Origin of the sequence: Cerasicoccus maritimus (genome assembly GCA_031296935.1) — a bacterium.
GTDB classification, from domain to species: domain Bacteria; phylum Verrucomicrobiota; class Verrucomicrobiia; order Opitutales; family Cerasicoccaceae; genus Cerasicoccus; species Cerasicoccus maritimus.
Genome location: JAVDPD010000033.1, coordinates 1 through 57671, shown reverse-complemented (window position 1 = coordinate 57671; position 57671 = coordinate 1). Strand labels below are relative to the sequence as shown.

Annotated in this window: 49 protein-coding genes and 1 pseudogene (1 of these 50 running past the window's edge); 24 read left to right on the top strand and 26 right to left on the bottom strand. The window is 56.0% G+C overall.

Annotated features, from left to right (window positions below; translation table 11 throughout):
* The 5 genes from RBB62_RS17725 to RBB62_RS17705 all read right to left on the bottom strand — a co-directional run.
* Positions 1 to 1554 carry the 5' portion of a thrombospondin type 3 repeat-containing protein gene (locus RBB62_RS17725; RefSeq protein ID WP_309400523.1) on the bottom strand. The gene continues 366 nt to the left of window position 1, outside the view, so only the first 1554 of its 1920 coding nucleotides appear in the window; its start codon is at positions 1552 to 1554; its stop codon lies off the left edge, out of view.
* On the bottom strand, positions 1551 to 3503 hold the full coding sequence (locus RBB62_RS17720) for a hypothetical protein (protein WP_309400522.1): 1953 nt from the start codon (positions 3501 to 3503) through the stop codon (positions 1551 to 1553). Before RBB62_RS17720 ends, RBB62_RS17725 begins: the two co-directional genes overlap by 4 nt.
* A gap of 215 nt (positions 3504 to 3718) precedes the next feature.
* Positions 3719 to 4444, bottom strand: a complete 726-nt coding sequence (locus RBB62_RS17715; protein WP_309400521.1) for an SDR family oxidoreductase — start codon at positions 4442 to 4444, stop codon at positions 3719 to 3721.
* Positions 4445 to 4595: 151 nt separating this feature from the next.
* Positions 4596 to 5147, bottom strand: a complete 552-nt coding sequence (locus RBB62_RS17710) for a hypothetical protein (protein WP_309400519.1) — start codon at positions 5145 to 5147, stop codon at positions 4596 to 4598.
* 124 nt (positions 5148 to 5271) lie between these two features.
* Positions 5272 to 7161 carry a tetratricopeptide repeat protein gene (locus RBB62_RS17705; RefSeq protein WP_309400518.1) on the bottom strand — a complete coding sequence of 630 codons (1890 nt, stop codon included), beginning with the start codon at positions 7159 to 7161 and terminating at the stop codon, positions 5272 to 5274.
* Between the two features lie 91 nt (positions 7162 to 7252).
* On the opposite strand from RBB62_RS17705, the gene RBB62_RS17700 reads away from it, so the two are divergent.
* The 3 genes from RBB62_RS17700 to plsY all read left to right on the top strand — a co-directional run bounded on the left by RBB62_RS17700 (position 7253) and on the right by plsY (position 10719).
* Positions 7253 to 8260 carry a hypothetical protein gene (locus tag RBB62_RS17700; RefSeq protein ID WP_309400516.1) on the top strand — a complete coding sequence of 336 codons (1008 nt, stop codon included), beginning with the start codon at positions 7253 to 7255 and terminating at the stop codon, positions 8258 to 8260.
* 103 nt (positions 8261 to 8363) lie between these two features.
* Positions 8364 to 9971: a phosphoglycerate dehydrogenase gene (gene serA, locus RBB62_RS17695; protein ID WP_309400511.1), complete on the top strand. Its 1608-nt coding sequence runs from the start codon at positions 8364 to 8366 to the stop codon at positions 9969 to 9971.
* 145 nt (positions 9972 to 10116) lie between these two features.
* A complete protein-coding gene (plsY, locus tag RBB62_RS17690; protein ID WP_309400509.1) occupies positions 10117 to 10719 on the top strand; it encodes a glycerol-3-phosphate 1-O-acyltransferase PlsY in 603 nt (200 codons plus the stop codon).
* Between the two features lie 117 nt (positions 10720 to 10836).
* Here plsY and RBB62_RS20225 read toward each other — a convergent pair.
* The 10 genes and pseudogenes from RBB62_RS20225 to RBB62_RS17640 all read right to left on the bottom strand — a co-directional run bounded on the left by RBB62_RS20225 (position 10837) and on the right by RBB62_RS17640 (position 20166).
* Positions 10837 to 11248: pseudogene (locus tag RBB62_RS20225) on the bottom strand (very short patch repair endonuclease).
* Positions 11248 to 12408 (bottom strand): DNA cytosine methyltransferase, encoded by a 1161-nt coding sequence (locus tag RBB62_RS17680; protein ID WP_309400506.1) that lies wholly within the window; start codon positions 12406 to 12408, stop codon positions 11248 to 11250. The pseudogene RBB62_RS20225 and the gene RBB62_RS17680 overlap by 1 nt, the downstream one beginning before the upstream one ends.
* 9 nt (positions 12409 to 12417) lie before the next feature.
* On the bottom strand, positions 12418 to 14016 hold the full coding sequence (locus RBB62_RS17675) for a HEAT repeat domain-containing protein (RefSeq protein ID WP_309400505.1): 1599 nt from the start codon (positions 14014 to 14016) through the stop codon (positions 12418 to 12420).
* 9 nt (positions 14017 to 14025) lie between these two features.
* Positions 14026 to 16197, bottom strand: a complete 2172-nt coding sequence (locus RBB62_RS17670; protein WP_309400504.1) for a hypothetical protein — start codon at positions 16195 to 16197, stop codon at positions 14026 to 14028.
* 144 nt (positions 16198 to 16341) lie between these two features.
* Complete coding sequence (locus RBB62_RS17665) at positions 16342 to 17124, bottom strand: TIGR00282 family metallophosphoesterase (protein WP_309400503.1); 783 nt, start codon at positions 17122 to 17124, stop codon at positions 16342 to 16344.
* 64 nt (positions 17125 to 17188) lie between these two features.
* Positions 17189 to 18358, bottom strand: coding sequence for a hypothetical protein (locus RBB62_RS17660; RefSeq protein WP_309400501.1), 1170 nt, complete (start codon positions 18356 to 18358; stop codon positions 17189 to 17191).
* A 56-nt stretch (positions 18359 to 18414) separates the two neighbouring features.
* Complete coding sequence (locus RBB62_RS17655; RefSeq protein ID WP_309400500.1) at positions 18415 to 19110, bottom strand: NAD(P)-dependent oxidoreductase; 696 nt, start codon at positions 19108 to 19110, stop codon at positions 18415 to 18417.
* Positions 19111 to 19112: 2 nt separating this feature from the next.
* Complete coding sequence (locus tag RBB62_RS17650) at positions 19113 to 19664, bottom strand: hypothetical protein (protein WP_309400499.1); 552 nt, start codon at positions 19662 to 19664, stop codon at positions 19113 to 19115.
* Positions 19664 to 19927 (bottom strand): Txe/YoeB family addiction module toxin, encoded by a 264-nt coding sequence (locus tag RBB62_RS17645; protein WP_309400498.1) that lies wholly within the window; start codon positions 19925 to 19927, stop codon positions 19664 to 19666. The genes RBB62_RS17650 and RBB62_RS17645 overlap by 1 nt, the downstream gene beginning before the upstream one ends.
* Positions 19924 to 20166 carry a type II toxin-antitoxin system Phd/YefM family antitoxin gene (locus RBB62_RS17640; protein ID WP_309400496.1) on the bottom strand — a complete coding sequence of 81 codons (243 nt, stop codon included), beginning with the start codon at positions 20164 to 20166 and terminating at the stop codon, positions 19924 to 19926. The genes RBB62_RS17645 and RBB62_RS17640 overlap by 4 nt, the downstream gene beginning before the upstream one ends.
* Positions 20167 to 20374: 208 nt before the next feature.
* On the opposite strand from RBB62_RS17640, the gene ilvB reads away from it, so the two are divergent.
* Positions 20375 to 22150: a biosynthetic-type acetolactate synthase large subunit gene (gene ilvB / locus RBB62_RS17635; RefSeq protein ID WP_309400495.1), complete on the top strand. Its 1776-nt coding sequence runs from the start codon at positions 20375 to 20377 to the stop codon at positions 22148 to 22150.
* Between the two features lie 568 nt (positions 22151 to 22718).
* On the opposite strand, the gene RBB62_RS17630 is transcribed toward ilvB, so the two are convergent.
* Both RBB62_RS17630 and RBB62_RS17625 read right to left on the bottom strand, forming a co-directional pair.
* Positions 22719 to 23408, bottom strand: a complete 690-nt coding sequence (locus tag RBB62_RS17630) for a glycosyltransferase family 2 protein (protein WP_309400493.1) — start codon at positions 23406 to 23408, stop codon at positions 22719 to 22721.
* 48 nt (positions 23409 to 23456) lie between these two features.
* Positions 23457 to 24170 (bottom strand): 16S rRNA (uracil(1498)-N(3))-methyltransferase, encoded by a 714-nt coding sequence (locus RBB62_RS17625; RefSeq protein ID WP_309400492.1) that lies wholly within the window; start codon positions 24168 to 24170, stop codon positions 23457 to 23459.
* Between the two features lie 176 nt (positions 24171 to 24346).
* Between RBB62_RS17625 and RBB62_RS17620 the strand changes: the two genes are divergently transcribed.
* The 4 genes from RBB62_RS17620 to RBB62_RS17605 are packed head-to-tail and all read left to right on the top strand — an operon-like array spanning position 24347 to position 28763.
* Entirely contained in the window at positions 24347 to 25693 is a 1347-nt protein-coding gene (locus RBB62_RS17620; protein ID WP_309400491.1) for a TolC family protein, read from the top strand.
* Complete coding sequence (locus RBB62_RS17615) at positions 25693 to 26805, top strand: efflux RND transporter periplasmic adaptor subunit (RefSeq protein WP_309400490.1); 1113 nt, start codon at positions 25693 to 25695, stop codon at positions 26803 to 26805. The genes RBB62_RS17620 and RBB62_RS17615 overlap by 1 nt, the downstream gene beginning before the upstream one ends.
* A gap of 8 nt (positions 26806 to 26813) precedes the next feature.
* Complete coding sequence (locus RBB62_RS17610; protein ID WP_309400487.1) at positions 26814 to 28067, top strand: ABC transporter permease; 1254 nt, start codon at positions 26814 to 26816, stop codon at positions 28065 to 28067.
* 3 nt (positions 28068 to 28070) lie between these two features.
* Positions 28071 to 28763, top strand: a complete 693-nt coding sequence (locus tag RBB62_RS17605; protein WP_309400486.1) for an ABC transporter ATP-binding protein — start codon at positions 28071 to 28073, stop codon at positions 28761 to 28763.
* A 20-nt stretch (positions 28764 to 28783) separates the two neighbouring features.
* Here RBB62_RS17605 and RBB62_RS17600 read toward each other — a convergent pair whose 3' ends face one another.
* Complete coding sequence (locus RBB62_RS17600) at positions 28784 to 29476, bottom strand: hypothetical protein (protein ID WP_309400485.1); 693 nt, start codon at positions 29474 to 29476, stop codon at positions 28784 to 28786.
* Positions 29477 to 29734: 258 nt separating this feature from the next.
* On the opposite strand from RBB62_RS17600, the gene RBB62_RS17595 reads away from it, so the two are divergent.
* Positions 29735 to 30370, top strand: a complete 636-nt coding sequence (locus RBB62_RS17595) for a nitroreductase family protein (protein WP_309400484.1) — start codon at positions 29735 to 29737, stop codon at positions 30368 to 30370.
* Here the strand turns inward: RBB62_RS17595 and RBB62_RS17590 are convergent.
* Entirely contained in the window at positions 30367 to 31641 is a 1275-nt protein-coding gene (locus RBB62_RS17590; protein ID WP_309400483.1) for an MFS transporter, read from the bottom strand. The genes RBB62_RS17595 and RBB62_RS17590 overlap by 4 nt on opposite strands.
* A gap of 669 nt (positions 31642 to 32310) precedes the next feature.
* Here RBB62_RS17590 and amt point away from each other — a divergent pair.
* Together amt and RBB62_RS17580 are read left to right on the top strand one after the other, a co-directional pair.
* Complete coding sequence (gene amt, locus RBB62_RS17585; protein WP_309400481.1) at positions 32311 to 34470, top strand: ammonium transporter; 2160 nt, start codon at positions 32311 to 32313, stop codon at positions 34468 to 34470.
* Entirely contained in the window at positions 34467 to 34859 is a 393-nt protein-coding gene (locus RBB62_RS17580) for a response regulator (RefSeq protein ID WP_309400480.1), read from the top strand. The genes amt and RBB62_RS17580 overlap by 4 nt, the downstream gene beginning before the upstream one ends.
* Positions 34860 to 35116: 257 nt before the next feature.
* Here RBB62_RS17580 and RBB62_RS17575 read toward each other — a convergent pair whose 3' ends face one another.
* The 5 genes from RBB62_RS17575 to RBB62_RS17555 form a co-directional block, all read right to left on the bottom strand.
* Complete coding sequence (locus RBB62_RS17575; RefSeq protein WP_309400477.1) at positions 35117 to 35587, bottom strand: hypothetical protein; 471 nt, start codon at positions 35585 to 35587, stop codon at positions 35117 to 35119.
* Between the two features lie 53 nt (positions 35588 to 35640).
* Complete coding sequence (locus tag RBB62_RS17570) at positions 35641 to 37056, bottom strand: tetratricopeptide repeat protein (protein WP_309400476.1); 1416 nt, start codon at positions 37054 to 37056, stop codon at positions 35641 to 35643.
* 74 nt (positions 37057 to 37130) lie between these two features.
* Positions 37131 to 37664, bottom strand: a complete 534-nt coding sequence (locus RBB62_RS17565; protein WP_309400475.1) for a hypothetical protein — start codon at positions 37662 to 37664, stop codon at positions 37131 to 37133.
* Between the two features lie 100 nt (positions 37665 to 37764).
* The gene (gene gpmA, locus RBB62_RS17560; protein ID WP_309400474.1) at positions 37765 to 38511 is read right to left on the bottom strand and encodes a 2,3-diphosphoglycerate-dependent phosphoglycerate mutase; all 747 of its coding nucleotides are present in this window, start codon (positions 38509 to 38511) and stop codon (positions 37765 to 37767) included.
* Positions 38512 to 38653: 142 nt separating this feature from the next.
* Positions 38654 to 39730, bottom strand: a complete 1077-nt coding sequence (locus tag RBB62_RS17555; protein WP_309400473.1) for a DUF481 domain-containing protein — start codon at positions 39728 to 39730, stop codon at positions 38654 to 38656.
* A 220-nt stretch (positions 39731 to 39950) separates the two neighbouring features.
* Between RBB62_RS17555 and RBB62_RS17550 the strand changes: the two genes are divergently transcribed.
* From RBB62_RS17550 to RBB62_RS17505, 10 genes are all read left to right on the top strand, one after another.
* Positions 39951 to 40601, top strand: coding sequence for a hypothetical protein (locus tag RBB62_RS17550; protein ID WP_309400472.1), 651 nt, complete (start codon positions 39951 to 39953; stop codon positions 40599 to 40601).
* Between the two features lie 3 nt (positions 40602 to 40604).
* Positions 40605 to 42371, top strand: a complete 1767-nt coding sequence (locus RBB62_RS17545) for an adenylate/guanylate cyclase domain-containing protein (protein WP_309400470.1) — start codon at positions 40605 to 40607, stop codon at positions 42369 to 42371.
* 12 nt (positions 42372 to 42383) lie between these two features.
* A complete protein-coding gene (locus tag RBB62_RS17540) occupies positions 42384 to 42989 on the top strand; it encodes a hypothetical protein (protein ID WP_309400468.1) in 606 nt (201 codons plus the stop codon).
* A 44-nt stretch (positions 42990 to 43033) separates the two neighbouring features.
* Positions 43034 to 44251 (top strand): porin, encoded by a 1218-nt coding sequence (locus RBB62_RS17535; RefSeq protein WP_309400466.1) that lies wholly within the window; start codon positions 43034 to 43036, stop codon positions 44249 to 44251.
* A gap of 230 nt (positions 44252 to 44481) precedes the next feature.
* Positions 44482 to 44904, top strand: coding sequence for an acyl-CoA thioesterase (locus RBB62_RS17530; protein WP_309400464.1), 423 nt, complete (start codon positions 44482 to 44484; stop codon positions 44902 to 44904).
* A 27-nt stretch (positions 44905 to 44931) separates the two neighbouring features.
* Positions 44932 to 45294 carry a hypothetical protein gene (locus RBB62_RS17525; RefSeq protein ID WP_309400462.1) on the top strand — a complete coding sequence of 121 codons (363 nt, stop codon included), beginning with the start codon at positions 44932 to 44934 and terminating at the stop codon, positions 45292 to 45294.
* The gene (locus tag RBB62_RS17520; RefSeq protein WP_309400460.1) at positions 45291 to 45992 is read left to right on the top strand and encodes a hypothetical protein; all 702 of its coding nucleotides are present in this window, start codon (positions 45291 to 45293) and stop codon (positions 45990 to 45992) included. The genes RBB62_RS17525 and RBB62_RS17520 overlap by 4 nt, the downstream gene beginning before the upstream one ends.
* A gap of 94 nt (positions 45993 to 46086) precedes the next feature.
* The gene (locus RBB62_RS17515; RefSeq protein WP_309400458.1) at positions 46087 to 47880 is read left to right on the top strand and encodes an assimilatory sulfite reductase (NADPH) flavoprotein subunit; all 1794 of its coding nucleotides are present in this window, start codon (positions 46087 to 46089) and stop codon (positions 47878 to 47880) included.
* A 140-nt stretch (positions 47881 to 48020) separates the two neighbouring features.
* Positions 48021 to 48587: a hypothetical protein gene (locus RBB62_RS17510; protein WP_309400457.1), complete on the top strand. Its 567-nt coding sequence runs from the start codon at positions 48021 to 48023 to the stop codon at positions 48585 to 48587.
* 325 nt (positions 48588 to 48912) lie between these two features.
* Positions 48913 to 49623 carry a hypothetical protein gene (locus RBB62_RS17505; protein WP_309400456.1) on the top strand — a complete coding sequence of 237 codons (711 nt, stop codon included), beginning with the start codon at positions 48913 to 48915 and terminating at the stop codon, positions 49621 to 49623.
* Positions 49624 to 50049: 426 nt separating this feature from the next.
* Here RBB62_RS17505 and RBB62_RS17500 read toward each other — a convergent pair whose 3' ends face one another.
* The gene (locus RBB62_RS17500) at positions 50050 to 50463 is read right to left on the bottom strand and encodes an RrF2 family transcriptional regulator (protein ID WP_309400455.1); all 414 of its coding nucleotides are present in this window, start codon (positions 50461 to 50463) and stop codon (positions 50050 to 50052) included.
* A 52-nt stretch (positions 50464 to 50515) separates the two neighbouring features.
* On the opposite strand from RBB62_RS17500, the gene RBB62_RS17495 reads away from it, so the two are divergent.
* On the top strand, positions 50516 to 51361 hold the full coding sequence (locus RBB62_RS17495) for a mechanosensitive ion channel family protein (RefSeq protein ID WP_309400452.1): 846 nt from the start codon (positions 50516 to 50518) through the stop codon (positions 51359 to 51361).
* Between the two features lie 43 nt (positions 51362 to 51404).
* Here the strand turns inward: RBB62_RS17495 and RBB62_RS17490 are convergent, their stop codons facing one another.
* A complete protein-coding gene (locus RBB62_RS17490; protein ID WP_309400450.1) occupies positions 51405 to 51842 on the bottom strand; it encodes a hypothetical protein in 438 nt (145 codons plus the stop codon).
* Positions 51843 to 52226: 384 nt separating this feature from the next.
* Between RBB62_RS17490 and gyrB the strand changes: the two genes are divergently transcribed.
* Complete coding sequence (gyrB, locus tag RBB62_RS17485; protein ID WP_309400449.1) at positions 52227 to 54734, top strand: DNA topoisomerase (ATP-hydrolyzing) subunit B; 2508 nt, start codon at positions 52227 to 52229, stop codon at positions 54732 to 54734.
* Between the two features lie 126 nt (positions 54735 to 54860).
* On the top strand, positions 54861 to 57311 hold the full coding sequence (gene gyrA, locus RBB62_RS17480; protein WP_309400448.1) for a DNA gyrase subunit A: 2451 nt from the start codon (positions 54861 to 54863) through the stop codon (positions 57309 to 57311).
* Positions 57312 to 57671 lie beyond the last annotated feature (360 nt).

Sequence of the window (57671 nt, the reverse complement as noted above, 5' to 3'; positions counted from 1 at the left end):
GTCGGAGAGCCCGTCCTCATCGCTGTCGACGACTGCGATTGATAGGGTCTGCAACAGACTGACGCCCAAATTGATCCAACCTAAATTTCCGCTCCAGGCATAACCCGAGAACTCACCTGTCCTCAGTTCGATCTGCGGCAAGCCAAACTCCTGCTCAAAGTTGATCCAGCCTGTACTTGGAGAATAGGCATAGCCTTCCAAGCGGCCACCAGCAGTAAGGTTTACGCCGTAATCATCACCGGAATCATTGGCATAAGCGTAACCGTTTACGGGTCCATCGCCAAAGTGAATCCATCCGAAATTAGCGGCGTAGGCATAGCCGGTTAAATAGCCATCGTAGACGATGACACTGGCTTCGACCGCATCATTTCGTAACGAAATCCAACCGGCATTGGCGGCGTAAGCATATTTCGATGACTCATCGATTGTGGTGGTGAAAGACTCTGGAAAAACATAGGTCGCCATTCGAATCGTATCGCCGGTATCGCGAAACCAGGCAATCGACACTTCGCTCCCAGCGCTATTGCTTGCTGCCGATGCAAAGATACCAGTTGTGCCGCTTGTTTCAATCAGTTCAACTTCCCAACTGCTGTCTACGAGGGTAGCCACGCCCATGTCTGGTGAGCCCAGAGTATTCACGCGATATGCGACAACTGGCACACCGGCTGAGTTAAAGGTGAGTGAAGTATCCTCGCCGCCAGCGGCTTCAGCATCAATCGTCTCGGTATGCCAGTCTTGTCCGTCGAACGTCGCGTATTTGGGCACAGATGTGCCATCATCGTGATATGCGATCGCCGGTTGACCGTCGTTACCAATGGCTAGCGACGCATACCGCCCATAGTCTCCAGCACCACTTGCATCGTAGTCCACTTCGACTCCCGTCCACTCCAGACCGTCAAAGGCATAGAACCATAAAGCATCACGGCCCGAATGATACGTGGCAATGGCGGGCTGACCATTTGGCATGATCGCCAGCGAGTTGTGCGTGCCAACCGTTCCGTAATTACCAACCTGCTCGGTCTGCCAACCACCTTGCGTTTCGCGAGCCAGATAGAGCCCTTCACTGCCTCGCGAGTATGCGATGAGCGCAAGCCCCTCAGAGTTGAGTGCCAGCGATGGATATCGACCAGCTGTGCCAGCAGTATCCACTGATTCGATCACCCACGCACCTTGCTCACGTCGGGCAAACTTCAAGTCATCTTCCTGATCATCGAAGTAGGCAATCGCTGGTTGGCCACTTGCATCGTAAACCAAGCTTGGGTAAAGACCAACATTGCTTGAAGTATCAACGCTTTCCATTGCCCACGTTTCTGTGTCGGCAGACCACTCCAGAAATTGAAGCGTGCGGGTGTCGATATCACCATAAGCAATGCCTTTATCGCCGCTCGGAGCATAGGCCAGCGAGAGGCCGATGTTCACGCCCGCATCGGCAACGATTTCGACTTCCCACTCCAACGCTTTGATCTCACTGGCGGTAGCGAGCAGCAATCCCCAGAAGGCAACAGCCCGAAGACTGATACCGCATCGATTAATTTGATGAAGGTAAGTCATCATTGGGGAGTCATTTGGATTTCGATGTCATTGATTCCGAATGCGCCCAAACCTCCATTTGGTGCACCTTCCGGGATCGTAATCGCATGTCGGCTGCTCGTTTTGGGAGATAGCAAAACTTCGACGCCATCCACCGGTTCGTAGCCATCTTTGCTCAGGGAGAAGGTATAGGTTCTATTATCCAAAAGGTTCTTGGTGGTGCCTGGCTCGACTTCGGCACCACCGACGATGTGAAATTGCCCACTGGCATCGGTTGTAAGCGCAAGCGTTTCGGGCTCGGTAGTCACGCTTACCCCTGCGATGGGTTCGCCAGTTTCGGCATCGAATACGGTACCACCGAGATAGAGTCTAGATATGGACAGTTGAAAACTCTCGAACGGGTCAAAACTGAGCCTACCATCACTCGCTTGTGTCACCTCAAATACGACGGGATTCGAAGCACGAAATCCAGGACTGGAAATATAAACGAGATAGCTGCCTACAGTGAAGTTGTTACCATCCAGTATATTCATGTTATCGCCCGGTGCACTCCTTGCCACGAAGCGGCGGCTTGAAGGCGTCGTCCACAGGGTCACTTCAGCTACTTCGGCTATATCTGCACTCGGGAACGCCATTGATACTTTAATATTTGAAAAGGGATAAAGGTCCAGTTCGCGGTTGCTGCCTGCGACAGCACGCACCTCCCCTGATTCGGTTATGAAGCCAGCCCTCTCTGCGGTTACCGTGTAAACGCGTGCATTTTCCAAATTGCTAAAGTAATAGTAGCCTTCGGAATCGGTGTGGACTGGCTCGATTGAAGCGTCATCCAACGAGACACGAACGCCTTGCAGCCCCTCGGGATCACCATCGCCTAAGCTGTTTTCATAGCTGTAGACGTGACCTCGGATCGAAGCAATAGCATCTCCCCGATCGTCACCAACAACCCGCCCATCAAGCACTTGAGGCATTGTCCGGTCAATCGGAAGCATATAGATAAGAGTCACCGGAGGATTGCTGGGGGATGGTCGGAAAACTCGTGAGGAAAGAGCGTAATTCGTCTTCGTCGCACTGACGACCAGAGAGACATCACCCTCAATGAGTAGCGGTAGGTTGGAGAAGCTGACCTCACCACGATCATCAGTTAGACCGTTCGCCACTTCGGTAGCATTACGTTTTACCGTGATCGTCGCACCCGAGACAGGCAGGTCTGTGCTCGCATCGATGATACGAAAAGCCCTCTGAACCAAGGCTCTATTGAGATTGATTACGTTAGGCGAATTCAAGCCCTCTACGACCTCAAATACCGGTGTTACAAGCTGAGTGTAATAGCTGTCCAACGAACGAATACTGTACATGCCTGGAGGAACGGGCGGGAATTCGGCGACACCGGTGTCGCCTGTAATCGCTGTTACAAAGTCCTGTGGGCCACCGCCCAAAACAGGGTAAGTTAAGCTGCCTGGATCAAATTCAGGGAACAAGCCCAGCTGCACATATTTTGCTGTCGATCCTGAGTATAAATCATTGCCCGTTGTCACCACCACTCCGAGGCTCTCGTCTTCATCGCTGTCAGCGTTGTTAATGGAGGTTTTTAGCATTTGCAGCTCATCCCAAATATCCTGGAGCGACTTCATCGTAGCAGCGGGAGGACTGGTTGGGACCAAGTCGCCCCCCTCTGGTTCTTCGCCCAGCTGCTGCGCTTCACTCGCCTCAACGGCGGTTCGAATGCTTTCAACCTGATCCCATATCTGTTGAACCGATTTTTGAGTCGGACCCGGAGCCCCAGGCGGAGTCAATTCGCCTTGAGCTGAGAGGGTTGCACAAACAAAAAAATGAACGGGAACGAGCAGTGTGACAAATGTACGCAGTAGATTCATCGTATAGTAGCTACAGATTCTTGCAAAATAAGAAATGGCCGGAAGCAGCAGTTTTGCCTTCTTATAGACAACAATCAAATAGCTTATGGGCGGATTCATGTCAATGACAGTGCGAAGGTCCCCTCATAAAAGACCCGAGATGTCCTAAAAACAAATAGGGCAAGCCCCTTTCCTTGAGGAAAAAAGGTGCAGATTATCGAGTGCGAGGTGGGATAGCTAGATGATCAGGAATGAGCACCACTAGCCGATTGATGGTAATACACTTGCGATGCGCGAAGTGAAAATCACCGGCTAGCCGTCACAATAAAAGCAGGCTAAAAGCTACTTTTCGTCGGCGTGATGACCATGTCGCGCACGCAGAGATGCGGGGGCATTTCGTAGCAGTAGCGGACGACGTCGGCAAATTCTTCGGCAGTCATGAAGTCCGGGTGACCGAGCAGCTCACAGTATTCCTCAAAAGTGACGCCCATGCCCGCGTGGATATTTGTCCGGATGTAGGCTGGCGAAAGATTAATCACCCGCACACCCGCCGCTGCAGCGGCTTCGCGTAGGGACTCCGAGACACTCCGCATGCCGTATTTACTCGCGGTGTAACCGACCGCGACGGGGCAAGTCTTGCGGTCAGAAATGGACGAAATGTTGATAATCGTGCCCTGCTTGCGCTCCAGCATGCCGTCGTAAACGGCCTTGGTTCCGTTGAGCGCGCCCAACAGATTGGTGCGAATTTCACGCTCGTAATCTTCGGGCTCGACTTTCTCAAACGGACGCACGTCCGCGATGCCTGCGTTGTTAATCAGGCAATCGACGGGACCAAACTGAGCCTCGGCGTCGACAACCGCTTTTTTCAACGCCTCATAGTCGCCCACATCCACATCGGCGTAGGCGGCATTTGGCAAATCGAGCTCCTTGGTGTGGCGGGCAATCAACAACAAGGCGTGCCCGCGAGCTGACAGCGTTTCCGCAATGGCAAGGCCGATCCCGGAGCTCGCGCCCGTGATCACGACTAAAGGCTTGGGTGCATCGCTCACGAGCAGATTCATTTGCCAAATTGCCCTAACAGTCAATGCGAATAGGCTTCAGCGCCCGGCTCCCGAATCGCTAGGCACATAAAAACCGCCCCAGGACAACTCCCGGGGCGGTCTATTTGCTGCTGTTATTTTACTAGACCCTAGTGCGTAGTAAAAATCTGGGTTATTCGCCACGCGGGCGACCGAAGCCGCCACCGGCAGCGCCGCGGGGACCACGTCCGGCAGCTGATCCAAGCTCACCGGCGATATCACTATCGTTCATGACGGAATCAGGCGAATTGCTGAGATCAACGCCGTCAGCAGTCATATCGATGTAAGCGCGCTTGGGTCCGCCTTCACGGCCAGCCAGGCGAACCGTGCCACGCAGTGACTTAGTTTCCGGGCCACCATTGCCACGCTCGATATTAGTGCCGTAGCGTCGGATCAGAGTGTCTTTGTCTTCCTTATCGGCGACTACAAGGATTACTCCACCTTTGGCGACTTCGTCGTCGTCAATCGTCGCGGCCCAGAAGAACACGTATGGCACGTCATCTGGAGCGTGGCGATTGATGCGAATGAAGGCAACGTCGAGACTAACTTTTTTACCTTCGAGCTCCGGCGCCATAGCCTTTACGTGAGCAGCGGTGTTAACACCGGAAGTTCCGGCTTGAGCGATGATGGGAGAAAAGCCAACGAGGGCTGCGAGTGCAATTTTGAGTGAGGATTTAATGGTCATAATTAAGAGTTGGTTATGCTCAAGAAAACCAACTCCCACGCGAAAAGTTGCGGGATTTCGAAAAAAAATTAAACGGCGTTCATTTTCGTCACCTTCAACCTAATCCGCGATTTCGACCAAGCCCCTAACGCGGCATTGTCTGCAGCTTAGCCTGAATATCGGCCGCGCGTGGATGCGACGGCGCCATTTGCACAAACTCCTCATAGAGGAAACGCGCATTGCGGGTGTTGCCCATGATGACCTCATAGGCGCGGCCCAAAGCCAAGGTTATGTCCGGGCTGTTCGGGAATTTTTCTTTCGCCTTCACCAGCTCTCGCATCAGGGCATCGCGGCTCATCGTGCGCTGGATCGCACGCAGGTAATTAAGCGTATAGCGGACATCGTTCGGGCTCAGGCGCGTGGCTTCCGAGGCGTAAATTTCCGCTTCACGATATTGCCCGTTATTATAATAGGCGCGGGAAAGGTCGTAGGCCAGCTCCGGGTTCCGGTAGTCCGTAGCGATTGCTTCACGGAAAAAACGAATCGCCGTCACGTAATCCTCAGCTTCGTAGGCCAGCTTCGCACGGTCAGCAGCGGTCATGGTTGGCGACGGTGGATCGACCTCAATGCGGCCCTGCGATACAGGCTCAACGTCATCTGCGGTAACACCGGTCACTTCGACCCCGCCATCTTCAGTGCGCGTGATGCGGACCTCGGTTACCTTGACTTCGGTTTCCTCATAATCAACTGCGGCCACTTCCACATCCGAAGTTTCAAGTGCGCCTTCGGAATCAGCCGCAGCAGCGGTCGCGGCTCTCTGCATTTCTTCAGTTAAATCCACCTCTTCGGTTACCGGCGGCGTGGGCAAGCCCTTGGCCATAACCAAATCTACATCGTCATTGACATTACCCAAATTTGTCGGCGCGGGCTCTTCAGACGTCTGCGAAACGAGTAAATCTCCGGACGCAGTCGGCGTGATGACGGCTTCTTCTGTCGCAACGGAAACGGATTCCGTCGGCGTCGCAGTCAAACTGGAGTCAACAGCGACCGGCGTTTCTACCGTTTCCGAAACAGTGACATCCGTTACCGCAACCGCAGGCGCCGCTGCGCTAGCGGCCAGTAATTCTTCTTCGGTCATCGCGACGGGCGCGGCTTCCTCCACCGCAGCAACCGGCGTGGGAGGAGTCGGCTCGGGTGTCGGCTCGGGAACGGGCGCCTCGCCAATCGTGCCTTGAAGGGCATTTTGCGCCGTGCGCCACTTCGTTAGCTCCAGTCGGGCCGACTTGTAAGGACCGCTTTCCAGCTCGCCGGGAAATTCTTTTTCGATCTGGTCCATCAGCTCAACGGCGCGCGACCATTGTTTCTCGCGCAGGGCGATCTCGAATAAACCGAGCTGAGCATTCAGGCGATCTGCCGGCGCGCCCCCCGGACGAAGCGCCTGCATATACCACTTGGTGGCCTGAGCACGATTATTGACAGAATGGTAAAGGTGGCCAATCAGCGCCGCTTCTTCGTGAGTCGGCGTTTGGCGGCTCTGGCGAAAGGCTTCCAAATAGGCATTGAGCGCGGCCTGGCTATGCTTTTGTTCAAACTCCACTTGGCCGAGCGCTTTCCACGCCGCGGCGTCCTCAGGCCGGATTTCCAGGTATTTATTGTAGGCTTCGGCAGCGCCCTTGGCGTTACCACTCTGCTGATGAGACTGCGCCGCGTAGAGCGCGAGGTCGCCATTGGAGGGGTTAAGTTGAAAGGCTTGGTCGAAATAAAGCGCGGCCATCATGGGGTCCGGCTGCTTGGCGTAGGCAAAGGCCAGGGCTTCGATCACCTGCGGATTGCCGGGCGATTGCTTCTCCAGATCTTCAAGGCGTTGAATCGCTAGCGCCGTTTGGTTATCGTAAACCAAATTATTGGCCGCGGCGATGGCCTTTTGAATGGAAGCTTCGTCCGGCTTACCATCCTTACCGCCACAAGCGGATAGAAAAAGTATTGCCAGCAAAAGCCAAAGACGGGCAAGCTGTTTGGGAAAGTGCTGTTTCATGCAGAGGCAGTTATAAACCACGACCCTACCACTAACGAGTCAAGCGCTGATAATGTTGGGCATACGTCAATTTACACAATTTTTCGCAGTCATGCTACTGGCAACCACCTTGTGGGGCCAGGATTACCGTCCCACAAAGGATTCCAAAGCCTATGTTTGGGAATATCCTCTGAACGGCTTCACGGAGACGGATTACGACTACGGCGTCGAATCCCTGATCGCTCATTGGGAAAAGACCACGGGCCAAAAGCTCGTGCCCGGTGCCAAAGGACGCGTGGGCTTAAAAGTCTTCACCCAGTCCGGCCCCGGCCTCATGACGCCGCACAACCTGACCAAGGCCGTCATCGACTCCCTGGTCAAACGCGGCTTTTCCAAGAGCGCCATCTTCATCATCGACTCCAATGAACAGCGGCTGCGCGACTGTGGCTACCTGCCCTCCCGCGAAGGTATGGGCGATGAAACCTTTTACGACGTCCCGGTTTACGCGCTGGACCGCGCTGGCATGACCGATGACCAGTGGTTCTACGACAGCAACCTGCCCTCCCGCGAGCGCATGGCTCGCGCCATCAGCTCCGGCCGTGGATTCTCCTTTGAAGAAGACCCCAACGACCGCAAAAGCTTCCTGCCCGCCAAGCTCTTCCTCGATACCGATTTCTGGATCAACCTGCCAATGGTCTCCGACAACGACGCCATCGGCGTTAGCGGCGCCATTGCCAACGCTACGTTGTGGAACGTCACGAATAACCAACGCTTCTTCTTAAGCGCCGCCAACGCCCCCGTCGCCGCAGCGGAAATTGGCGCGATTCCCGAACTTTACGAAAAGTGGGTCTTCAGCATCGTCACGCTCGAGCGCTATCAATACCTCGGCGGCACGCGCTTCAACGCCTACTACACCACCACCGAAAAGCGCCTTTGGCTCAGCACCAACCCGGTCGCCGTGGACTACCTCATGTGGCGCAAGCTCATGAAAGACCGCCGCGCAGCCAAGTTTGACGTGCAATCCGGCGAGCCTCCGCTCTTCGAATACGCCTACACCCTCGGCCTCGGGCCCTACAAGCTCAACGAACTCAAACTCCGCAAGCTGGCCCCTGCCAACTAATCACACCAACAAACTTTGCTTATTAAAACCGTCCTTGGGGCGGTTTTAACTTTTTCTACGGTTGCATTTCGCCAGCGGTAGCGTTCAATCCTCTGCTTCCATTATGAAAATCCTGGTCGCAGACAAAATCTCGCCTTTGGGCATCGAGCATTTCAAGCAGCAACCCGGCTACGAAGTCGTCGTTGCATGGGAAGTCATCGCCGACTGGTCCGCATCTCCTGAGCAAGTTAAATCCTTGATTGGCGACGTGGACGGCATCGCCGTGCGCTCCGAAACCAAGGTCACTGAAGAAATCATCGCCGCAGCCCCGAACCTGAAGGTTGTCGGTCGCGCTGGCGTGGGTGTTGACAACGTGGACATCCCCGCCGCCACCGAGCGCGGTGTGATCGTCATGAACACCCCCGGCGGCAACACCATTGCCACTGCGGAACTTACCTTTACGCACCTGCTTTGCGGCTCCCGCCCGATTGCACGCGCTGACCGTGAGATGAAGGCAGGCGGCTGGCCACGCAAGACGCTGCCCGCCGGTGCCGAGCTCAATCAGAAAGTTCTCGGCGTGTGTGGCCTCGGCCGTATCGGCGCCGAAGTCGCCAAGCGTGCACAGGCCTTCAACATGTCGGTCCTCGCCTACGACCCGTATTTGACCGAGTCCCGCGCTGAAACCCTCGGCATCAAAAAGGTCGAGCTCGAAGAAGTCTTCACTCAGAGCGACTACATCACCGTGCACATGCCGATGACGCCTGAGACGAAGCACATGATCGACGAAGCCGCCATTGCCAAGATGAAGGACGGCATCCGCCTCTTCAACTGCGCCCGCGGCGGCATCATCAAGGAATCCGCCCTCCTCGAAGGCCTCCAAAGCGGCAAGGTCGCTGCAGCCGGTCTCGACGTATTTGAAGACGAGCCGCTCGCCAAGGACCACCCGTTCCGCTCGATGGACAACGTGGTCACCACGCCTCACCTCGGCGCATCCACTGCGGAAGCCCAAGAAAGCGTCGGCATCGAGGTCGCCGAGCAAATGGTCGACGCCCTCAACGGCGGCATGGTTCGCAACGCGATCAACATGCCCTCGATCGACCCGAAGGCCCTCGAAGCTCTCAAGCCTTATCTGAACCTCGGCGAAAAGCTTGGCAGCTTCATCCAGCAGCTCTCCAAGGACACGGTTGAAAAGCTCAACATCACTTACTACGGCAAGATCACCAAGCTGGACACCACGCCGCTCTCACGCGCCGTGCAGCGTGGCTACCTCGGTCGCATTTCGCCGAACGTCAACGACGTAAATGCTCCCAGCAAGCTGGAGCAGCTCGGCGTGGAAGTAACGACCTCCAAGAGCAGCGTCGACGCCAACTACACCGAGCTCATCTTCGTCGAAACCATCGAAGTCACCGGCAAGAAGCGCACCGTCGCAGGCACCCTGTTCGGTAAGAGCCAGACCCCGCGCATCGTCGAGATCGACGGCCACGGCGTCGAAGTCAACACCTCGGGCACGCTCCTCGTGGTGAAGAACAAGGACGTTCCCGGCATGGTCGGCCTCCTCGGCAACGTGCTCGGCAACGACGGCGTGAACATAGCGAACCTCTCCCTGGCTCGCGACCACGGCGAAGGCTTCGCGATCAGTGTCGTCGAGCTCGACAGCGCCCCTTCGGAAGCCGCCCAAGCCGAGATCTCGAACCACGAGCACATCGAGAAGTTCAAGGTCATCGAGCTGTAATCGTTAGCTCAACAATCTTTCAGAAAGCCGTGGCACAGCGCCGCGGCTTTCTTTTTGACCGATTCGCGAGCCCCACATCCCATGCTTGCTTCTAGCCTTAAAGGACTTAGCGTTTTCCTTTAACCATCCAAACTGTCTTACCGAAATGAATCTCTTTACAGTCATCGGCGTTCTATTAGTCGGCTACCTGCTCGGCGCGATTTCTTTTGCGGTCATCATCGCAAAGAAGAACGGCATAGATATTCTCAAGGAAGGCAGCGGCAACCCCGGCGCAACCAACGTCAAGCGCGCCGTCGGCAAAAAGGCCGGCAACCTCTGCTTTGCCCTCGATGCACTGAAAGGCTTTGCCGCCACGATTCTGCCGCAAATCTTCATTGCGGGTGACCAGGCACTGGCCCTGTCCATCATCGGCCTGATCGGTGCAATTATTGGGCACAGTTTTTCGATCTTCATTGGCTTCAAAGGCGGCAAAGGCGTGGCCGTCACGATGGGCGGACTCCTCGCCCTCGCCCCACTCGTGCTCCTCTGCGGCATCCTCGTGTGGGTGGCGACGTTCTACACTTCGCGCTACGTGTCGCTGGCTTCGATCGCTTTCGGCGTGAGCCTCCCCCTCCTGGCCCTGATGTCCGGCAAGCCCAACTTGCTGATCGGCTTTTTCCTACTCCTGGCGGCCCTCATCGTCGTCCGCCACAAGAGCAACATTCAGCGCCTTCTTGCCGGCACCGAAAACCGCTTCACCAAAAAGTAAGCAACCTGGCAGCGTGGCAGCGTGCCGCTGCACCCAGAGATTTGCGCATTGCGCAAATGACCAATCCAACTGATTGAGGTAGGGCGCAGTCTCTAGACAAGCCGCCACGTGGAGTGGTTAATCATCGAGCAGAAAATCTCGTAGCCGCTCTGCTAACACCGCCTCGTCCTTAAGCTCGCACTCCCAAAGCACCAGCGCCTGCCAGCCCATCACCTCGTAATCGGCGAGGTGCTGTTTATCACGGGCGACGTTGCGCGCGATCTTGCTCAGCCAATACTCACGATTGTTCTTCGGAACCCGCGTCCCCCCCCCGCACACAGTCGTGTCCATGCCAGAAACAGCCATGCACGAAGATCACTTTTCGTCGGCATCGAAAGACGAGATCGGGCTTACCAGGCAAGTCCTTAACATGGAGACGATAGCGAACCTCCAGCCCATGAACGAGTCGACGGACCTTCATTTCCGGCTTCGTGTCGACCGACTTCACTTGTCGCATGATGCGGGAACGCGCCGCCGGGTCTTCAGCCATTAGACAGAAATGGACTCCTGAGGTGTTGCCCCAGTTATGCCCAGCAACGGCTCCAACAAATGAGCCGCCAGATGACGCACCACGGGTACGGCCACGCCGTCGCCGATCAGGTGGTAGCCCTCGTTGTAGCGCGCAGGCAGTTGATAGCTATCTGGCAGGCCCATCAACCGCGCGGCCTCACGCACCGAAAGCAGGCGCGTGCGCACGGACTCGCCGTCGACCAAAATCAGAGTCTGCCGACTAGAGCCTCCGCCCGGCGTCCGCAAGCAGCCCGCGACACCGTCGAAGCGCACTTCTGCGCGTTGAACGCGTTGGTCGGCTTCATCGATCCGCGTGCGGCGATAAATGGTACCGACAATCGGTTTCCCTGCGGTTTGCGCGGCGTCGAGTTTGGCGCGATGCTTAGCATCCATCATCGAAAGCAGGCGCAACGTTTCATCGGGCGAATGCCATTTCACGCCGGTAGGTTCAGCCTCAATCACATCGGCCAAATCCACGCCTCGCTCCGTCGGCGATGGCAAATTCCACCACAGCCAGTTCGCTTGCTCGGCTTCGTCCAAGCGGCCATAAGCCTGCTGCAACGCCCAAGGGTGAACGTGCTCGTCGGGCCCAGTGCGAACCAAACTACCGGGAATCGGCACCGACTCCGACACGCCCACAATGAACAAACGGGGACGCGACTGCGGCAGAAAATCCAAGGCGTCCAAGAGCAAAGTTCCAAAGCGATAGCCCCCCTGCCCCAAGGCCCGTGCGAGCGCACGGAAGTCTTCGCCGCGGTGCGAAGTCAGCAAGCCCGCCACGTTCTCCAGCACCACGCAACGCGGCGCGCGGCCTTCGCGACGCAGCCCCTGCATCAAATCCCAAAACGCCCAAAACGAGCCCGAACGTTGGCCAGCTAACCCAGCTCCTCCACCGGCAAGTGAGAGGTCCTGACAGGGAAATGACGCCCAAGCCAAGTCAGCCTGTGCGGGTAAATCGCTTGCCGCAACTTCCTGCACCGGACGGCTATCGAGCGGCTCTTCGGTACCCCAATTTTGGCGGTAGGCCGCGTTTTTCTTGGCGTCGCAATCGTTGGCGAACAGCGGCGTCCACTGCGGGCCCAAGCCCATGCGCGCCATGCCGCCTCCGGCGAAAAATTCGTAGTATTGTCCCCCCGACATCGTTTGCGCCTAAAGATTATTCATGTCGATCTCGATGACTTGGCCACCGCCAAGCTCGGTTTTGATACGGGGCGCTAGCGGGCTCTTGGGGTTGGCTTCCACGTAACCGCGAAGAATCTCCTCCCGCTGCGGGAACTGTCTTTCACGCAAAAGAATCACCACCGCACTGCGCTGCATGGCGATATCAGGGTCTTCCAAGGATGCCGCAACGATGTCAGTCCAGCCTTCAAATTGCAGGGCGCTGATCGCCTCCATCGACGCAACACGGACATCCACAGCCTCATCGAGCATTAGGTCGTAGAGCAAGTTTTCCGCCTTCTTCCGCGGCTGGCGTATCGCCATTTGCACAAGCGACGCACGCACATCGGAATACGGGTTGTCGAGCAGCGAAAGCACCAGCTCATCCGTGACCAATTGCGGGCGCGCATTATAATGCGAGACGACCATCGCGCGGATTTCCTGGCTAGGATCATTGAGCAGACGCGCCATGACCTCAGGGTTGTCATTAGCCAACTCAAGCCCCAAGTACAAACGCACCGCCTCGGCCCGCAGCACGGTGCTTTTGAGCTCGGTCAGCGACGGCGCTAGTGGAACGGCCAGCTCGTGGTAGCCACGCATAATCTGCAACAAACGCTGCCCCTGATCCTGAGATAATCGGCCCGCAGCCAACGCCTTGATCAGCCAATCCAGCTCAGCGGGCGAACCCGTCCAGCGAAAAAGCGCCAGGTGCGCCTCGGCAGCAATCTCCTGATTGTCCAATGCTGAAATTTCCTGAAGCAGCTCAATGCCCTCGTTGGAGCCACGACGCCCGAGCTCTGCTGTCAGGCGTTGGAGCGCAGCAGGGTCATCCCCCTCCACAATTCTTTGTGCGGGTTCCACCCAAAGCGCAGGCTCGGCGTAATTGATCGCCAGCGGAATCGCGTCCAAACGCACCCCCCGGTCCGGGTCTTCCATCAGCTGCACCAAGACCTCCTGTGGCAGCGTGATGCTGAGGTTGTTGAAATTGATCAGCATGTTGCGACGGACCACGGCGTCTTCATCACTAAACGCGCCGCGCAGCGCACCGCGAACCTGCGGGTTGATCTCGCGGTTGCGCATCTCCGGGCGAATCATGCGCGCGGTGCGCCAGATGCTCATCATCTGAGGAATCATCGATGATACCATGCGGCGGACTTCCACGTCCACATCGGCAATGTGCAAAAGTATCGGCTCCACGTCATCCACGGGCAGTCCATGTCGCCATTCGGCCACGGACACCAGCGCAGCGCGGCGGACACGAGCGCTTGGATCATTGAGTGCATCAATGACGGCCTGCTTGGCCTCGGGCGCATGGTATTTTCCGAGCAGCATGGCGGCACCGGCGCGCAGTTCCACGTTGTCAGATTCCAGATCCCGAATGGCGCGGGTAATGGTCTCGCGCTCCTGCTGGGAAAGGCGCGGGGCCGGCAATAACTCAGGCGGGAGGATGGAGCGGTCGAGGCGATTGCTTTGCGCTGCCAACGGCGAAGCAAACAGCAGACTGGCGATGCCAACCTGAAACGCCCGGGCCACAACGCCGCCGAAGCCGGCGCGATGTGTCTCCCGCTGTTCCTGTGTCTCCAATCGCATGTTGTCCAATTAGCGCAAACCCAAGCTGCGCCGCCAAAACCATTCAATGCCAAATACTGCCAACAAGGCCAGCAGAAACGCCAAGTTGCGCGTCCAATAGGTGCGCACTTCGCGCAAGGGAACACTGGACGAAAGCCGCAATTCGTCGATGTCATCGATGTCCCGCCAGCCAAAATATTGCCCGCCGGTGATGCGCGCCAAGTCCCGCAGGGTGGTTTCGCGGAAACGCAAATCTTCGTTTTCACGGCCAGCACGACGACCGGCAAAGTAAGCCGTGTGCTCCAGGCGTTCGCCGTCCGGGAACTCAATAGCGTAGTCCACGCGGTATTCACCGGGTTCGTCCAAGAGCGCCTCGCCGGCGAAACGACCGGGGTCGGCGGCATCGGGAATCAAATCCACCTCCGGCAAAATGTCGCCATTAGGCGCAGTGACCGTTGCGCGGACGCGGGCGTCCTCCGAAGGAAGAAAATCACTGCCGCGCACATCGATATCGAGCGCCACCGGCCCGCCGAGGCTGACCACTTCCCCCTGCAATGGGAGCTCCACGCGCGGCTTACCGCCGGTCGCCAGCCAGGCAATTAACTGCTGCCAAAATGCGGTGTGTTGCTCGTTTTCGCGGTCGCTGCTCAGCGCCCAGCGCCAGGTGCTCTCCGTGCCGAGGTAGGCCACACGCCCCGCCCCGTAAGCATGCACCGTGAGGACCGGCAGGCCCGGGCTCTCCGTTTCGGCGGCAACGCGTCCCCCGAGAGATACGTCAGCTGGTTGGAAAAACAAAGTCTCGGCTGGCAGGTAGGGCCCCGGGGGCGTCGAAAGCACGCCGGCCTTGGCGTCTTTAAAGACCGGTTGCGGCGCAAGCTCGATCGGCGTCCGCTTGAGTACGCGCGCCAATTCACCGTCACGCACCGGCAGGAGCGCCTTCAAATCTTCGGGCATTTCCTTGGGATCGCCGAGAAACAACACGCCCCCACCCCGCCGCAGCAGGTAGTCGCGCAGTCCTTCTCGCGCATCAGGCGTCATCGCATTGACCGCCGAGATATCGACGATCAAGACTGCATTCGCAAACAGTTCATCCGCACTCTCCGGGAAGCCAGTTGCGGTTTCATCCATCGCATCGACCTCGCCAAAACCTTGGCGGTAGAAGCGCTCAGGGCCGGTCTGAATGATGCACTGGCGGGCAATTTGGTCGTCCTCGCCGAGCGCTTGTTGCAGATAGCGCCAAAACGGCCCCAACCGCGCGCTCAGATAGAGCAGACTCTGATTTTTCGGCATGGTGATGTCCACCGCGACATAATCCAAATCGTTGGCTCGATTGAAGTCCCCCGTGGCCGGCGTTTTCAACATGGCGCGGTAAACTTGCAAGCCCGGTGCCTCGGGGATCACCCGAAACTGGACCTGGCTCTGTTCGCCAGCTGGGAGCTCCAGCGCCTGGGTTTCCAACAGCCGCTCCTCGGCGTAAAGCTCGATCTGCGCCTTGCGGGCTTCGCCAAAGTAATTGTTCACGGCCACGGTCAGCTCCAGCGGATCGCCAAGCGGCGCAGACTCCGGCGCCTTGGCAAACTTCACAGCCAGATCTCCGGGCGGCGTTGGCTCGCCAATGCCCACGACCGTAATCGGGATACCGGCGTCGCGCCAGGTAACCGCCACATCGGGCAGACGCTCGCCCTGCAAGTTGATGCCATCGCTGAGCAGGATCGCGCCGCCAAGCTGGGCGCTGTCCGCCGAGCGTGAGGTGAGTAATTGGTTAAGGCCATTGCCGAGGGCGGTGTCGCCGCTGCGTGGACTCCAGCTAGCGCCAGCTTCCCAAGTCGCGGCAATCGTCGATGGCTCCAACGCATATTGCTCGGCCAGCCGCGACCAGAGGTTACCGGTTTCGTCGGGCACCAGTTCCGACTGAAGCAAGCTCAAGCGGGTCTGGCCGTCGGGCAGATCATTGGTCTCCATGCTGTGCGACACGTCACCCACCACTGCCACCGCAAACTGGCTGGCATCCGGATATTCGCGCGACAGAAATGGATTCAAGAGCAGCAGCGTGACCAAAGCGACGCCGACAATGCGAAGCGCCGCAAGCCCCCAGGCGGCCTTATTCGCCACGAGCGGCCGTTTCCACAGTGCCCAGCCCGCCGCCGCCAAACCCGCCAGCACAATTGCCAGGGCGGGGAATGGGGTGTCGAAGCCGGTCATAGAAAAGGATTTAGAAACGAATTATTAACTACGAATGGCGCAGATGGGCGCAGATTTCAAACCGTGAATTGCAATATCCCTGCAATCTACAACAAAAGTAACCACATCTGCGTTTATCTGCGCAATTCGTAGTTGAAACTTCGCCTATCGCGCGCGGAGCGTGAATTGCTCGCACTTCGTGGCGACACCTTGTTCGACATCGATATCGACCAAAGTTCCGCAAATCCGCACATCATTGCTCGCCACTGGCCAAACACGCGGCAAACCATCGAGGAAACGCAACACGATGGGCTGGATTTCACGGCCGAGAATGCTCTCGTAGGGGCCCGTCATGCCGGCGTCGGTGTGGTAAGCAGTGCCGCGAGTCAGGATCGTGGCGTCGCCGGTCGGAATGTGCGTATGCGTGCCGACGACCATTTGCGCACGACCATCCAGGTACCAGCCGAATGCGACCTTTTCCGAGGTGGTTTCGGCATGAATTTCAGCCAAAATGGCGTCGCACTTGCCCTCAAGCTCGGCGATTTTCGCGTCGGCCGCGCGGAACGGGCAATCGGCATTGGTCTTCATGAAGGTGCGCCCGAGGACGGTGAAAACGCCCAGCTTCATGCCCTTGCGCTCAATGATCAGGTGTGTGCGCCCCGGGTTTTCGGCGGGTAAATTTACCGGACGGCAGACGCTGGCCAGCGTGCCGATTTCGTCCACGAAACCGCGTTGATCCCAAATGTGGTCGCCCAAAGTAATCCCATCGACACCGGAGTCCGTGATCTCGCCCGCAATCTTGCCCGTAATGCCTGAGCCGGCGGCGGAATTTTCGCCATTGGCCACGACGAAGTCGATTTCCAGCTCCTCGCGGAGAGTTTCGACCTGGGCTTTGACAAACGCCCGCCCGGGCTTTCCGACGATGTCGCCGATAAATAATATACGCATGCCTCATGGAGGCATGGGGAGGTTAAAGTTTAAAGGTTAAAGTTTGGGCGTTACCGGTTTAGACTCACTGCGCCATAGCTTGCGGAGCCTCAGCAGGCGCGTATTGATCATGCAAACGGTCGACCAGATATTCGAACACGATCTTCGTGTCATAATCGTCGTAGGTGTATTGCGGGTGGTATTGCGTACCGATCATCGTCTTGTATTTGTAGGCGTCGACAATTTGCTGATCCTTCAAAGCGCCCTCAAACTCGCCACTGGCCTCTGCTTCTCCGTCTTCGATCAGGCGTGTGTAATTCGACAGCGGATGGTAGGAAATGACTTCAATCTGCTCAGGGATCGGCTCCACCAAAGCCAGCGAGTGCTGAAAATCCTTGTTGATAAACATCCCCTCCGAATCCTTACCTCCAGCGAACTCAGCGGGCACCGGGTAGAGCATGGTTTTGTAGTCCTTGTAGTTAGAGCCTTTGTCCTGAGTATAGAGGTGCTTGCCGATGCGCCAGGTTTCGTTGGGCACAGGGCACCCTGGGGCTTTGTTGATTTTCAGCTCCACGTCGCCGTAGCCGCCATCTTTGAAATTGAATAACCTCCCGAGCTGCCCGCCGGAGTGCAGGTAGCCAATTTGTGAGCCGTGGCATGTCCCCCAGACAAGCTTGTTTTGTGCAAATGCGGCATCGATGAAAAAGAGCCCGTATATCGTCTCGATGATGTCCATTTCATTTGCTCCGTCGGACGTATTAATGCTGACAACATCTGGCTGATAGAACATCGGGTGTGCACCGTAAGTATCGCTGGACTCAATGATCAGAAACTGATGCGAGTCCATGAACTCCTCGATGGCACGGTAGGTTTGAGCTAAGTAGGAACCAGGATGCGCCAGAATATACTCGAGCATCAAGACGTGCAAATTCGTGGTTTCCGGATGTTCTTTTTTAATGGCCAACACCTCGGGAACGCTGTTTCGCAGCAGTTGGAGCAACTCGGTTTGCTCGGCAGACGTCTTGCCCGTAAACTTGGCGTGAAAGGGATTGAAGAGCGTGAACGACATCTTCATATCGGGCGTGAATTCACGCGTTGCTGAATTAAACGCGTAGAAAATCTCTGGCTGCATGCGCGTATGATTCCGGGATGGAATCACCACCGTATCGATTCGCAACGGTTGCTGATCTGTCGGTTCAGCAAAAATCCCTTGGGCGACCAAGGCCGAAAGCACAAAGAAAACAAGGTGTTTCATGTGTTCGTGATATTGCAGCCGCAGACCTAAGGCAAGCACTTCATGCTCTCCACAACTTATTTACCTGCATCTTGGCTCGCCGACAAAGCCGACTCCGAAGCGCAACTCACAATCGCCGGCGCTTCGTGAATCAGTGAGTCGTCCTCCAACGCAGCAACCATGAAAAGCCCGAAATCAATGCGGCGCGTGCGGTTGCTCTTGAGAATAGCGTCGCCCACATGTTGTGACCAGACCGGCAGCCCCTCGCTCTCGCCCTCCTCCAAGTCGCTGCCACGGACCACGGTCCAGCGCCGGTCGCTGGCGAAAATACGGCGGCAGGCCTCGACCTGGTCGTCGATGTCGACCAGACGCAGCAAACGCGCGACTTTGCCAATGACTGCGAGCATCGTCGTAAAGAGCCTGGAATATTGGTCCCGCCCGTCCTTCGTAATGTGCCAGCCACAGGAGAAGACGAGGCGCGCATCCGGCTCGGCAAAATCCAACACCGCCTGCGCCGTGCCCGAAGAATAATAGTCCACGCCCCACGGCACGAGCACGGTCAGCACGCCATCGCAACCTGAAACCGCCTTTTCGATGACAGCGCGGTCATTCGTTCGCCCGGGAATAATCGTCATGCGGTCATTATACGCATCCAGCTTGCCCACGCTCTGAGGCCGACACACGCCGACGACCTCGTAGCCGCGCTCCAAACAATGCCGGACCATGTATTGGCCGAGCTTCCCCGACGCCCCGATGATGCAGACTTTATTCATGCTTAATAGTAATCTCCGCAATACGAACAAGAGCCTAGAGGCCCAAAAATGTTGCGACCGCAGTTTGGGCATTTTTCCAGTTTCTGGTTGTGCATCACAATCTTCGATCTAAGCCACTCATCCCTTCCCATGGCAGACCAAAACCAAGGAAAATCTTCCTTAGGTGGAATTTCCAAAACGTTCCAAATTCGATCCCCGTATTTGAAAATCAATTCATGTTTGATGCTTGGCAATGAGCGGCCAGTAAAACTCAGAGAAAAAACCTGCAGCCATTGTGGCATATCAGCAGAAACTACTATCTCAACATTACCCTTTCGCCAGTAGTTGCTTATCAAGAATTTCATTGTCCCAGTTCCCCAATGATACTCCAGGTCCTTCACGTCGATATGTATCCTTGAAAAGTCACGGTCAGCCAGTTGCGATAAGAATTCTAACACGCCAGATGAAGACTCCGACCAAATACCAGATATTAACATGTCAATTTCAGACCCATTGGAACAAAAACTTAGCTGTAAATCGCTATAGGTATCCTTGAACTGAGATGTAGTCGTCATTACTCATAGTGCGTCCAGAGCCGTAGCACCTTGATGATTTGGTCCTCTTCCAGCACCTGATAGACAAGGCGATGCTGGATGTTTATCCGCCGTGAGTACGCGCCTTTCAAATCGCCCACCAAGGCCTCGAAAGGCGGAGGATTGATGAATGGCTCTTGCTCAATCAATGCGAGCAGCTCCTTAGCCTTATCCGCCAGTGGCGTCCCTTTCAGCTTGCGGGCATCCCTGCGCGCCTGACGTGTATAGACCAGTGTGTAGCTCACAGATCAATCTCGCGACTACATTCATCGACCGGCTCACGCATGCCCTCCACAATTGACTCGCGCATGCCCGGAACGCTCAGCAAATGCAGCGTCTCCTGGATTGCACGCCAATCATCTTCCGACACCAGTACGGCATTAGTGCGCTTGCCCGTGATCTGGACGGGCTCGTGCGTCTCGTTTGCCGAGTCGATCAGGCGATACAGGTCCGAACGCGCCGAAGTTGCCGTTATCGATTTCATGGGTTAAAACGTGCGTAATTCCGTGCGCATGTCAACCATCGGTGTGTTACAGCTTATGCACAATAATATCCTTGCCCGGGGACGCAGCGCTCTCTAGCTTCCCGCGCCCTTAAGCCCGATATCCCGCTTTGAGATTGCCTTTGGCGCTTCAATGCCAAGGATGGAGGGTTTTCCGCATACAAAAATAACCCATAAAACATCGAAGATCATGAAAACCGAATCAGTCGTTAACTTCCCGCCACAGGATGAGAAAGGTCCCGCTATGAAAGGCGCTGACGTTCTCGTCACTTGCCTTGAGCGTGAGGGTGTCGACGTCGTATTCGCTTATCCGGGCGGCGCTTCGATGGAACTTCACCAGGCGCTAACGCGCTCTAATAACATTCGCACCATTTTGCCGCGCCACGAACAAGGCGGCGGCTTCATGGCGCACGGGTATGCCCGCTCCACCGGCAAGGCCGGCGTCTGCATGGCCACCTCCGGCCCCGGCGCAACGAACCTCATCACCTGCATCGCCGACGCATTCATGGACTCGATCCCGCTGGTTGCGATCACTGGTCAGGTGTTCCAGGACCTGATCGGCAAGAGCGCCTTCCAGGAAACCGACTTTTTCGGCATGACCTTGCCGATCGTTAAGCACAGCTTCCTCGTCCTCGAAGCCGAAGAGCTGCCGATGATCGTCAAGAAGGCCTTCGAAATCGCCACCACCGGCCGCCCTGGCCCGGTTGTCATCGATATCCCGAAGGACGTTCAGCAGAAGATCTGGGAACCGGTTTACCCGGCCAAAGTTGAAATCCCCGGCATGCGCGCCTTACCTAAGGCTTCTGACGAAGAGCTGCTCGCAGTTCTGAAGAAGATGGAAGACAGCAAGCAGCCCGCGCTTTACATCGGCGGCGGCATCATTTCCTCCGAGTCGACTCCGGAGCTCCGCGAATTTGCCGAGCTGACCGGCGCACCGGTTGCGTCCACCCTGATGGGCCTTGGCGCATTCCCGGCAGACCATCCGCAGAGCCTTTACTGGTTCGGCATGCATGGCACCGTGGCTGGCAACTGGGCCGTTTGCGACAGCGACCTGCTCGTGACCCTCGGTGCCCGCTTTGACGACCGCATCACCGGCACCGTTTCTAAGTTTGCGCCCGATGCGCACATTGTCCACTTCGACATCGACCAGAGCGAGTTCAACAAGAACAAGTTCGCGCATCAGACCGTTTACACGGACGTCAAGTATGCCCTGACGCGCATGATCGAGCTCATCAAGGCAGGCCACTTCAAGAAGCCCGACCTCAGCGCCTGGTTCACCACGATCAACCAGTGGAAGCAGGAGCATCCGTATCCCTTCCACTACAAGCCCAGCGAGCACATCCTGCAGCAGGACGCGATCAAGACGCTGTTCGAAGTCACCAAGGGTGAGGCCATCATCGCAACGGGCGTGGGCCAGCACCAGATGTGGGCGCCGCAGTATTACCACATCAGCGAGCCGCGCACGTTCATCAGCTCCCTCGGCCTCGGCACGATGGGCTTTGGCTACCCGGCCGCCCTCGGTGCCGCCGTTGCCCACCCGGACAAGCTCGTTGTCGACATCGACGGTGACGGCTCCTTCCTGATGAACATTCAGGAGCTCGCCACGGCCAAGATCGAAAAGATCAACGCCAAGATCCTCATCCTGAACAACCAACACCTCGGCATGGTGGTTCAGTGGGAAGACCGCTTCTACGACGGCGTTCGCGGCCACACCATCCTCGGCGACCCGAACAACATCGGTGGCCCGGACAACATGGATGCGATTTACCCGGACTACGTGACCGTCGCTCAGGGCTTCGGCATCCCGGCCAAGCGCGTTTACAAGAAGGAAGACCTCAAGGCCGCCATCGAAGAGATGTGCAACACCGAAGGGCCCTTCCTGCTCGACGTGATCGTGCCCTACACCGAGCACGTGCTGCCGTTCATCCCGCAGAAGAAGTCCGCCAAGGAAATCCTCACCGACTAGGCAGCGTCCCGCTGCACCGGAGAGTCGGCCGATGGCCGATGGCTGCGAGGCAATTTTTTTACGAAACGCGTCCCAGATTGGGGCGCGTTTTTTGGTAGTCACGGTGCGAAGCGTGACAATGGGCGCATGCGTCCCTGAAACCACAGCTGTGCTGAGGCCCAGCAAGCCGTGTGTTGCATCAAAGCCTTCCCGTGTGTCAGTCCTTACGCCCGCGGACGTAGCGCTCTTACGTTCATGGACGTAGACTATTTACGTCCCGGGACGTAGCCCCTTTACGTCCATGAACGTAGGCGCCAGCAACCGCTAAGTCCTTGCCCCAAGAACCGACTAGATTCGGAACAACACACGACTGGCTTTTCGCCTAGAGCAGCCAAGCTGAACAACCAGTCCTGTAAGAGGGCGTCTAAAAAGTCTGATCGAGTCGGCGAGATGTATTCGGGAGGCAAAATTTCGGCTTCTGAATCGAGGCGAAACCAGTTTCGTCGAGATGAAGAAATGATATTTTGACCCCGAAGACGCACTCCGGCGAAGACCACTTGAGTTTTTAGACGCCCTCTTAGAGCTTAGACTACTTGAAGAGGTTGTATTTCAAGATGGCGTAGATCGCGCGGAAGCCATCCTTGTAGCCGATCTTTTTGCCCTCTTCGTAGGTGCGACCGTAGTAAGAAATACCGACTTCGAAAATACGCACCTTCATCCGGGCAACCTTGGCCGTGATCTCAGGCTCAAAGCCAAAGCGGTTTTCCTCAATCTCGATCTGATCAATAATCTCCTTCTTGAAGACCTTGTAGCAGGTCTCCATGTCAGTGAGGTTGATATTGGTGAAAGCGTTGGAAAGAAAAGTCAGGAACTTGTTGCCCAACATGTGCCAGTAATAGACCACTCGGTGAGATTCACCCCCAGCAAAACGCGAACCATAGACGACATCCGCCTTACCATCCAGAATCGGCTTGAGCAGCTTGGAATATTCCTGCGGATCGTATTCCAAGTCGGCATCCTGAATGATCACAACATCTCCCGTAGCGGACTGAAAACCGGTGCGCAACGCAGCGCCTTTGCCCTGATTCACCTCGTGATAAACGACCTTGCCAACAATGGGCTCGATCTTCGACTTGAGCAAATCGCGGGTGCCATCGGTCGAGAAATCATCAACGACGATGATTTCCTTGTTTTCCACCGGAGACGCCTGCACGGCCTCAATCACAGTTTCAATCGTGCTCGACTCGTTGTAGCATGGAATGACAATCGATAGCTTCATATTCTGATGGGGGGTCTAGTTATCCGGTTCCAGCATGGCGAGTAAAAATCACATGCGGCCCCAACCAGCCAGTATAACCGATGTCCCCGCCAAGCAAGCGGACTCCGTGCGCAAGACACGCTCGCCCAAAGCAGCCAAGGTAAATCCAGCCTCACGCAGTAAATCACGCTCTTTGGCTGACCACCCACGCTCGGAACCGATAGCCAGTGTAGTCAGCTGCTCGGGTAGTTTTAACGAAGACAACTGCCCCGCGCCCTCATAGACATCCAATGCGACCTTCCCCGGCGTCTCCACGGCTTCCAGTGCATCGGCCAACTTCTCAAAATGCCGCACCTCGGGCAACTGGGTGGCAAACCCCTGCTCCGCGCCTTGCCAGAGGCGCTCGCGCCACTCGTCTGTCGACCACAGTTTGCTCTTGGCATAAGATGGCTCGCCTTTCTCGGCCTGAAAGAAATCAATGCCCGACACACCTAGACAGGCCGCGTCAAACAACACCCGGCGCGCAGTCTGCGGACGAGGCACCCCCACCAACAAGCGTATCGGATGCAAGACCGGCGGAGCAGCTTCCCAAGCAATATCCAATCGCATGCCCGCAGCGTCATCTGCCACAATAGTCCCCAACCCGCGCACACCATCAACGATGCCTACATATACCGAATCCCCAACTCCCAACCGGATCACTTCTCGGATGTGCTTAGCGCGCGAGTCCAAAGGCGAGATTATGCCAGCTTCCTCAGCTGTATTGAATAGTATGAGGTTCACAACGACAGCGTTTGCACGGATGGCACAACGAGCAATCCTTTATAACATAGCGATCTAGATTGCGATTTGGAAAAGGTTTGCCATCCCCACGAGCTTGCCGCTTGTTACTCGTTTTTCGCATGTTCGGAGCACCATTCAAACAGTCGCTATTTTTCACGGCGAGCGCCCTACTTCTAATGCTCGTCTCCCCACTGGCTCAGGCCGCAAGCCCGCTTGCTCTCCCCGAAGATATTTTCCCGGAGCTGGCGTCCATTCTGCAACAGATGGAAGACGAATCCCCGGAAATGCTGATCCACCGGGCCAAGGTTCAGGCCGCCGAAGCAGGCGAACACTCCCGCCTCGCACCAAAATGGCCACAAATCCGCCTGAATATCCAAATGACGAATCGGAGTGAATTCCGAGAGAGTAACCCCACCTTCCAAAATACCACACAACCCTTCGGCATCGCCCGCCTTGAGCAGGAGCTCTACCATTGGGGAGCCCTCGACGCTCACCGCGACATTGGCAAGTTTCAGAAAGCCATCGCCGATAACAATTATCAGGAAACTTACCGCCTGCTGACTCTGCGCGTGCGCAATCTCTACCTGCGCCTGCTCTTCAGCCGCGAAGAGGTTGCGTTTTACGAGGCGGAATACAAACGCTTCAGCCAGGAAGTCGACCGCAGTCTCCAGCAAGCCGACTCCGGTCGCATCACCGAAGACGACTTGGAAAGCGACCGCCTCAGCTTGGAAGAAGCCAACATCCAACTGGACCGCGCCCGTGATGAGGTGCAAATGCTCGAAGAAGACCTACGGCTCGCCAGTGGATGGCAAGGCCCGATCAGGGGCTCTGAAAACGGCTTGGTTGCTCGCTTCAGGGAACTTGAGCAACAGCAATCCGCCGAAGCTGCTACGGTAATTACCAGTGCGCCCCCGCCCTCGGTCGAATATCTCAATAAACAACAAGAGCTCAACATTGCCGAGGCCAATTACACCCAGATTCAATCACAGAACTTACCAATTCTGGACTTCGTGACCGAAGCCTACCAAGACCAGATCGCCTCACAAGGGCAGGACAACATTGACCGCACGGTGGTCGCCGCTTACCTCCGAATCAACTGGCACATCTTTGACGGTTTCCAAACTCAGTGGCAGAAGATTGAGTCCAAGGCACAGCAGCGCGCACTAGAGTTGGAAGCTGAGCACATTGCGGAAAAAGACAAGCTAGAGATCGAGCGCCTCAAGCGCGACCGCAAGTTGATCGAGCGTGATATCCGTTTATGGGAGCGCCGCGTCAACTTAACGGAGAATCAGCTAAAGCGCGTTGAATCAGACCGTGAAACCAACACCGCCACCGAAAGCGACCTCCTCACTGCCCAGAATTCACTGCTGGCAGATCGCCTGATGCTGATCAATCACCGCCTCAGCCTCTTCACCAACTCCACCGAGCTACTCTCGGTTTATAGGCAAGATCCGTTCGGCGCGCCGAAACAACCGCTCACTAAGCCGGTCCAAGATGTATTCGACGAGGACTTTTACTGGTAATGAAATCCCTTTGGAAAATCATACTGACGCTCATCGTGATCGGTGCCCTCGTGGCGATCCCCATGATCAGCTCACGCACGCAGGTTAAAGCGCAGGCAGCTACCCGCGGCACGGCGCTCGACGCCGTCTCGGGCAATGTCAGCGTCGAGGCAGCACTCGACATCGAGTTAAAGAACCGCGAGCCCGGCCTCATCATCGAGTCCGCTTACGACCCCTCGCTCGGCGGCGTGCCCGTCTCCGCGGGCCAGATCGTATTCAAGCAGGACACGCGCGACATCGACTTCGAAATCGACAACCTCAAGCTCGAGCTGGAATCCGTAAAGAAGCGTATCGCCAACGGCTCATCCCTTGAGCCCGATCTGGACACCGCCAAGCAAGACCTTGAGCAAAATCAACGCCTCGCCGATGCTGGCAACTACCCGCAGTCTGAATTAGAAAAAGACAAGCGCGCCGTCATTAAGCTGGAGCGTCAAGTCCGTGAGCAAACCCTCGACTGGGAGCAGTCGGAGAAATCTCTTTCCCAGCAAATTCGCCAACTCGAAGAACGCCGCAACGACATGGAGATCCGCTCCCCCATTGATGGGCTGCTCATCGATGCGCAGGTTTACGCGGGCGACTACGTGGAAGGCCCCACCGTGCTGGGCCGCGTATTGAGCACGCAACGCCTGGTGCGCATTAGCATCAGCGAAGAGGACTACCCCGGCATCCGCCCCGGCCAATCTGTATCGCTCAAGCTCCTCGGCGTCGGCAGCAAGTTGTTCACCGGAAAAGTTTCCCAACTCCTTCCGACCTCGAATTCTGAAACCAAACGACGCGATATATTCGTAGACCTAACCAATGCCGAGGAAGGCGATCTGGTCGATGGCATGACCGGTGAATCCTCCGTCACCAAGGCCAGCCGCGACAACGCCCTGATCATTCCCCGCCGCGCTTTGTTGGGCAACATCGTCTACGTCATCAATGGCGACACCGTGGAGGAGCGCATCGTCGAAACCGGCTTTGTCGGATTGCTCCAAGCCGAGATCACTGGCGGGCTCAAGGACGGCGAGCAAGTCGTGGTCGAAGACCCACGCCAGCTCAGCCACGGCGATAAAGTCGAAGTGATCGAATAAACTGCCTCGTGAGTCCGAACTTCGCCATTGCGTTCCGCTTCATCGTTTCCCGCAAGCGCTCCATGATCATGAGCCTCGCGGGCATCGTCTTTGGCGTCGGTTTTTTCATCGTCACGCAGGCGCAAACCAGCGGCTTTGAAAAGTTCTACATCGACACCATCATCGGCGCCGACAGCCCCATCCGCATTGAAGACCGTTTTCAGGATATCGGCCTGGCGATCAACGCCGCCGATGAGTCCGGCCAGACCAGTGACTTCATCACCGAAACCGATCCGAATCGTAAATACATCCACGGCATTGAATACCCCAACAAACTGCGTGAAGCAGTCGAAGCGTTTGACGATGTAACCGCCGTTTCTGAAGTCCTGCGCGGCGAAACACGCGCCCTCAGCAAAACCGCCGAGCAGACCGCGCGCGTGCACGGCATCCGCCTCAAAGACCACATCCAGGTAACCGATCTCGACAGCCAAATGCTCCGCGGCAGCCTGGACGACTTTGCCTTCAACCCCAGTTCTGTGCTCTTGGGCAAGAAGTTTGCCGAACGCATGCACGTGGATGTCGGCGACTACATCCTCTTTGAATACGCGGGTGACACGCGACGTTATAAGGTCGCCGGCATTTTTGAAACCGGCATCGAGCAGATCGACAAACGACGCGTTTACATGCACATCGGCGAAACCCGTGCTCTACTCAAAAAGCCCTTTGGCGAGGCCTTCTTCCAAATCGCCGTGCGTGATCCCGGCAACGCTGTGCGCGTCGCCTCGCGGTTAGAAAGCGCCCTCCACCACAACGTGATACCCTGGCAAGAGCGCGAGAAATCCTGGCTGCAAGTTTTCTCGGTGCTACGCGTATCGTCGGCCATCACCGTTTCCACGATCATCCTGATCTCCGGCCTCGGCATGTTCAACACGCTCGCCATGCTCGTCATGGAGAAAACGCGCGAGATCGCCATTCTACGCTCCATCGGCTACACCCGCAGAGACATCTCCCGCATCTTCCTTTGGCAAGGCTTCCTTGTGCTCATCGCGGGCACAGTATGCGGCTGGATTTTTGGCGCCGTGGTAACTCTTGGCATTTCCAAGCTGCCCATCCGAATTCGCGGTATTTTCACGGCCGATTCGTTCATGGTTAACTGGGACCTCAACCACTATATTTGGGCCGCCGTTGTGGCGTCGGTCACCGTGATGGTCGCCAGCTACATTCCCGCCCGTCGCGCCGCCGCGCTCGAACCCGGCAGTATCATTCGCGGAACCAGCATGTAAGCCATGAGTAACGCCACGTCCAAATCCGTCCTGCGCGCCGAAGACTTGCACCGCTTCCTCGGTCAGGATGAAGCACGCGTGCATGTGCTCCGTGGCGTGAACCTGGAACTCAAGGAGGCCACCACGTATTCGGTTGTCGGGCAATCAGGCTGCGGCAAGAGCACCATGCTTTACCTGCTCGGCTTACTCGACCGTCAAGACAAGGGTAAGATCTGGATTCGCGACGAACTGATGTCTGACGCGTCCGACGCCGAGCGCACCGCCGCCCGCAGTCGCCACATTGGGTTCGTCTTCCAGTTCCACTTTTTGCTGCCGGAATTCAGTGCTGCCGAAAACGTCATACTGCCCATGCGCAAACTCGGCGTGCGATCGCCCGACGAGATGCGTCAGCATGCAGAATACCTGCTCGGCCTCGTCGGCTTACAGGAGAAAGTCGACCGCCTGGCCACCCACCTTTCCGGCGGTGAACAGCAGCGCGTTGCTATCGCCCGTTCGCTTGCCAACGACCCTGCTCTGCTGCTGGCCGACGAACCAACCGGCAACCTCGACCACAAGAATTCCGACATGGTCTTTGACCTCCTCCAACGCCTGAGCAAGGAGACCGGCCAAGCCATCCTGATGGTCACCCATAATACAGAGCTCGCCACCAAAACCGACCAATGCCTGCGCATGCAGGACGGCCAGTTTATTAATTAGAGAACAGGCGCTTCGGCGCTCTACATCGAAGAGGACTCTGCCAAGGGGACCGGCTCCAAATCCATCGAACGCAGCAGCTTCATAGCGGCATACAGACCTTCTTCTTCGGAAAAAACAGAACCAACAGCCAGTACGCAATATATCTCATTCAGGTTCCCCAAGCGCTTAACCGAAGCCAATGGCATCGTGAAGCCGTCACCTGCATCTGCATCCAAAGTGGTCACTCCTAGTGGGATTTCGCGATCCGGCGCATCGACATAGATTTTCACATTATGCAAAAGCTCTCCATGAACGCTGCCGCTATGACCTATGGCCTCTAGCAGTTCAATTTGCTGCTCTCGTCCGAGCGTACTCAAGTGATTGGCCACCGCGCGCGAATGCATTTCCGAAATGCGCCGCGCCCCTGGCCTCGTGGAGAACGAGCTTGGCGTCAAGACTAGCACTTCATATCCATTGAACATAATAATCTTATAGGGCGAGTGACCAGCGCCATAGATTTTGTCTGACATCTTATCGGCCAAATCGATCTGCATTGTCCGCACGTCTGTCGCAGAATCGTAAACTTGATACCCTTCGGGAATTTCGAAGGCAAATCCTTCAAAACCGACGCCCTTGCCGATCACCGTATTTTCACGGACTTCGTATCCACCTTCGGTGCTTTCGCAGCCCCACAAGGCGAGTAATAACGGAATAATAACAAGCAACTTCTTCATATTGGCCTTCACCAAAACGTCCCATATTTTAAACGCAACAAGTTTTGTCGCTTTTCCACAAGAATTTTCAGTTATTATGACCGATCATATGCAACATTAAACGCGAGCCCCGAAGTGACATGCCACCAAAACCGCAGCTTCCTATTTCGCGTCACAAAAGCCACGGCGGACTCGACCTTCGGATCGCAGTTAAACTCGCAGCCTAATTTTTCCAGACTCACGCTGGACGACTCTGCCGAGTCGTGCTTGGTTGCCAATATGCACACCAATGCCCAAGCGCTCGATGAAGTCATCCGCCAACGCCGCACTCTCAAGATGCTGGCCGCAGAACCGCTGCCCGCCTCCACGCAACGCGAGGTCATCAATGAAGTCATCGCCGCCGGCGCCTGGGCACCTTTTCACAAGCCAAGCTCCAGCACACACCGCGGTGAGTTGAACTCATTTGTGCCCTGGCGCGCCTACGCACTCGACGCCGCAGCCTGCCGTCGCCTACGCGAAAAGCTAATCGAAGTCGGCGACACCACGAAAATCGTGCAAATGCTAGCCGCCGCCGAAGCGCTGATCCAAGTCACTTGGCTGCCAAATCCGGCCAAGAGCGAAACCGATGCTCTCTTTGAGCCGACGCTGGAAAACATGGAGCACCTCGCCGCCGCATCGGCCGCCGTCCAAAATATGCTCCTAACCGCCACAGCCCGCGGATTTGAAAACTACTGGAGCAGCGGCGGTGCCTTACGCGAAAAACTCGTGTTTGACTGGATGGGTATACCGGCCACCGAAATCCTCTTGGGCGGTATTTTCCTTTTCCCCGCCGAAACCGACAACGTCGAAACCGCCGAAGGCAAGCTTCGCCATAAACGCGGCGACGTGGAAACTTGGGCCAAGTGGATTAGCTAACTCGCCGGATCACGATCCAGCTCCCGGCGATGCGTTTCCGGCAGCAGGCTGATGGCCAGCGTCGATAGCGCCGACAGAACGATCAGGTAATACGCCGGCTCCAGCGGATTCTTCGTCTCTTCGATGAGCCAGGTGGCGACCATAGGCGTCGTGCCGCCAAAAATCGCCAGCGTAATGTTGTAGGCGAGCGACACGGCACTACAGCGGTAGGCTTGACGCGTGTTCTCCACCATCACCGCCGTACTTGCGCCCAAAGTGGCACCGATCAACACTGCGAAGCCCAGTTGCCCCAAAAACACGAACCACGCCGTTTCGTGCTGAATCAACTTGAAGAGCGGAAAGGTCAACAGCAGACAACCAATCGATGAGATCAGGAGTACCGGCTTGCGACCAATCTGGTCACTGACCCACGCCCAACCGAGCGAGCAAAAGAGCAAAGCAAGCATGGAGATGGAATTAATTTCCAGAGCCATGCCCTCGGCCATGCCAAACTCCGTGTGCAGGTAACTCGTCAGGTAGATGAACATCATGTAGAAGCCCGCGCTGCCGAGCAGAAACATCCCCATAATTTTCAACATTGCCGGCCATTCAGTCTTTACCGCCATCCACAGTGGCAGACGACTAGGCCCTGATTTCACGGGCTGCGCCTTCAAGCTGCACCGAAAAAATGCGCCCACGAGCATGATGCTCACCCCCGACAAAAACGGAATGCGCCAGCCCCAGCTCGCCACCTGCTCGGGCGTCAGGACATCGTTGATCACTGCGCCCGTCAGCGAACCAGCAAGCATGCCAATAATCGCGCCCACAAAAGCCCACACGCCAACCGAGCCCCGTCTGTTAGGCGCGGCGTTTTCAACGAGGTAAATAATGGAGCCGGTAAACTCCCCGCCCACGGAAAAGCCCTGCACCATCCGCAAGAGCGTCAGTAAGATCGGCGCGGCCACGCCAATGCTGTGGTAGCTCGGCAACGCGCCCAAGCCGAAGGTGGAAAGGCCCATGAGGATTACCGACCAGCGCAGCACGACCTCTCGCCCCTTCCGGTCGCCCAGATGGCCGAAGAACGCCGCCCCAATCGGCCGCACCAGAAAGCCCGAGGCAAAGACGCCAAATGCCGCCAACAGCGACAGCGTCTTATCGTCGTCTGGAAAAAACTGCTGCCCAATCACCGACGCGAAAAAACCGTAGGCGGCAAAGTCGAACCATTCGAGCACATTGCCGACCGCGCCAGCGATGATGTGCGTGCGTTGATGATGAGGAGATGGCGTTCCCACGCGACATACACCATCCAAACAAACTCGGCATGGCAAGCCCACAGCCGTGGCAATGTATTGACTTCATTAAACTTGAATAATGGCCATGTAATAATAAGGATTCTTTTAACGAGTAATGGACGATAAATTGGAAGTGCAATCAGAGACGAATTCGAATCGAGGTTGCATATGGTGCGCTGTTGGAATTGTCCCTTCCGCGATGATCGTACTGTTAATGTCTCCTCCAATGCGATTCGGAATGGCTCAATATATTCTGGGCGCAGGATTCCTCTACTCTGCCTCTATTGCATTGGCGATGTTAGGAGATATCATCAATAAAAGTCGTTACATTACAATTGGAGCTATCTTCATTTGGACGGCTCCTTTGATACTTTTCTCAATCTGCTTTTTATCGAGTTACCTCTGGCAGCATCGTTAATCTAGCCCCAAAATTCTTTCCCCACTACTAGCTCTCAAGAAGTTTCCGAAAACTAATCCTACTCCATGGATTGGCGCATGCGTCACTCATTCCACCACCAAATGTTGGTAAAAACAGAGAGCTCAAATACCACCGCCGCTCAGTAAAATTATTGTAAATAACCTTCAGGCTCTACTACGTAGGGTTTTCTACTTAAATAAGAAAGCACTTGGCTCGATAATTGCAGGATGCGGCCCGCTTATCACCTACTTATGGATACAGACGGTCTGAATATTGCCTGGATACTCGTCACAGCCGCAATGGTTATGACTATGCAGGTAGGTTTCTGCTTGCTGGAATCTGGGTTGGTGCGGGCCAAAAACAGCATCAACGTCGCCATCAAGAATATGGCAGACTTCTGCGTATCAGCAGCAGTATTTTGGCTTACAGGCTTTGGGTTGATGTTTGGCGCTGGCCCACTCGCAGGCTTTGTTGGATTGACGGATTTCTTTTTTAATCCGGAACATGAACCCTACCTGTTGGCATTTTTTGTTTTCCAGCTGGTGTTCTGCGGAACAGCAATCACAATTATATCCGGGGCGGTCGCAGAGAGAATTCGCTTCAGCGCCTACCTGATGGTGGCAGTATTTGTTTCCGGATTGATCTATCCCTTAATTGGCCACTGGGCTTGGGCTAGCGATGCGAATGGCCCCGTTGGGTGGCTGGGACGAATCGGCTTCCTCGACTTCGCAGGCTCGACGGTAGTTCACTCTGTCGGAGGATGGGTCGCCTTTGCCGGCGTGCTGATTATTGGTCCGCGCCTGGGACAATTCGAGCCGAACCAACCCAAGATCCAGGGACATAATTTAACGTTGGCTTCCGCTGGCACCCTAATCTTGTGGTTTGGGTGGATCGGTTTTAATGGCGGCAGCACGCTGGCACTCAACGAGCGCGTGCCATCCATCATCGCCAATACGATTATCGCCGGTGGTTTTGGCGGTCTGGCGGCTATGGTTGTCGGCTACGCCCGCTACGGCATGCCGAAAACCTGGGCCATCATGAACGGCATCATTGGCGGTCTGGTGGGCATCACCGCCTGCTGTAATGTCGTCAGCCTACCCTCGGCAGCACTGATCGGCACTCTGTCCGGCGTGATCTGTTTCCTGGGCATGCAGTGGTTTGAAAAGCTGAAGATCGATGACGCCGTCGGCGCTGTGCCCGCCCACGCCTTCTGCGGCGCCTTTGGCACCTTGTCCGTTGCGCTGTTTGGTGAGCCTGAGGCTTGGGGCACTGGCTTGAGTCGCTTCGAACAACTCGGCGTGCAATCCCTGGGCATCCTCACCTGCCTGGGTTGGACCTTTGGTGCCTCTATTATCTTCTTCTACACCTTGCGCAAAATCGGTAAGCTACGTGTGACGCCCGAGCAGGAGCGAGCAGGCCTCAATGTTTCCGAACACGGTGCCAGCACCGAGCTTGTTGACCTGATTACCGAGATGGATCGACAGCGCCACGCAGGTAGCTTTGATCATCAGGTCCATGTAGAGCCTCACACCGAAGTTGGGCAAATCGCCACCGAGTACAACCGCGTCATTGCCAAGGTCGAAGAAGAATTCTGCCGCCGTGGCGAGGCGATCATTGCCGCCCAATCTGCGCGGAAAGAAGCCGAGCGCGCCAACCAAGTGAAAAATGAATTTCTGGCCAACATGAGCCATGAGTTGCGCACGCCGCTAGGCATCATCACGGGTTACACCGAACTCGTACAGGAAGAGCTGCGCGACAACGGAATTGATGGATATGGTCAAGACCTACAAACCATTGCCGACGCCAGCAACCATCTGTTACACCTCATCAATGGCGTACTCGATATTTCCAAAATCGAATCTGGCCGACTAGAAATCCATCTGGAGCCTATTGACATCGTCGATCTGATCAATCGGCTTTCCCAAACCGTTAAACCACTTCTGCGCGAAAACAGCAACGAACTGACACTCATCCTGCCCAGTGACTTGGGCATCCTCGTGACGGACGAGATCAAGCTCCAGCAATGTCTGCTCAACCTGATTTCCAACGCCACGAAGTTTACGGAAAAAGGCGAGATCCGCGTGAGTCTCATTCGAAAGCTATCTCCCAGCGGCCGCCCGCTTTTTATCTTCGAAGTCAATGACACAGGCATTGGGATGACACCCGCGCAAATGGATAATATTTTCGAGGCATTTACCCAAGCAGACAGCTCCACCACCCGCAAATACGGCGGCACCGGACTCGGCTTGGCGATTACCCGAAGTTTCTGTCGCTTAATGGGTGGCGAAATTTCGGTTGTCTCAGAGCCTGGTGTGGGATCCACCTTCACCATCACACTCCCGGCTGACTTGGGCCCCACGGAACAACCCGTTCCTGCCGAGCAACTGCAAATCAATTCAGTCCAGCGGTGAAGAGCCCGCCACATATTCTCATCGTAGAGGATAACCCTAACCTCTGCGATATGCTTCACCGCAGGCTCAAACGACGCGGTTTCCAAGCATCCTGCGCCAATGACGGACAGTCTGCTCTGGATCTTGCAATATCCAGCAAGCCTGACCTTATCCTTCTCGACATGAGTCTCCCAGTCATGGACGGCTGGACTGTGGCCACCGCTCTCCGCAAAACCCTCGCCACTAGCGACATTCCAATCATCGCCATCACCGCTCACGCCATGCGTGGCGACCGTAAACGCGCCCTGGCTGCCGGCTGCCACGATTTCCAAACCAAACCCATCGACTTCGAAGAGCTTCTGGTAAAAATCAGCCGATTATTGTCCGACACCGATGAGCTGAGGCAATAGCTAGCGTGGGTTCAGCCATGTCCATGCGCAACGAGAAAGAAGTTCCGACGATCTCATTTTCGATTGGACAAAACAAATACCCTCTCTCCAAGACTGGTGGACCATTACAACGCCTGCTCTAGCAAATAGGCGCAATAGCCTCGCACTTCAGCAAACGCATGTGAAAACTGTCTATATTTGAATGGGCGATGTATAGGCCAAAAAATGCCGCCCATATTCAGGCGGCATCCCAGAAAGTTAAGCAGTTTGCATTCGCGCTAATTAACGATTTCGTTGAGGAATCCACCAGTCATGCTGGCATACTTTGTCTTGAGGTAAGCTTCGATGCGATTCACGGCATCCTGACCATAAATTGCCTTCACGTCGGCAAACATTTCAGCGCGTAATTTATCGCATTCTGTTTCTACCTCAGGCGGAAAGCTGCGACCTTCATAACTATCTCCGGCCAAGGCTTCGACTCGTTTGGCGATCGGCTGCAGCTCAGCCGCAATCATCGTCAGTTTCTGGGAATTCGGATAGAACGCAGCCAGATAGCCCAAAGTCTCAATAACGGGCACGCGGTAGTGGATGTTTAACGTAACGCGTTCCGGCGCAGTCCATCGATTCTCCGCAGTTTCAATACGATCCATGCGGCGACGCTCCAGAAAGCCTCCGGATGGCGCAGCAAAAAGTTGACTGGACACCACACTGAGGAGTCCCAACAAGGCGATACGGCTAGCAATTTTCATGCAATCAATACAGCCCTTGCCCAGACTGGCGTCAAGCCAGATGCCCAGCAGCGTTAAGCGTTTTTCTGAGTGTAGAAGGCGTTGATCTTCTCTGCAACGTCGCGGTAACCAATATCGTTGGAGTAGATGATCTTGTATTCTGTGATGGCCTTATCCATGTCGCCATTTTCCTCATGAGCGCGAGCCAGCGAGTAAATGACTTCCTTCTTGGTGTCGTCCATCAACGGCAGCTCTTTCTTCGCCTCTTCAAACTGAACGATCGCCATGTCGTAAATGCCCTTAGCGGCCATCGAACGACCAAGCATCATGATGGCCTTCACGCGCACCTTGGGGTTACGCGTAGCCTTCTGAAATTCTCCCATAGCCTTGTCGTAATCACCCTCTTCGTAGAGCAGATTACCCAATTCGAAACGTGCGCCGTAGTCGTTGGGATACTTCTCAACAATACGCAATGCGTTCTCGAGTTTGAACTTATGCTCTTGTGACTTGAGCTCTTCAAGTTGCGCCTGCAACTCGGCATTTTCCGGATCTGCTTCCAGCTTTTCCTCAAGCGCTTCAACTTCGCTGCGCTTGATCGAGAGATTCATATCAATCTCGAGGCGCTCAAGAGTCGGGTCACTGGCGCCAGCAGGAGTCTTACGTGCTTGGATCACGTAATCCAGAGCCTGAGCAAAGTTGCCAATGGTGCGGTAGCCGTTGATGATTTCGCGATAAAGCGTAAGGTTGTCCGGCTCATCTTGGAGGAGCTTCAAGTTCTTGGCCACGAGCTTTTCGACGGTGTCTTCGTCGTTGACGACACGAGCTTGTTGCTCGAGTTCAATCGCCTTCTCTTCGTCGGCCAGCTTGTCTCGGAAGCCACCTTCTTCTTCCCACTTACCTCGCTCCATGGACTCGGCAACGGAAGCGCGACGCACCATCTCCTGGGCGTCTTCATTGGCCGGATTGGCCTGCAAAATACGGTCGCCAAGCACAATGGCTTCCTTCGGACGCTTGGCGAGGATCAACGCATTCGCCAGCATGATCTGGTGCTCCTCGGTCTTCTCGACTTCGACCAGTTTTTCGAAAGCGAATACAGCGGTCTCAAAGAGTTCAAGACGTTCGGCGGCCTGTCCCAGCAATCGGTGCCCCAGCGGCAGACCCGGGTTGTCAGTAATAGACTTTTCCGCCTGAACGATGACTGCGAGCGGGTCCTTATCGATGCCCTTCTTAGCCTTTTGAGCAAACGGAGCACTGGTTACCTTACCCAGCAGCTTGCTCATGCCGCTCGTCTTGCCACCCTTGGATCGTTCCTGAGCTTGGCGCAGGAGCTTACGCACTTCCAAACACCCCGGATGGCGCTCCAAAATATTCATGCAAACCGTGACCACAATCGACGGATTTTTGGTCAAGTTCTTGCGTGCGCCTTCGATCTGCTTGCGCAGGCGTGGATCGAGTTGGTTGATCGATTCTTCGGTAAGGGTGTCGGTCATATGAAATAGGTAGAAAGTTCTAAAGTAAAGGTATCACCTAAGTCGTCAACTTTCAAACGGCTCACAGTGCCTAATTATTTTGTTACGTTGGCACTATCAGGGGTTTCCGGTATTTCATCCCCTGCTTCCTGCGGCACAACATCGAACTGATTGGGGGATTTCCCCACTGCTACGCCCATGTTGGACATGACTTGCACGGCATGATCATCCCAGTATTCCACCATATGCAGGTCCTTGGCGTGGGTGCATTCCACATAATCCAAGCCATTAGCGTCAAGCCAGGCGCGCACCTGGGCATAACCAGTTTCATTGTAGGCGCGCGGCGTTAACACCTTGACCTTGATGCGCTTATATTTCACCCAATCCTTGACGCGGGCTTTCATGTCGGGCACCAACGGGCCAATATCGCCTGCTAAACCCGCCTCCGAGCGCTCGGAAAGCACCCCATCGAGCCCTACTCCGAGCCAAGACTGCGTATCACGCTCATCGCGGGCGTAAACGCGATCATCGTCCTCGTTTTCTTCATCACTGTCCGCTTCTCCCTTGGTTTCATCCGGTGTTTCGGACTTGGGAGCGCGTTTAAAGAGCTGGGCGAACTTAGTGAACATTACGCCAAGGTAACAGATACACCCCCGGCGTCAACCCGGAGAAAAAAAACGGCGGACGCCATTCAGACACCCGCCGCTTCTATAAATTTAAAGGCTATATTTACTTGGCCTTGCCCTGATTGGCAACGGCGTCCATAGCAGCCTTCACGGCTTCTGGATCGCCCAGGTAGTAGAACTTGATCGTCTCGAAGTTCTCATCCAATTCGAAGACCAGCGGCATACCCGTGGGGATGTTGACGCCGATGATGTCTTCGTCCGAAACCTTGGCGAGGTGCTTGTAAAGAGCGCGGAGGCTGTTGCCGTGCGCAGCAATAACGACCGACTTGCCAGCGGCGACCTGCGGCTTGATTTCGACTTCCCAGTAAGGCAGGAAGCGCTCCACGGTGTCCTTCAGGCACTCGGTGGCGGGCTTGTCGTCCTTCGGGAGGCTGTCGTATTGGGCTTCATTGGCCGGGTGACGCTCGTCGGACTCTTCCAGAGCGGGTGGCGGAATGTCGTAGCTGCGGCGCCAGATCTTGACCTGCTCTTCGCCGTGCTTGGCGGCAGTCTCAGCCTTGTCGAGACCCTGCAGGGCACCGTAGTGGCGTTCGTTCAGGCGCCAGTGCTTGGTCACCGGGATGTAGTTGAGGCCCATTTCCTCGAGAGCGAGGTTCAGCGTGCGAATCGCGCGGGTGAGCACCGAAGTGTAGGCTACGTCAAACTTGAAGCCTTCCTTCTTGAGGACTTCGCCAGCGGCGCGTGCCTGCTTTTCGCCTTCAGCCGTCAGGTTGACGTCTTTCCAGCCGGTGAAGCGGTTTTCCAAGTTCCATTGGCTTTCGCCATGGCGCAGCAAAACAATCTTATACATGTCGTGATCTGGTTGATTGGTGATAAGGAGCGGAGACTTTGCGAACTCCCCGCGTCCAAGGCAAGAATTTGGTAGGGGAATCCCCGTCGCAACAGAAAAATTAATAAATCAGCACCATGTCATTAGCAAACATCGGCAGACGCTACAAATCGACGCCCAAGCCAAAGGAAAGCGTTACATCATTCTGCTCAGGAGTAGAACCGTTGGAACGCGCCTGAGGATTTTCCACACGATCAACCTGTAGCATCACGAAGACGTCGAAAATACTCGTTAACTCGTATTCGAGTGAGGTTACAATGTGCTGAGTAAACAGTCCCGATTGCTTATTCGTCAATACGCCCTGGTAACTTAGATTATACTCCAAGTCATCCGTGATGTCGTAATCCAGGGTAGTGGAAAATATGGCTGCCGGGCTTTGCGCAGTTTTGGATGAACCAGCGGTTACCTGATTGAACTCGGTGTATTGGTAAGCCGGCCCAGCCTGAATTTCCCAGTCGAAATCTTTACCATCAATAATCTTATAACCGACGCCAGCGCCAATAGTCAGCTGCGTGTCGAGGTTCTGAAATTTATCTCTATAGTATTCGATATCGATGACGCGAATGAACATGCGCTCGTCAAAGAAGAAGTCGAAGTTTGACCCCACGCGATGATTATTCGCCGACTCAGTGCCATCGGTCTTGGTATAATTGCCAAGGTAGCTAAAATTCAAACGCGTGCTGACGGTGCGCCGCTCAGCATCGATGCTGGCAGTGTAGCGCGTTTCGTCCGTGTTGCCCGATTGGAAATCCAAGCCCAACTTCGCCTGTAGCTCCCAGCGATCAATTTCATCGTGGTAAAGCGGGATGATCGACACCACGTCTTTTCGCGGAGCCGTCGTACCGGACTCTTCAAATGTCACCACGCCATCCACCATCGTCACCTTGCCATAGTGCACGGTTCGATTATCCAAACGCACCCCCATAGGCTGATGAAAACGAATCTGTTTAATATCGTCCCAGTCAATCGTCAGGTCATCCAACACGTCACTATCGAACTCGACCGAGTCCTCGTACATGTGGGAAAACGTGCCCTTCAGCCACTCGCCCGACTTAAGCTCAATCCAGTCGTTTTGGGTGTCATTGCGTGCGGCCGGGGGCATCCAGCCATCATTGGCGTCAGCATCGGCATCGGCCGCGTAAGTCATCACCGCAGCCCCAATGAGGCCAGCGACGAACATTCCCTTGCGAAGTAGTAATTGGTAGCGCCTTCCCACGGTTGCAGATCGAAACGCCGAAGCCCCCGGTGTCAAACGTCGATTGGGGATTTATCCCCACCGCAAGTTCTGGATTCATTTGGAGATATGGAACCCGGTATTGCCGAAATGCATATTATACGCATAGATAGAGCTAATTTACTCATCTTGCTGACGAAGGACAGTTCGCTATTAAAATTCTGCCATGATAAAATTGCTACTCACCCTCGCCTGCCTAGGCGCTCTCAACCTGAACGCCGCCACCGTCACCGGCGTGGTTGATCTCGATGAATTGCCCTCTACCAAGCGCTCCAACAACCGCTACCAACGCGGCGCTGCGGAGCAAGTCGCGCCTGCCCCCGAGCCACAGGCCGTCGTCTATTTAGATGGCGAATTCCCCCAGGCGCTGTGGGACGCCGCGCCGAAGTCCGGCGAGCTGATTCAGCGCGGCCTACAATTCGAAGTCAGCGTCATGCCGGTGACTAAAGGCGCAATGGTCGTCTTCCCCAACGAAGACGAAACCTTCCACAACGTCTTCTCCTACTCGCCGGAAAAAAGCTTCGACCTCGGTCGTTATCGCAAGGGCGAAGAGCCGGGCACCGTCGTCTTTGAAGAGCCGGGAGAGATCGCTGTGTTCTGCGAGATCCATCGCCACATGCGCTCGACTATTCTCGTGCTCGACACACCCGTATTCGCGCTGGCCGACAGCGAAGGCAAGTTCGAACTGAAAGACGTTCCCGCCGGCAACTACGAGCTCGTTGTTTGGTATGGCCCGGGCAAGACCAGCCGCCAGCCAGTTTCCATTTCCGCCGACCAGGAAAACGTCACCGTCGAACCAGTCGCGCCGGGCAAGTAATCCATGTCCAACGCCGACGCCACCCTCTCGCGCCCGCCGCTTTGGAACCGCTTCAGCTTTCGCCTGACGGTGGCCATTCTCGGCATTGTGGCGGTGGTGACGCTCGGCTTGCTGACGCTGGTTCAAGCGCATTTCAACGCCGCCTACCGCGAGTTCGTCACCGACCGTTTCAACGACCAGATCAAGGCCTTCGAAAAGCAGTTTAACCTGCGCCGTGGCACGCTGGAGCAGGACATCATCAGCGCATCGCAATACGCCGTGCGCCCGCAGGCCGCGATGATGGCAGGCACCACCGACCGCGCCTACCTCGACTTCAGCGTGGAGCTGGAATCCTCGCTACGCTCCGAGTCCGGTGCCCAGGCATTTTTCCGCTTGTTCAATGCCGACGGCGTGATGCAGCTGCCTCCGGAAATGAACGCTGGCAGTGTGAACGGCGTCCCCGAACAAACCGTGGCCGAGCTGCTCGCGCCCTGCCTCATCATGCCGCCGCCAGACGCGGACCTCGACCACTTTTTCAGCCTTGGCTACGTCAGTTTTCCGACGCCCGATGAGCCCTGCCTCTACGAAATCTTCGTGGCCCCAATATACCTCGGCGGCGAAATAATTGATAGCAATTTGGTGGGCTGGATCGCTCTCGGCCAACACCTCGACAGCGCCGTGCTCGATACCGATAGCGCCACCATCGAAAGCGGCATCTTCGCGGACGGCCATCTCTTCTCCAGCTCCATTCCTAACTCAGCCGACCCCGACATCGAGCGCATCGTTCAAAGCGTCAGCATCAAGCAGCCCGAATACCGGCTGGGCGGCGTCAACTACCTTGTCTTCCAATACAAACTCGAATCAACGGCTGGCATGCCCCGGGCCTGGCGGGTGCAGCTTTACTCGCTCGCCGCGCTGGAAGCCCTCGTCGAAAGCATTCGCCAGCTCGCACTCTGGTTCCTCGCCGCGGCGCTCCTTTTCGGCTTGGCGCTGAGTTACTTTGTATCGCAAAGCTTCGCCAGCCGTATTGAAAAACTCGTTGGCGTGATGCGACAGATCGGGCACGGCGAATTCAACGTCACCCCGCCCCCTGGCAAGGACGAGCTGGGCCAACTGTCCACCGCAATCAAAAGTGCCGCTAGTGAACTTGCGCAGAAGGAAAAAATCCACCAGGCGCTCAACATGGTCACCGACCCCGCCGTCGCCAAGGAAATGCTCGAAGGCAAAATCGAGCTTGGTGGTGAAATGCGCGAAGTCGCGACGCTCTTTTGCGACATTCGCGGCTTCACACCGCTGACCGACGGCATGGATCCGCGCGACGTGGTTGACCTCGTCAACGCGCACATGCGCGTCATGGCCGACCTCGCGCAGGACCACAACGGCGTCGTCGATAAATACGTGGGCGACGAGATCATGGTGCTCTTCGGCGCGCCCCACGCCTACGGCGATGACTGGGTCAACGCCGTGCGCTGTGGCCTCGCCATGTGCCGGATGCGCCTAGAGCTCAACGAAGGTATCGACCGCCCGATCAACATCGGCATTGGCATCGGCGCGGGCGATGTCGTGGCCGGCTACATGGGCTCCGAGCGTCGCCGCAACTACACCGTGCTGGGCGACCGCGTAAACCTCGCCGCCCGCCTCTGCTCCAAGGCCGGCCCCGGCGAAGTCATCATCGACCAAGCCATCCGCAACCGCCTCCCCGAGACCGCCGTCGTGGAGAAAATTGACAGCGTCCAGCTCAAAGGATTTAAAGACCCCGTGCCCGTTTTCAAAGTCATCTCCGTGGATTGAACGTAAGTAACCATGACCGCTACAGATCGAGTAAAATGCATTATCTGCGACCGGATGATCCTTCCTACAACAGCTCAAGTTAACGATGGTTTGTGTGCGCAATGCGTAAAAATCCCAAGGAAAGATCGAGAAACAGCCAAGGCAGTCCATGCGGAAACCAATCCATTTGATCGGGCAATCGATATGTATCGCAATCTCATTGATGCAATAGCGCAGCAAACCTCAAAGAACTACTTTGGAGCAATCTGTGATCCGGTTTTTGAAAGCGCCAGATTCTACACTTTCGATAACATTGGCGAATGCTTCGATTATGATGAAGCTCAGGAGATAGGCTCGGATGAGGTCGATTCGATCGAGCACTACTTATTAGCCGCGCAATCGGGCAACTCACTATTAAGCCCCATCACAGCAATATTGCGATCGATCAGCCCTTCATTCAACAGCCAGGGAAAAGTAATTTTCTTTGGTTCATGGGGCATGGGAACTGACGAAATTGCGTGGTTCATACGATACCTGAATAATCGGTCTACAAGTTTAAATTACATGCAGGAGAATGATCTATCAGAGATTGAAGTGGATGCCCTTAACGATGCATTCACTAAAGAATTGAATCGATAGATACCCACTAAAATAGATCCCTACCCCCTGCCAATCGACCTCCAATGAAAGCCCGCCTACTAACTACAGTTGCCCTGATTCCCTTCTCCGCCAGCGCGCTCGTCAACCCACTGGAAGAGCTGAGCAATAATCTCTTCTACGAAACCGAAGACGGTTTTTTCGCCATTCAAGGCGGCGGCTCGGTGGATATTTCCGGCTACTATTTCAACCATGAGCCCATCGGTTTCGTCTTCCCCAATCCGCCGACCGACCACACGCTTTTCAGCCCGCGCCTCACACTGACCGCCGACGCCTGGCTCGGCGAGCGTCTCTCCGGCTCGATCAAATTCCGCTGGGACGACGGTATTGATCCGGGCTACATGGACAACCAGGTCCGCATCGATGAACTGTTCTTCGACACCGTCATCGTGCCGGGCAACCTCGATGTCCGCATCGGCCGCTTCGCCACGATTTTCGGCAACTACATCCCGCGGCAAAGCTCGTGGGACAACCCGTTCATCTCGCCGCCCCTGCCCTACTACCAGGCAACCAGCGTTACCGACAATGCCGCCCCGCCCAACGCCACCGCGTTCGCCAACCGCCGCAACGTTAACGCCAACAACCACACCTGGCTGCCCATCATTTGGGCCCCGGTTTACACGCAGGGCGCCGCGGGCTTCGGCAGTTGGGGCGACTTCGATCTCGCCGCCTCGTTCACCAACCGCGCTGTCTCCACCCGCCCCTCCCTCTGGGACGACTACGACTGGAGCGACCCGACCTTCACCGGACGCCTCGGCTGGACGCCCGCCGCTGAGTGGTCCTTCGGCGTCTCCGGCACGTTTGGCGCGTATTTAAAAGACAGCGCGCAATCCTCCCTGCCGCTCGGCACATCCGTGGGCGACTACGACCAAATCGCCGTGGGGCTCGACGCCGCGTGGGCCAGCGGCCCGTGGCAAGTCTGGGCCGAGGCGATGTTCTCGGAGTTCGACGTGCCCAACGTAAGCGACCCCGCGCAGATCTACAGCTTTTACGTGGAGGGCAAATACAAGTTCACGCCCAAGCTCTACGGCGCCCTCCGCTACGGCATGCAGTTTTACAACGAGATCGACACGCCCGCGGGCAAGCAGCGTTGGGACAACGACATGCTCCGCGCCGAAGCCGCCATCGGCTACCGCTTCGACCGCCACACGCTCATCAAGCTCCAGTATCAATATCAATACCAGTTCGCCAACTTCCAGGACGGCATCAACCAGCTTGCCGGCCAACTCGTGCTGAAGTTTTAAGACTAGCTAAACGCGGTTTTAACCACGAAGGACACAGAGAGCACGAAGAGCCTTGGGGCAACGATTTGAAACTCACGCCAAGACGCAAAGGCGCAAAGATTTTAATTCGTATAGTATGAACTTAGCGACTTTGCGTCTTTGCGTGAGAAATTTCGCTTAGCTGGCTTCCCGATCTTCCTGTTATAAAAATTCGCATTGCTGGCCCCTGTCCTTTCCTTTCAATTGGCTGCATGCCCATCGACGACCAAGGCGTTTTCACCCACGAGTTCCCCGTCACGGCCGACATGATCGACCGGCAAAAGCACGTGAATAACGTCGTCTACGTCCAGTGGATGCAGGACGTCGCCATTGCCCATTCCGAGGCCTGCGGCGGCTACGCGGCGATGGAGGCCGAAGGCGGCGGCTGGGTCGCGCGCTCCCACCGCATTGAGTATCTTAAGCCCGCGCTTGAAGGCGACATGATCCGCGCCTGCACGTGGGTCGCCGACGCGACCAAGGTCCGCTCGCACCGGCGTTACCAATTCTACCGCTTGGCCGATGAGGCGCTCATCGCCCGCGGCGAGACCGACTGGGTCTACGTCGATGCTCAAACCGGCCGCCCTCTGCCCATCCCTGACAGCGTCCGGGCTTGCTATCCGCTCGTGGAGAGGTGATAATTAGTAGGTAAACACATACGTCATTTGAATCCGAAGTTTATCACTGCCGCCCTCTTAATTCCAGGTAGTGCTGCCAATATCTATTGCGCGGCAAGTCACTTTTGCATGTGCGGTCACTTAGCGCATGGTCAGGGCCACTACCTCTGGGATCGCGTCTTCATCGACTTCGGTAGCATACTTTTAATTGGCGGGGGGCTGATCGCGTCTTTAAAAATAAGAGGCAATAAAACTGGTGCATACCTTGCGTTTCTACCTGTCTTTTTCTTCAACATTGCTGGGCTTTACCCACTGGCAATTGTCTTCTATGCTCTGGCAATCTTTTCATTACTAAAGCCCGAGCTACTAGAGCCGAAAAAACTGTTTAAACCTCGCGCTAGCGGAAAATGAACCCAGCCTCCAAGCTTCCCACTAAACTCCCGCAGCACGTCATCGACGACGCCGCGCTGCGCGAGGAGGAACGTTTTGCCGAGCGCGCCGAGCTCTTCACCCGCGGCAAGCTGATGAAGCAGCTCGAAAAGAAGTATCAGCATAACCCGGTGTTCGCGCTCAACCAATTTGCCGAAACCGCGGTCCGCGTCTCCGAGATCGAGGCCGAGACCGAAACCCACGGCGTCTACGTGCACGCCAGTTGGAAGCACAAGCACACGGACAACCCCTCCGGCGGCGAACAGCTGGCCATGATGTTCCTCGGCCCCTTCGGTCTGCTGGTGGCGCTCTTCAGCGAAAGAAAGTATGCGTCGGTGATCGACTACACGACCATCCACCGACTGCCCGCCGAAGTCACCGAAAATTTCCGCCTCAAGCGCAGCGGCTACATCCTCGGCAAATACCTCGGGGCGATCGGCGGCGCGGCGTGCTTGATTTGGTCCATAGTGCAAATTGCGATCGCCGCCAGCAGCTCCTCGACCGTGGCTGAACGCTGGACGCTGGTGCTCCCATTAGTCGGGACAATCGCGCTCTTTTCGTTCGCCTGGTGGTGCGACTGCCGGACCATGCCCCGCCTCCTCAGAATTTATAGTGGAGGAAAATTTAAGCTGCAATCGCTACGGATCGTAGAAGCCGAGCGGGATACCGGCCAGCGTTAGCACGTCTGCGCGTGGCCATTAGCCCACTTAATTACGTCGAAGTAATACTTGATCTCACCCCAGTGAGCAGGCTTACTAATGAGTTTTGCGCACAATGAAAATCCCGTCACACGCACCTTTTAGCGAACCGCAACGTACATCTCTCAACCAAATCCTGCCGACTCTGACTGATCCGCAGGTGACTTGGTTGAGCGGATTCCTCGCGGGCGCCCAGTCCTCCGGATGCGAATCCACCGCCGCGACTCCCGCCGCTGCCGCGCCTTCCAGCATCCCGCTGACGATCATTTACGGCACCGAAAGCGGTAACGCCGAAGAGCTCGCCGCGCAGGCCAAGAAAGCCGCCGCCGCCAAGGGCTTTAAGCCGAAGACCGTCGACATGGGCGACTACAAGACGGCCGACTTTGCCAAGGAGAAGAACCTCCTCGTCATCTGCAGCACCTGGGGCGATGGTGAGCCGCCGGACCGCGCAGTCCCCTTCTACGAGTTCGTCATGGGCGACAAGGCCCCCAAGCTCGAAGGTGCCCGCTTCTCCGTGCTCGCCCTCGGCGACACCGCCTACGAGAAGTTCTGCCAGACCGGCAAAGACTTTGACACCCGCCTCGAAAAGCTCGGCGCCAAGCGCTTCCACCCGCGCACCGATTGCGACCTCGACTACGAGGGCCCGTTCCAGAAGTGGCTCGACGGCGCACTCCAAGGCCTGAGCGAAGTTGCCGCGCCGCCCGCGCCCGCCGCCAATGGCTCAGCCGTTGCTGCACCCGCCGCGCCGGCCATCGAATACGGCAAGAAGAATCCTTTCCCATCCGAGCTCCTCGAGCGCGTGCTGCTCAACGGCCGCGGCTCGCTCAAAGAAACCATCCACTTGGAAATGTCCCTCGCGGGCAGTGGCTTGACCTACGATGCCGGCGACGCGCTGGCCGTCATTCCGAGCAACTGCGAAGCCGACGTTTCCCACGTGATTGAGTCCGGCAAGTTCAAGGCGGACGACACCGTCGCCGCGCCCGATGGCAGCGAAGGCCCGCTGAGCGAAGTGCTCACGCAGTTCTACGACATCACCGGCCTGACCAAGAACATCGTCAAGAAATACAACGAACTCGCCAAAAACTCCGAGCTCGAAGCCATTCTCGGCGACAAGGAAAAGCTGCAAAGCTACCTGTGGGGCCGCCAGATTTGCGACCTCCTCGCGGACTACCCGATCGGCCTTTCCGCCAAGGATTTCGTCGGCCTGCTCCGCAAGATGCCGCCGCGCCTTTACTCGATCGCCTCCAGCATGAAGGCGCACCCGGACGAAGTTCACCTGACGGTGGCCGCCGTTCGCTACGACGCCTTCGGCCGCAAGCGCAAGGGCGTTGCCTCAACCTTCCTCGCTGACCGCGTGGCCATCGGCGAAACGCTCCCCGTTTACACGCACCACAACAAGAACTTCAAGCTACCCGGCAGCAGCGACACGCCGATCATCATGGTTGGCCCGGGCACCGGCGTTGCGCCGTTCCGCTCCTTCGTGGAAGACCGCGCCGCCGACGGTGCCAAGGGCAAGAACTGGCTCTTCTTCGGCGACCAGCGTTTCTCCTACGACTTCCTCTACCAGCTCGAGTGGCAGGACTACCTCAAGGACGGCATCCTGACCAAGCTCAACACGGCCTTCTCCCGCGACCAGCCCGAAAAGGTTTACGTGCAGCAGCGCCTCGTCGAAGAAGGCAAGGACGTCTACGCCTGGCTCCAGGAAGGCGCGCACTTCTACGTCTGCGGCGACGCCTCGCGCATGGCGCACGACGTCAACGAAGCGCTGATCACGATCCACGAGCAGCACGGCGGCCTCTCCCGCGACGCCGCGGAAGCAGCAGTCAAACAGCTCCAAAAGGACAAGCGTTACCAGCGGGACGTGTATTGAGATTAAAGTGCGCGAATTAAATTTGAGAGCGGCCGAGCGATGTGTTCGGCCGTTTTTTTGTGCAGTTAATTCCGTCGTCTTAAAAACCGCCATTTCGTACTTTACCTAGACATTCTTCCCCCTACGCTGTCTTTCAACTAATGAGCTATACCATACCAGGAGCATTCGAAAGCAGCATTGTCGAAGAACTGCTAAACCCCAACCACATCGAATTGTATCTTGTTGTGGGTAGCGGTGTTGATTACTTCGAAGATCCTGATTTATCAGAAGTAGTTTCATTGAACTTTGGAACTCTGGATAAGTTGGACGTTGGCTCAACCATCTCCATCGGCAGTGAGCAACCCGAGTGGGCCGCCTTTAACGCAGCTCTGACCGATGGGAGTGATGGCCCACTGACCGCTCTTTTAGTCAATTCGGTTGATGCTGATGGCGGGTATGTAACCATCACTAACAACGAATACACCTTTCTTGGCGGTGCTGCCGAGATGGAGCTTAATTCGATCTCATTTACGCTCAGTGAATTGGCCTGGGAGCATGGCATCTACAACGTCGATGGCTATGAAGGCTCCATTGAGCGCGATTACGTAACCAGCTTTGAGGGGACATTTACCCCGGTTCCAGAGCCTGCCGTTTCAGCAGCTCTGATGTCCGCCCCTCTATTGATGTTTGTCATGTGGAAGAAGTTCCAAGCGAAAAACCGCAGCTAGCGACAAAACATAAATACTGACTGCGGCTAGATGATGTGCTCGGCCGTTTTTTGTGGCCTCCGCGCATGGTTTCTGACAGTATTACGAACGTAAAAGTCGGCGCGCCAGACTCCCCCCGAGGCGCTTAAGTATCGCCGACGCTTTGGCGCGTACGTGGTAAGGGTTTGGTCACGAACTAGTGGTTGTTTGCGACAGAAACAAGGGTATGGTTCGGGCAGAACCAAGTAGAGGGTTGCCTGACATTGCCGTCAGGTTCATCTGGACTAATCATCACGTCGCACTTAACCATGACACTACCACTACTAGAACATAAACCGCATATGCTATGAATGATATTTTGTTTGTAGGAAAAACACCGGCACCAGTTTCAAAACAGGACCTTGAATATTACAGTCCATGGCGGAACCACAGACAAATAGAAGACCACTTAGAGCTAATCAGCGAGTATGGCTTTGGCGACATAGGCTGGTTCACATTTTCTTCTCCCTTGGAAGAATCTGAGACCCTAATAAAACATGTAGGAGAAGCAGCTGAGGCACTTCGATCAGGGATGTGCTATCTGTTTGCGGTAAGGGGCGAAGGCTCTGTGTTTTACTCACCTCAAAACTACAAAATAGTGTTTTTTGGCCACGATGCAAATATCGAGAAAGAAGACTATTGGAACCTGTTCGAGAAGCTGGAATCCGATTATGGACAAAAGCGGTTCAAATATCGGCCATTTGCTGCAAAAGGAATGATAACCAGCCTGTTGAAGCCGAGCTATGGAGAGATGCACGATCACAAATGGATCGATAACTTTTGTCAGAAGCTCGGAACGCCATCCGCATTTGAAGAAAACGAAAGATCTAGATTAGCGTATTATGATGAACTCTTCCTGTTGGTAGAATTTGTTCGAAACGAAAATTCGGTCAACTCAAGCCATAATTATTTTCTCAGACTAACTTATCATCAAGACAGCCCAAGTGAAGTTGCTCTTCATTGTAAGCAACTCTTAGTGGAAGGATTTAACCATGAATCGACTTACCGAATCGATTAATTAAATCAAAACAGCAAGACCACTTTGGCTAAACTATTCATTCGTAATCTCGGCTCATGCACGTCCGCGGAAGATTGATCTACACAACTTCCTCACCCCCAACGCACCACACCACCAGACCCAGCGTAACCGCGCCCGCAAACAAGGCCCAGGTTCCGGGTTCCAGGACGGCGGCGATGGTCAAGGCGCTGGTGTTCCTGGTATCCCGCTCCGTAAGCTGCGCCAGTTAGAAATATGAGTTCGCTAGAGCATATGGGCGCAATCAGACTTTATCGGAACCTTCGAACTTTTACCTCAATCCTTGCGGAGCGGGGGACGCTCTGCGCTACCTTTGCCAACAAGACGAAACAAGCCTGCTAGGGAGACCCTTCGACGGGCTCAGGGCAAGTCCAGGCCCACCTGTTAGACGCACACTCAGACAACCGCCTAGATGTAATACATCGGCCCGGCGTCGCGGGGCATGAGGTCGCGGATGGAGATTTCCTTCGCGCGTGCTTCGAAGGCGGCGCCGATCTTGTTCAGCGACTCCGCCACCAGCGGGCCCGACTGACCAGCGCGCGATGGCGAGTTGGAAAACAAGCCGGGGTCGATGACCATCATCACGTCGAACAACGAAATACCCTCCGGCTCCTTGGCCAAGGCATACCCACCCTGCTTGCCGCGGCGGCTATTGATCACGCCACCGTTACGCAGCTCGTTTAAAATTTGCACTAGGTAATTCGAGGGCACTTCCTCGGCTTCGGCGAGGTCCTCGATGTGGGCCAGCTTCGTGCTTCCGTGATAGCGACCGAGCTGAGCCAGGACGCGCAGGGCATATTCGACTTTTAATGATAGCTTCAACGTTGCCAAAGTTGAGTGAGTTACCTAACTTTGGCAACGAAAAGCGATCACCATGGCTACACCCATCGACAACGAAATCGAACAAATCAGCAAGACCACCGAAATGATCATCGGGTTTCTGATTGAGAACGGAGCGAAAATCGCCTCCGCGCTCATCGTGCTCGCGATCGGTTTTTACATCGCCAAGTGGCTACACGCCTTCCTGATGAAGCGCTTCGAAAAGCGCGGCACCGACATAACTCTGGCCAAGTTTGTCGCGGGCCTGGTCAAGCTGCTGATCCTCACGATGGCATGCCTGTTCGCCTTCGCCAAATTTTACGACATCGCACCACTCGTCGCCCTGATCGGGGCCAGCGCATTCGGCGCATCCTTGGCCTTCCAGGCACCGATCTCCAATTACGGCGCCGGCCTGATGATCATTCTCACGCGCCCGTTTGTAGTCGGCAACACCCTCACCGTCCAAGGCCAGTTTGGCCAGGTGAAGGACATCAGCCTCGCCTACACCCAGCTCGAAAACGAAGACGGCGAGATCATCACGATCCCCAACAAGCAGATCATGGGCGAGATCTTCGTAAATTCCCGCGAGAATCGCATCGTGGAGGGCGTGATTGGCATCTCCTATGACAGCGACCCCGATAAGGCCATACCGGCGGTCGTAGAGGCCATGAAGAGCGTTTCTGGCGTCTGCAAGGAGACCCCGCCGCAGGCCGGCATCGATGAGTTCGCGGATTCATCCGTCAACATCGGCTACCGCTGCTGGGTTCCGACCAAGAGCTACCACGCCACTCGCTTTCAGGTGAACCGCGCCGTTTACGCCGCCGTCAAGGGCTGCGCCGACATCCCATTCCCGCAGTTGGATGTCACGATGAAGAAATCCAGCGTCCCGCTGGACCGATAGATTTGCACAGTGTGCAAATGCGGACTCCGGCGTAGACGGGTCACTACTTGCGAATACGCAATTTGGCCTCCATATAGGAAGCAATCGTCAGGGGCAGCATGAGCAGCCCCAAAACAGATGAGAAGTTGATCGCAGTCACCCACCGGCTTAAAACCCAACTCATGTAGGATGGCTGTTGATCAATCTCACCGAATGAATAGCTGACGGGCAGACTACAATAAAGCAGCCCATCCTTAAAGTAAGTAAGGTGAAACGCACAGAAATACGCGATAGCGCCAGAAAAGGCTAAACAAGCCAGGACCGCGAATCTCCACTTGGAACGGTTCACAGGCTTGCTCCAGATCAGTTTGATAGGAGCAGATAGAATCAGCAGCGGCAACAGACAGAACCAATACGGATCGGCGATAGCCAGCAGCATGAGGTAAGCCACCAGAAACTTGCCGCCATCAATCCGCGAATAAGTGTTCAGCCACTTTTTCATTCCGCAGATACAAGTTCCCACGCGCTCAGTCTGCAAGGATAGAATAATACAGATCATTTCATCCCCTAAACCATTCACACTGGCTTTGGCGCCTCCAAAGCAGCAGCGCCGGCACTTGGCCCTCATCGTAAATGAAGCCTTAATTTAAGTTACAAATTAGGGGTAATTCGTGAGCTTATTCGGAAATCCAAACAAGGCGCTGTAGACATTTTTTAACGTATCAATTTCGATACTCATTTAGGAATTGTGAATAAGTCGACATTTCTGGGGCCTATCCGCTAGATATAGGGTGCGGGAAGCGCTGAAAAACTACATTTAGTGGCGCAATTAGCCGTTTTTTTAGTTGGCGTTGGGTCGAAAACTCCTTACTAATCTACAGATTTTATGGCATCTAAAAACTCCGACTCCAACAAGAAAACGCCCACCGAATACACCGAAGACTCACTGAGTAAGCTGGAAGGGCTTGAAGCCGTTCGTAAGCGCCCAGGTATGTATATCGGTGACGTGACCAACGGCGGCGCGTTACACCACTGCGTTTTTGAAATTGTCGACAATTCCGTCGACGAACACCTCGCCGGTTTCTGCACACAAATCGACGTAACCATCCACAACGACGGCTCTTGCTCGGTGGAGGACGACGGTCGCGGCATTCCGGTTAAAATGACCAAGCACGGCAAGTCCGGGGTCGAGCTCGTGCTGACAGACCTCCACGCCGGTGGTAAGTTCGGCCAGGGCGGTTACAAGGTGTCCGGCGGTCTCCACGGTGTGGGTGCCAGCTGCGTGAACGCCGTATCGGAGTGGATGGAAGCCGAAGTCCGCCGCGACGGCGAAATCCACAAGATCGCTTTTGCTCGTGGCGACGTCACGGAAAAGCTCCACGTGATCGGCAAGAGCCAGAAGAGCGGCACGAAGATCACCTTCCTCCGCGACCTGGAAATCTTCGTCACCGAGCACGAATATAAATACGACATTCTGGCCAAGCGCCTCCGCGAGCTCGCGTTCCTGAACCCGGGTATCATCATCAACTTCAAGGACGAGCGCGATGAGCGCGGAGAGACCTTCAAGTTCGATCAAGGCGCGGCTCAATACGTTACCTGGCTCAACCGCAACAAGCAGACGCTGACCTCCGAACCCGTTCAGTTCACCGGTGAAATCGCCCCCAAGGACGACGAGCCGGAAGACGTGATCACGGTCGACGTCGCGCTCCAGTATAACGACTCCTACAACGAGGCGATTTACCCTTACGCGAACTCCATTTTCAACGGCGACGGTGGCACTCACCTCTCCGGTTTCCGCACCGCCCTGACCCGCGCCGTCAACACCTACGCCAACGCCAACAAGCTGGTGAAGGACAAGGACCCGAAGATCTCGGGTGACGACGTTCGCGAAGGCCTGACCGCCGTCATTTCCGTGAAGCTCTTCAGCCCGAGCTTTAACAACCAGACCAAGGACAAGCTCCTCAACCAGGAAGTCGACGGCGTCGTGCAGCGCGTCATGGGCGACAAGCTCAAGCTCTACTTCGACCAAAACCCGAAGGAAGCCAAGCGCATCGTCGACAAGTGCGCCAGCGCAGCCCGCGCCCGTGAAGCAGCCCGTAAGGCCCGCGAAACCGTTCGCAAGAGCGTGATGAGCGGCGGTGGTCTGCCCGGTAATTTGGCCGACTGCTCCGAAAAGGATCCGTCCCTCTGCGAAATCTTCATTGTTGAGGGTGACTCCGCAGGTGGTTCCGCCAAGCAGGGCCGCGACCGCCGCTATCAGGCGATCCTCCCCCTCTTCGGCAAGCCGCTGAACGTGGAAAAGGCCCGCCTCGACAAGATGTTGAACAACAAGAACATCCGCCTCCTCATCACCGCACTTGGCACCGGCATTGGCACGGATGGCGATGGCGCGTTCGACCTCTCTAAGACCCGTTATCACAAGATCATCATGATGGCTGACGCTGACGTCGACGGCTCCCACATCATGACGCTTTACCTGACGTTCTTTTACCGCTTCATGCGCCCGCTCGTCGAAGCCGGCTATATATATATCGCGCAACCGCCGCTCTATAAGGTCAAGCGCGGTCGCAAGGAGCGCTACGTCGACAACGACGCCGAGATGGGCAAATTCCTGCTCGACGAAGGTGCCGAAGGCGTGATCCTCACCCGCCTCCGCGACGGCTTTGAATTCTCGGCCTCCAAGGTGGACAAGATGATCGAAACGCTGTCCCGCATGGAAGGCCTTCTCCGCGGCGTGACCCGCTACGGCTGCCCGGGCCACCTCTTCCTCGACCAGCACGACTCGGCTACGATGGATCTGCCCAAATACTTGGCGCGCATCCGCACCGGCAATCAGGAAGAATTCCAGTTCCTCCGCGACGACGAAGCGCGCAGCCGTTTCTACGTGGAGCAGGAAATCACCGAAGACATGTTCTCCGGCATGGTGGTTCGCGAAACCGAACTCAACGGCATCACCGTTCAGCAACGTCTCACGGTTCACGAAATCTACGAAGCGCCGCAGATCGCCAAGATCCTTCGTGAGCTGACCAAGACCGGCCTCGAACTGAGCCAGTTCAGCCCCACCGAAGAAGCGCGCTACACCCTGACTGAGAAGAAGGGCCAGAAGGGCGAATCCGTTCTGGAGATGTTCACGATTTTAGAGCTCGTGAACACCATCCGCGAATTCGGCCGCAAGGGTCTGACCATTCAGCGTTATAAGGGTCTCGGTGAAATGAACCCGAAGCAGCTTTATGAAACCACGATGGACCCGGAAAAACGCCGCCTGCTCAAGGTCGACGTAACCGACGCCGCCAAGGCCGACGAAACCTTCTCCATGCTCATGGGTGAAGACGTCCCCTCCCGCCGCGCCTTCATCGAAGACAATGCGCTGAACACCAGCTATCTGGACGTGTAGTTAGCGAGTTGCGAGTGACGAGTCGTGAGTTTCCAAACCACAGCTCGACCGCAACGCTCCGGCAGACTGAAACCCAACCATTTAAAAACTCCAAACTCCGAACTCGAAACTCGGAACTAAATACAGATGTATACTGATAAAGAACGCCTCGAAGCCCGCTCGATCACCGAGATCATGGAGACTGCTTACATCGACTACTCGATGTCGGTTATCGTCTCCCGCGCGCTGCCCGATGCACGCGACGGCTTGAAGCCCGTTCAGCGCCGCATCCTCTACGCGATGAACCAGATCGGTCTCGCGCACAACCGCCCTCACAAAAAGTGCGCCGCCGTCGTCGGTGAAGTGCTGGGTAAGTATCACCCGCACGGTGACCAATCCGTTTACGACGCCCTCGTCCGCATGGGTCAGCACTGGGTGATGCGTTACCCGCTGATCGACCCGCAGGGTAACTTCGGCTCCATCGACGGTGACCCGCCCGCTGCTTATCGTTACACCGAAAGCCGCCTGGCCGCCATCGCTGAAGAGCTGATGCGCGACATCGACAAGGAAACCGTCGACTTCGTCCCGAACTACAACGAAGAAACGACCGAGCCTTCCGTCGTCCCCTGCGGCCTGCCCAACTTGCTCATGAACGGCTCCACGGGCATCGCCGTCGGTATGACGACGAACATCCCGCCGCACAACCTTTCCGAGCTGACCGCCGCGATCAACCTGATCATCGATACCCCCAACTGCGACATCGATGACATCATGAAGGTCCTCCCCGGTCCCGACTTCCCAACCGGCGGCACGATCGCTGGCCGAAAGGGCATCGATCAATACATGCGCACCGGCCGCGGCATCGTTCGCATCAAGGGCACCGCGCACACCGAGGAGCTCAAGAACGGCAAGGAACAGATCGTCATCACGCAGATTCCTTACAACGTCAACCGCGCCAACCTCGTGACCAAGATCGCGGACCTCGTCCATGACAAGGTGCTCGACGAAGTCAGCGACCTGCGCGACGAGTCCGACGAAAATACCCGCATCGTCGTCGAGCTCAAGCGTGGCGAACCAGGGCGCGTGGTGATCAACAAGATCGCCAAGCACACGCCATTTGAATCATCCTTCGGCGTCATCCTGCTCGCACTCGACCAGCGTCGCCCGAAGCAGATGAACATCAAGGAAATGCTCGAATGCTACATCGAGCACCGCCGCGATGTCATCTACCGCCGCACACAGTATCTCCTACGCAAGGCTGAAGACCGCGCCCACATCCTCGAAGGTTACAAGATCGCGCTCATGAACCTTGACGACTTCGTCAAGATCATCCGCGCCTCCAAGAACCGCGACGAAGCCCGCGAGCGTTTGATGGAGAAGTATCCCATCACCGAGCGTCAGACCAATGCGATTCTCGACCTGCGCCTCTACCAGCTCACCGGCATGGAGCGCGACAAGATCGAAGAGGAATACCGCGAGATCATGAAGCAGATCGAATACTACCGTTCGATTCTCGACAACGAATCCATCCTCCTCGGCGTCATCAAGGACGAGCTCAACACGCTCACCGAGAAGTTCGAGAACCCGCGCCGCACGCAGCTCATCGCCGAAGAAGGCGAATTCCGCATGGAAGACGTCATCGCCAACGAAGGCTGCATCATCACGATTTCCCACAAGGGCTTCGTCAAGCGCACGCCGGTCAGCAGCTACCGCTCGCAGAAGCGCGGCGGCAAGGGCGTCATTGGCAGCGGTCAGCACGAAGAAGACTTTGTGGAACACCTCTTCACCGCTTCCACGCACGACTACATCATGTTCTTCATGAACAATGGCCGCGTGTATGTGGAGAAGGTTTACGAAATTCCGGAAGGCACCCGCACCTCAAAGGGCCGCTCGATCGTCAACGTGCTGCAAATGCAGAAGGACGAAAAGATTGCCTCGATGATCTGCATTAAGGACTTCGAAGACACCAACCACCTCGTCATGTGCACCCGCAAGGGCATCGTCAAGAAGACCAACCTCGCGGAATACCAAAACTACCGCAAGGGAGGCCTCATCGGCATTAAGATTGATGAAGACGACGAGTTGATCGGCACCAAGCTGACCAATGGCGAGAACGAGCTGGTCATCGTGACCCGCGAAGGCATGTCCATCCGCTTCCAGGAAACCGACCTCCGCGACCAGGGCCGCGCAACCCGCGGCGTCAAGGGCGTCACCCTGAAGAAGGCTGACGACGCCGTGAAGGCCATCGAAGTGGTCGACGAGAACGCCACGCTCCTGATCGCCGGCGAGAACGGAATCGGCAAGCGGACGGAATACTCGGAATACCGCACGCAAAGCCGTGGCGGCTCGGGCATCATCGCGCTCAAGACTGCCTCCAAGGTGGCCGGCGCGCTAAGCGTCCACGAAGGCGACGAGATCATGATGTTCACAGTCGGCGGCCAAGCAGTTCGCAGCCCCGTCAAGGATGTCCGCGTCATCGGCCGCACCACGCAAGGCGTCAAGCTGATCAACCTCGCAGACGGCGACAAGCTCGTTGGACTCTGCCGCGTGGTTGAAGTCGACGACGCAGATGCCGACGGCGACGTCACCGAAGAGTAATTCTTTAAAACACACCCAAATCAAAAGGCCGCTCAATCGAGCGGCCTTTTTTGTGTAAAAAGTACTTAATCATTCGAAAAGCTTACCTTGCATGGCTTCATACCGCTTTCTCTGCGCAGACATAAGCTTTCTCCCGAAATGCACTGTTGAGTTTTGACCAAACCTACTGGTGGGTCTCTCAACCTGAAGGGTTCACACCATATCCGAACAGGCATTAGAGAATTTTTTCTTTAATTAGACCGATTTAGTAGGCGCCTTTTTGTAAAAAGGTATTATCGTTATGAATCCATGAAGAACTTGGACATGGATTTACGGACTCGAATCATAGAGCTTCGCGTTCAGGGCTATAGCGCTGGTGAA

Bases quoted from the DNA above. Each gene is read 5' to 3' on its own strand.
- RBB62_RS17630 (WP_309400493.1), bottom strand. From the start codon at position 23,408: ATGAAGCTATCGATTGTCATTCCATGCTACAACGAGTCGAGCACGATT.
- RBB62_RS17720 (WP_309400522.1), bottom strand. From the start codon at position 3,503: ATGAATCCGCCCATAAGCTATTTGATTGTTGTCTATAAGAAGGCAAAA.
- serA (WP_309400511.1), top strand. From the start codon at position 8,364: ATGAAAATCCTGGTCGCAGACAAAATCTCGCCTTTGGGCATCGAGCAT.
- RBB62_RS17710 (WP_309400519.1), bottom strand. From the start codon at position 5,147: ATGACCATTAAATCCTCACTCAAAATTGCACTCGCAGCCCTCGTTGGC.
- RBB62_RS17505 (WP_309400456.1), top strand. From the start codon at position 48,913: ATGAATGATATTTTGTTTGTAGGAAAAACACCGGCACCAGTTTCAAAA.
- gyrA (WP_309400448.1), top strand. From the start codon at position 54,861: ATGTATACTGATAAAGAACGCCTCGAAGCCCGCTCGATCACCGAGATC.
- RBB62_RS17490 (WP_309400450.1), bottom strand. From the start codon at position 51,842: ATGAAAAAGTGGCTGAACACTTATTCGCGGATTGATGGCGGCAAGTTT.
- RBB62_RS17665 (WP_309400503.1), bottom strand. From the start codon at position 17,124: ATGCGTATATTATTTATCGGCGACATCGTCGGAAAGCCCGGGCGGGCG.
- RBB62_RS17515 (WP_309400458.1), top strand. From the start codon at position 46,087: ATGAAAATCCCGTCACACGCACCTTTTAGCGAACCGCAACGTACATCT.
- plsY (WP_309400509.1), top strand. From the start codon at position 10,117: ATGAATCTCTTTACAGTCATCGGCGTTCTATTAGTCGGCTACCTGCTC.
- RBB62_RS17520 (WP_309400460.1), top strand. From the start codon at position 45,291: ATGAACCCAGCCTCCAAGCTTCCCACTAAACTCCCGCAGCACGTCATC.
- RBB62_RS17530 (WP_309400464.1), top strand. From the start codon at position 44,482: ATGCCCATCGACGACCAAGGCGTTTTCACCCACGAGTTCCCCGTCACG.
- RBB62_RS17600 (WP_309400485.1), bottom strand. From the start codon at position 29,476: ATGAAGAAGTTGCTTGTTATTATTCCGTTATTACTCGCCTTGTGGGGC.
- RBB62_RS17550 (WP_309400472.1), top strand. From the start codon at position 39,951: ATGATAAAATTGCTACTCACCCTCGCCTGCCTAGGCGCTCTCAACCTG.
- RBB62_RS17555 (WP_309400473.1), bottom strand. From the start codon at position 39,730: ATGTTCGTCGCTGGCCTCATTGGGGCTGCGGTGATGACTTACGCGGCC.
- gpmA (WP_309400474.1), bottom strand. From the start codon at position 38,511: ATGTATAAGATTGTTTTGCTGCGCCATGGCGAAAGCCAATGGAACTTG.
- RBB62_RS17495 (WP_309400452.1), top strand. From the start codon at position 50,516: ATGGCTACACCCATCGACAACGAAATCGAACAAATCAGCAAGACCACC.
- RBB62_RS17565 (WP_309400475.1), bottom strand. From the start codon at position 37,664: ATGTTCACTAAGTTCGCCCAGCTCTTTAAACGCGCTCCCAAGTCCGAA.
- RBB62_RS17650 (WP_309400499.1), bottom strand. From the start codon at position 19,664: ATGACGACTACATCTCAGTTCAAGGATACCTATAGCGATTTACAGCTA.
- RBB62_RS17700 (WP_309400516.1), top strand. From the start codon at position 7,253: ATGCTACTGGCAACCACCTTGTGGGGCCAGGATTACCGTCCCACAAAG.
- RBB62_RS17535 (WP_309400466.1), top strand. From the start codon at position 43,034: ATGAAAGCCCGCCTACTAACTACAGTTGCCCTGATTCCCTTCTCCGCC.
- RBB62_RS17640 (WP_309400496.1), bottom strand. From the start codon at position 20,166: ATGAAATCGATAACGGCAACTTCGGCGCGTTCGGACCTGTATCGCCTG.
- RBB62_RS17680 (WP_309400506.1), bottom strand. From the start codon at position 12,408: ATGTCGGGGGGACAATACTACGAATTTTTCGCCGGAGGCGGCATGGCG.
- RBB62_RS17620 (WP_309400491.1), top strand. From the start codon at position 24,347: ATGCTCGTCTCCCCACTGGCTCAGGCCGCAAGCCCGCTTGCTCTCCCC.
- RBB62_RS17510 (WP_309400457.1), top strand. From the start codon at position 48,021: ATGAGCTATACCATACCAGGAGCATTCGAAAGCAGCATTGTCGAAGAA.
- gyrB (WP_309400449.1), top strand. From the start codon at position 52,227: ATGGCATCTAAAAACTCCGACTCCAACAAGAAAACGCCCACCGAATAC.
- ilvB (WP_309400495.1), top strand. From the start codon at position 20,375: ATGAAAACCGAATCAGTCGTTAACTTCCCGCCACAGGATGAGAAAGGT.
- RBB62_RS17575 (WP_309400477.1), bottom strand. From the start codon at position 35,587: ATGAAAATTGCTAGCCGTATCGCCTTGTTGGGACTCCTCAGTGTGGTG.
- RBB62_RS17545 (WP_309400470.1), top strand. From the start codon at position 40,605: ATGTCCAACGCCGACGCCACCCTCTCGCGCCCGCCGCTTTGGAACCGC.
- RBB62_RS17570 (WP_309400476.1), bottom strand. From the start codon at position 37,056: ATGACCGACACCCTTACCGAAGAATCGATCAACCAACTCGATCCACGC.
- RBB62_RS17675 (WP_309400505.1), bottom strand. From the start codon at position 14,016: ATGCGATTGGAGACACAGGAACAGCGGGAGACACATCGCGCCGGCTTC.
- RBB62_RS17715 (WP_309400521.1), bottom strand. From the start codon at position 4,444: ATGAATCTGCTCGTGAGCGATGCACCCAAGCCTTTAGTCGTGATCACG.
- RBB62_RS17705 (WP_309400518.1), bottom strand. From the start codon at position 7,161: ATGAAACAGCACTTTCCCAAACAGCTTGCCCGTCTTTGGCTTTTGCTG.
- RBB62_RS17660 (WP_309400501.1), bottom strand. From the start codon at position 18,358: ATGAAACACCTTGTTTTCTTTGTGCTTTCGGCCTTGGTCGCCCAAGGG.
- RBB62_RS17605 (WP_309400486.1), top strand. From the start codon at position 28,071: ATGAGTAACGCCACGTCCAAATCCGTCCTGCGCGCCGAAGACTTGCAC.
- amt (WP_309400481.1), top strand. From the start codon at position 32,311: ATGGATACAGACGGTCTGAATATTGCCTGGATACTCGTCACAGCCGCA.
- RBB62_RS17540 (WP_309400468.1), top strand. From the start codon at position 42,384: ATGACCGCTACAGATCGAGTAAAATGCATTATCTGCGACCGGATGATC.
- RBB62_RS17615 (WP_309400490.1), top strand. From the start codon at position 25,693: ATGAAATCCCTTTGGAAAATCATACTGACGCTCATCGTGATCGGTGCC.
- RBB62_RS17595 (WP_309400484.1), top strand. From the start codon at position 29,735: ATGCACACCAATGCCCAAGCGCTCGATGAAGTCATCCGCCAACGCCGC.
- RBB62_RS17670 (WP_309400504.1), bottom strand. From the start codon at position 16,197: ATGACCGGCTTCGACACCCCATTCCCCGCCCTGGCAATTGTGCTGGCG.
- RBB62_RS17655 (WP_309400500.1), bottom strand. From the start codon at position 19,110: ATGAATAAAGTCTGCATCATCGGGGCGTCGGGGAAGCTCGGCCAATAC.